Raw genomic sequence first — 52345 nt, forward strand, 5'->3', positions numbered from 1 at the left:
CAGTCCCATCTGCTCATCTCCCGGCCGATCAAACGCGCGGGGAGTGTGACATCCTTACTTTGCAGAAACAGGACACTTCAACTTTGCGGCTACATCTGTGGATCGCATAAGATAGATTATGGAACTGCAGTGGTTTCATAGCAACGCCCGGTCATCAAAGGTAACCTGGCTTTTCGCGTATTATGCGGTTTTGCGAAACCTATACTTTTCCCGATTTCCATCACCACTTCACCTTAAGTCCCACATTCCCGGTCAGCTTGTAGCTGTCGGCGAAGTGTTCGAGGCTGGTGTCGACTGAGACCTCGCCGTAGAGGGCGTATTTGCCGTCGGCCCAGCTATAGGTGCCGCCGCCGCCGATGCCGCCCCAGGTGCGGTCATTCTGGGTGGCGAAGTCGATTTCCGTCACTTCGATCTTGCTCGCCTTGCGGAACTCGTAAGAGAGGTTGGCGCTGGCATAGAGGTTGGTCTGGGTTAGGTGGCCCCGGCTGTCACGCCAGGCCTGCCCGTAATCGGCGGCGATGCCGAGCCGGCCCTTCAGGCTGTCGGTCTCGTTGTGGGTCACCTGAGCGCCGAAGGGATCGGTGAAACCATCGAACTTGACCGACGACCAGGTGAGCTGAGCTTGTGGCGTCAGCGTTATGTCGGAAGCCCAGCCGGTGTCGATGAGCCCATCGAGGGCGACGCGCTTGCCTGCTTCCAGGCTCAGCGCATAGCCGAAGCCTTCATTGCCGTCGATAAGCCGGCGACGCATCGTATCGGAGTTCAGGTCGTTGCTGTACCAAGTGGTCTTCGCCACGGCATCGACATAGACGCCGTTGTCGCCATACCAGGTGAGCGTGCCGCCGAGGCCATAGCCGGAGGCCTCGACATCGCCGGAACCAAGCACCGAGCCCATATTGGCCTTGGCATAGCCGTAATGCATCGTGACCCCGCCGACCACGCTGCCCATTTCATTCTCGTAAAGCTTGCCGTCGAGTCCGGCCTCTGCCTTATAGGTATTGATGTTGTAGTGTGTGTCGCTGGTGGAATAGTTGGGCTTGAAGCGGCCATGCGCGCTTTCGATGCGGCCCCAGATATTGGCGGCCGTGTTGATTTCCGCGCCCGCCTCATCAGGTGAAGCCGGCGTGCCCGGCCCGTCGCCCTCGTTGAGCCTCGGATTGGCCTCGCCGCTCCAGATGCGGTTGCTGAGGCGGTGGCGCATTGTGCCGGTATCGTTCAACTCTTGCAGCACCTGGGCATAGGCCTCGTAGACCGGTATGCCGGCCTGGTATTGCGAACGCAGGTACCAGTCACCGTCAGTTGGCGTGGAAACTCCACCCTGATAGAGCTGGTAGGCATAGGCGCCGGCGGCTACCGTCGTCTGCTTCCCGGTTTGATACGCTTTACCGCCGGCGAGTGTGAACTTGCCGTTTGAGTCGCCGTCGACCTCAATGAGCTTGATGCCCTCTTTGGTCTGTGCGCCCTTGCCACCAACATTGGTCACCATGACAACGCCTGTACCCGATGTGGCGCCCTTCACATGGAGGAGATCGGTCGGTGAGGTGTCATCGCCCAGCACGGTGTTGAAATGGATCACGCCGCCCTGCCCGGTGTAATCGCCATTGACGGTAAGCGTGGTGCCTGCCCCGGTTTTGCCCAGAAGCACCGTGCCGGCATTGGCGAGGCTCCCCATCGTCTGGTTGAAGCCGTTCAGGTCGAGGTTGTTATCGGCACCGATACTGAAAGCGGAGTTGGGGCTGAATACATTGGCCGCGCCCGCGACGAGTGTGCCGCCGGTCACCGTCGTTGCGCCGCTATAGGTGTTGGGGCCGGTGAGGACCAGCGTGCCGGCGCCCAGCTTGGTGAGCGGACCCCTGCCGGTGAGTGCCTGCGACGCAGATAGTGTGAATGTGTTGTCCTTGTCCTCGATATCGAAGCTGCCGCCCGATGGACCCCAGTTGATGGCGCGCGCGGTTTGTTTGAATTGGGTTCCGGTCACCTGCAATGTGCCGCCCTCGAAGTCGAGCGCGCTCTGTGCCGAGCCGAGGTTCTTGTCATCGCCGACCGAGAGCGTGCCGCAGTTGCCGGGAGTTCCACAGCTCAGGATGACATTGCCGGTCAGGGTCGTGCTATTATCGCCCGAGAAGATCTGTCTGCCGCCGGAAATCGTCACAGTCCCGCTGCCTTTGATCTGGCCCGCGTAATCCAAGCCTGTCGCAGCGGTAATCTCCAGGTTTTTGGTGCCGATATCGACGGTTCCAAGGGGCTTTCCGTTGCCTCTTTCATCGCCGGCCAGGCTCTTGATCTTTGACGTGGCGGGGCCGTTTGTCATATCGAGCGTCGGGTGCGCGAGATTGGGCGCGCCAGAGACGCCGACCTTCACGCTGGCGGCGGCGCTCAGGTCCGCGGTCGCATCGAATACCAGCGCGCCATCCACGATGATCCAGGGCGCGGCGCTGCCGACCGCGTTCTTGACATTCCAGTCCATGGGGCCGGTTTTCTTATACACGCTGAACCCGGAATACTGGGTCATCACGCTCGGATCGAGCTTGTCGACGATCGTGGAAAGGTCGAAACGATAGTTGCTGTCGATATAGGTGTTTGTCGCCTCGGTACCAAGCTCCATCACATTGCCGGTTCCAACGGCAATGACATGCCCGCGGGTATCAAAAAATTGGTAACCAGGATAACTCTGGCGTATCTCAAAAATATTATTGTTACCGTTTATTTCCGCTGCATGACCATAATTCGCACCGGCCATCCCACCCCACATGGCCCCCGCCTGGATGATACTATTGCCGTCGCCATCGATACGAAGGCCGACCCCCGCCCCCGCGATATCGGTCGCCGTGGCGGCGTTGCCGCCCTGAATATAAGAGGCTGATGGGACGTTAACCGCACCTCGAGAGGTATTATTGATGAAATTATTGTCCCCCCTCACCCATAGGCCATAGCCGCCGGTGCCGTTCAATTGTCCGGCTGAGCCTGCTCCGCCGTTCCCTCCTATTAATTGTGATGTCGGAGTTCTTATATCGACGGTGGGCCTGTATATAATATTGCTGCCATCAATCATCATGGCGACGCCGCCGTTGCCGCCGTTACCGGCCAATCCCTGCCCGCCGGCGCCTCCATATGCATAGCTACTTGTGACGGTTCCATTTCCCGCATAATATATACCGACGCCGCCACCCCCTCCTCCGGCGCCGTTACCACCCCTGCCGCCGTTGGTTTCTGCTCTACCAGTAACGGCGATAAGATCGCCGGTAGCATTTACCCCTGCGCCTCCTCCTCCGCCGCCGCCGGCAGTCGCGTTTCCACCATTGCCGCCACCAGTATCGGGGTCAGTCTTGGTCGTGGTGGAATCGCCCAAACCCCCGCCGCCGCCGCCACCGGCGCCGGTGGCATCTCCGCCATGGCCGCCGCTGCCGGTGCCGACGGTGCCGCCTGCCCCGCCGCCAGGCGGCGCGCCGGCGCCGCCCGTCCCGGAACTTCCCGTTCCCCCCGCCACACCGCCGGCGTTGCCGCCAGTGCCGCCGCCCGTGGCGAGCCCACCGCCGCCATTGCCGCCGTCATTGCCTGATGTTGCGGAGTGGCCGCCCAGTCCGCCACCAAACTGAGTGTATAATTGCTGCGGATTGGATATGACCTGAGCAAACGCGGTATGGGGCTGCAATGCCATCAGGCTTACGGTGATGGCCAATGTTGCGAGCGTCGCGGGCGCTCCAATTCTGTGAATGACGGTATTACCAAACGTTGCTTTGGCGGTCATTTTTGGCTTCCGGTTATATAAGTATATTTTGACAAAAAATTAGAATCACGCCTGTCGATAAGACGATGATATTTCAAATAAACTATTAATTTAAGATAATGGTAAACGAAATTCTAATAGTAAAATAGAAAAATACTTCTTTTGTTGCGGAATTGCTGCGGGTATATACCGGATTCTCTTTTGAAGCAGAGCCCCCTCTCACCGTCATTCTCGGGCTTGTCCCGAGAATCTACCGTGGCCCAATCTGTCAGGACGGTAATCGCTTATCTTTTTCTGATGGCAGATCCTCGGGACAAGCCCGAGAATGACGACAGGACTATGTGCCTTTCCCCAAAAAAATAAGGGCCGCTACGCGGCCCCGTAGTTGCAATGCCTTGAGCGCTGAGATCCGAAACACAATCCGTAAGTGCCGCTCACTTCGGCGTCAGCCAGGTCTTCACCTGCCTGGTAAAGTCGGTTGCGAGCTTTTCCGCAAGCGCTTCCTGGCTCTTGGTCATGGCTGCGTTGATGGCCATCGCGACGACAAAGCCGCCAAGATCGCCGCCTTTCACGCCTCTGTTCTCGCCGTAAATGCGCGGGTTTTGCGCGATCAATTGGCCCGTCTTGATGTCTTCCAGGCGAACCGTGCCGGTAATCGAGCTATTGCTTCCCAGCATGACGCGCCCTTGTTCGGAGGCAAGGTCGGCACGTTGCAAGGTGATGACCAGACGCGCGGGGCTGGACCCGCCCGGATAGCCTTTGAGGTCCCGCGTGGCGACCGTATGGAGTGCATTTACGACGATGGCGACCTGCTGCTCGGGCGTCTTTCCGTTGATCATCGGCAAGCCCGTTGCCACATCCGGCGTGGATTCAACCTGGACTTCGGCAACCCGTACGCCTTTCAATGCCTCGACAAGACGTGGATCGCGCGTCATGCAGCCTGTAAGAAGGATGCTGCCCATGATGACGGCGATGACAGCCTTCCAGGCGCCGCTCAATCCAGTTCCCCGTTTTAAAAACATATTCCCCAGTCCCCTCTCCTTCGCCGCTCCCTGCGAGCGACGAGCTAATTCCCCAGCGGCCAAACTCCTTTATTGAAAGGCGGGCCAAACCGCACATCCCAATAAGTTGGAGAACACTGAAAAAACAACGCGTTTACGGGAGACGTTTACCCGAACCGCCGGGCGGCATCGACGGCGAGCCCAAGTCCCACCGATCCGAACTGGTCGGATTGCGCGATACGGGCATCGGGGAAGCGTGACGTCACGGCTGTTCGCACCAGCGGAACCAGCGCGCCGCCACCGGTCATGATCACGGTGTCGATCGCCCCGCCGGCCACCCCTGCCCCAACGAGCGCATCGTCGATCGCGATGCTGATTTTCGCCGCCAGCTCGGTGCTCGCCGCCTCGAATGCATGGCGGTCGACGGGTAGCTCCATCGACAGGCCCGGTTCCACCAGGCGGATGATAGTGTCAGGCGCATCGGTCAGGGCGATCTTGGCCTTCTCCACCTGCGCCGCCAGCCTGTGGCCGGAGCGATGCTCCAGCAGATGCTCGAAGCGCGCCAGTTTTTCCGGCTCGGCTGCCTCGCGCGCCAGCGACTGGATGTCGCGCAAATTCTTCGCCGTATAGAGCTGGTTGATCCGGTGCCAGGTTGCCATGTCGTTGAAATACCAGACGGGCAGATTGCGCTTGCCGTCGAGGGTTTTCGTGCCGAGCCCCAGATGCGGCATCACCTCTGCAATGTTGAGGCAGCGATCGAAATCGGTGCCGCCGACATGGACGCCCGATGTGCTCAGAATATCGCCGCGCCGGTCCGTTGCCCGTGCCCGCTCCGGCGAGAGCCGCAGGACGGAAAAATCGGACGTGCCGCCGCCGATATCGACCACCAGCGCGAGCGCTTCCTCGTTGAGCATACGCTCGAAGTGGAGCGCCGCCGCGACCGGCTCGAACTGGAATTCGATATGGCGGAAGCCTTCCGCGCGCGCGGCGGCCGCAAGCTGGTCTTGCGCGGCGCGGTCGGCGGTCTCGTCACCATCGATGAAGAATACGGGCCGGCCAAACACCACATGTTCAGGCATGCCGCCTGAATGCTGCTCGAGACGGGCCTTCAGATGCCGGAGAAAGCGTCCGATCAGGTCCTGAAAACTCATGCGCTCGCGTCCGACCGCCGTCGTTTCCTTCATCAGGCTGGTGCCGAGGATGGACTTCAACGCCCGCATGAACCGCCCTTCCGCACCATCCATATATTCATGAACAGCGGAACGCCCGAAATGCACGCTGCCATCCTCAAGGCTGAAGAACAGCGCCGACGGGATGGTGACGTGGTCGCCTTCGACGGGGATCAGGAACGGAGCGTTGCCTCTTTCACAGAGACCGACGGTGGAATTGGTGGTGCCGAAATCGACACCACAATGAAAACGGTTCATAGACGGCTCACAGGGGCGGGAAATTATGGGAGGGGCGTCTGTAGCCTATTGCAGGCGAGTTGGAAACCCTCGGACTGAGGCCCCTCGCCCATAATGCTAGCCGCTACCATCTGCCTACCAGTGTCGCAAAAACTCACCGCAGCGCTTTTCGCGCTGCGGTGAGTTGGCGTTCCAATCGATTCAGTTGTGTATTTTAAGCGTAGTCAAATAAACGGGATTCCCCCCCTGAATCGATACATCATAGTCCATGCACCCGCCCGGCTTCTGCCAATAAATTGGGCTTAAGGTATAGGGCATTGGATTGGTGAATGTTGAGTAAATGCCCACGCTTCCTGGGGTTTGGTCACACGCAGGTAATGAATCTACTGCGTATACAGCGGGATATATAACAATGTATACATCAAATGGCCCAGTGCCAACGCTTTCATTATACCAGCTATCGGAATTTGGCCGGCCTTTACTTATGGCAATCATATACAGAAAACCATCGTCTTCTGCTTGTTTTATATTCATCTGCACTTGGTCACCAGGAAAAAAGATGCCATAATCGCGCAACAAATAAACATTACCGTTAACGTAGGGGTTCCACCAAAGGGCTGCCGACCATTTCCCCGGATGTGCCGCCTGATTGAAGGCTAATGCCGGAATCCAGGCTTCATCCGGTTGTAGTGTGGCAATATCCGAAGCTTGAAGGACCGTAAAGAAATAGAGTGTCGGTCCGTTCAGGGCTGGAACGGTGGGAACCGTCATCTGCATTTGATACGCATCATAAGGAATGGAGAACCTGGTAGTTAGATCCATCACCGTGCCCATTTGCCAGGTAGATATATCCAGCGGCGCATTTTCAGGTTTGCCTGCTGGAGGTGTTGCCTTCGATGCAACTGTGCCGTCGCCTAAATACCGCGGTTCGGCGCAAGGCGCTGGCTTCCGCACGTTCCCTGCTCCATCGCGAATATCCCCACCGGGAAGCCCTACTTCGTCCTTGCCCAGGGCAATCACACATTTCGGCGAGAAATAGCCGAAAGGCGTGAAGACATAGTCGGACGGAATCGATGCGGGACGCGTGGATGAATCGGCTTTGTTAGGTGCAGATCCGGCGCCGTAAGCGGTGCCTGCGCCTGCCAGAACGGCCATGGTGACCGCAGCAAATATGATAGTACGCAATTTATCCTCCTAAAAATGATGTGCAACAAAGATTTCGCTCGTAAATACTATTATGAGTTTTCTATTGGCGCAAAGATTCTCTTTAAAGTTGTATTTTGAGGTTTATACGAGGTTAACCCAAGTTCCTATGAACTTACGACATGAGGTGCTCTCCGCCGCGTAATCCCATTCACTTTCTATTCTCGGGACAAGCTCGAGAATGACGTCTTGGAACTGGTGCTCACGGATGGCTTTTGTTGTCGATGTGGGCGCTGGCATAAACCTTGCGGGCGACAACCGCCAGTATCACGAGCGTGACGGTGGCAAGCAGACAGCATACGGCAAAGCCAAGCGCGAAGCTGGCTCTTGCTGTTTCCAGCCATGCCGGCGTCGCGCCGCCCAAGGATTTGGCAATCTCGACCGCTCCGGCGAGTGTGAATGCGGCTGCCGCTGCCTGGGCTTCATTGAGGCCGCTCAAATCCACGCTGCTCATCTTCATGCGGTAGACCACCGTTCCGAGGCTACCCAGCAGCGCGATACCGAGCGCGCCGCCGAACTCCGCGCTGGTTTCGGATATGGCGGAGGCGGAGCCGGCGCGTTCGGGCGGGGCTGTGCCGACAATCAGGCCTGTGGTGGTGAGGATGACGGGCACGAAGCCGAGGCCGACGAGCATGCTTGCGCCGAGCACGCCAACGAGGCTTTCCGCATAGGCCGCAGCCGCCATCACCGCCGTTCCCACCGCATTGACGAGCAGGCCTATCAGAACAGTCCGGACCGGGCCAAGGCGGTTGGTGACCCGGTAAGCCTGGAACGACATGATCGTGAAGACAAGCGCCGAAGGGATCGACCACAGGGCCGCGTGCAGCGGCGAAAGACCCAGCACCAGTTGCAGGAAGAGGTTCTGGAAAAGGAAGGTGCCGAAAACGAAGAAAACACCGGCCAGATTGACCATCAGCGAGGCGGTGAAGGCCGGTATGCGGAAAAGTGCCAAATCGATGAGCGGGTGAGCGAGGCTTTTCTGGCGGCGCACGAAGAGGAAGCCGACCAACAGGCCAATGAATATCGGCAGCAGCTGGCGCGGCTCGAAACCATAGGCCGCCATATGCTTGAAGCCGTAAATAATAGGCAGAACCGTTGCCAGCGATAGCAGCACGCTCAAGAGATCGAGCTTGCCGCCCTCGTCGTTCTTGTACTCCGGCAGCAGAAAAGGCGCCGCGATCAGCAGGGCTATCATAACGGGGATGTTGATCAGGAAGACCGATCCCCAATGGAAATATTGCAGGAGCGCGCCGCCAATCAATGGCCCGACAAGACCGCCCAGGGCGAAAGCCGTGCCCCAGATACCGATTGCGCGGTTCCGCTCGGCTTCGTTCCGGAACAGATTGACCACGAGGGAAAGCGTCGAAGGTGCAATCGTCGCACCGGCAATTCCGAGCAAGGCGCGGGAAACAATCAGCTGTTGGGCCGTGCTTGAGAAAGCGGCCAATGCGGAAGCCACGCCGAAAGCAAAAGCGCCGATCAGGAGGACGCGCCTGCGGCCGATCCTGTCCCCCAGCGTACCCATGGTGACAAGAAAGCCCGCGACCATGAAGCCGTAGATGTCGTTGATCCAGAGGAGTTCCGACGCGGACGGGTCGAGGTCCGCCACAATCGCCGGCATGGCCAGAAACAGCACGGACAGATCCATGGAATAAATGAGGCAGGCTATCGAGAGAACGCAGAGCCCAACCCACTCGCGGCGTCCTGCAAGTTGTCCGTCGTCGCCCGTTGGTTCCGCGCGCATGATTCCCTCCCGATCCTGCATGGCTCGCGGACCATAGGGAATGTGAGAATCCGAGGCAACAGGCTGGATGTTATCCGTCCATCTGCTTGGTCATCTGGGTGCAATTCCTTGCGATGCCAGTGAGTTCGTCCGGATCCCAGCCCGCACGTTTCCAGCCCATCTTTTCATAATACCCGACCGCCTCCGGAGCGGCGTTGACATGCAGGCTCTTTACCCCTCGCCGCTTCGCCTCGGTCGCCACCAAGGCATCCAGCTGCCGTCCATGGCCTTTCCCCTGTTCGTCTGCCGCGATAGCAACAAGCCGGACGATGGCTATCTCACCGCGAAAATCGAGGCGGACGACACCGATGCGACGATCATCGAGGTGGAGCAGGTACGGCACATTGTCCGCTGCCCGGTCATCAGGATGATTTTCATCATAGGCAACCGACTGGCGCCCCGGACGAAACAAAACGGTACGCCTGATTTCATGCAAGCGGCGCCAGTCTTCGGCGGACATGACGGGGCGGAGTTCGTAGAAATGATTCATGCTTTCGTTTCCGAGAGCCCGTCGATCAATTCGCGGCCTGCCATGAACTGGACCGAAGAGCCGGTGAAGTCTTCCCCAACAGGCTCGCGTTGACCGCCTAAATGCGCGGCCAGGAATGCTTCGACCACTGCGAAGTACGAACGCCTGTTTTCGGCTCTCTCAACGCCATGGCCTTCGTCGGGATACAGGATATAGGTGACGGGAATGCCGCGCTCCTGCATCGCCGCGGCGATCTGGTCCGACTCGGAGACCTTTACCCTGACATCATTGGCTCCTTGCGCGATGAGCAAGGGACGCACGATCCGGTCGATATGGTTCAAGGGGGAGCGCTCCTCGAGGAAGCGCCTCCCCTCCTCAGTGGTAAAGTCGCCCATACGGACCTTCCATTCAGACTGCCAGCTTCGCCAATAGTCTGGAATCGCGTTTATGAAGGTGACGAGATTGGATATGCCGACCAGATCGACGGCGCAGGCGAATTTCTCCGGCGTGAATGTGAGACCGGCCAACGCGGCATAGCCGCCATAGCTGCCGCCCATGATCGCCACGCGGTTCGGGTCGGCGATGCCTTCGGAAATCGCCCAATCGACGGCGTCGATGAGATCGTCCTGCATCTTGCCGCCCCATTCCCGGTTGGCTGCGTTGACAAACACCTTGCCAAAGCCGGTCGAGCCGCGAAAATTGACGCTCAATACGCCATATCCGCGATTGGCCAACCATTGGTGTACGGGATTGAGGCCCCACAAATCCCTCGCCCAAGGGCCGCCGTGAACCAAAAGCACCATCGGTCCGGGCCCGGTTTTGCTTTCCGTCGGACGCGAAAGATAACAGAGGAGTTCGAGCCCATCACGCGCGCGCACGATGACGGGTTCCATCGGCACCAGGGGCACATTCTCAAGCCGCGATTGCGCCGAAAAGAGCCTTCCGGCCTGTTTGGTGGAGCGGTCATAGCAGAAATATTCGAGCGGACGGGTATCCTGCCGATGAGCGATAATGATCTTGAGGCCGTCGTCGGAAATGTCGGTGAACACAAGCTCGCCGCGAAAGAGCTGCGCGAGGATATCGAAATCCTGCTGAAATTCCGGGTCCAGAACTTTCCATTGGCTGCGATCGAAAGTGCTTGCCGCCGCGATGGGCCGCATCGTTACCGGGTCGAAAAGCATCCCGCCGATATCCGCCCGCGCGTCTTCAGCCAGGATGCGAATGGCTCCAGTCTTTATATCCTCGGCAACAGCGGCAGCTTTGTCGCGGCCACGGCTGTCCTTCCAGTAGAGGACCTCTCCGTCGTGGCTATATTCGATCGGCCATGTCGTCAGGCTGTCCTCGACCGGGATGCGGCTGACCACTCTCGACCACGCGCCGCTTTCATCGCGGCTGAGATGTTCTATCCCGCCATCAGCGGTATATCTGTCCGCCCGGCGCACTTGGAAATGCTGGTCGGTGAAGAACCCGACGAAACCGTCGTTCTTCTCCACCAAGGAGGCTTTTCCGGTCGCCACGTCGATGCGGTAGATATCGAAATAGCGCTTGTCGCGCTCGTTATGTGCAATCAGGGCCTCGCCCGGAAAATGCCGCGACGTCTGCTGAACATGAGCTTGCACGCCATCTGTCGGCGTGAGCGCCCTGGCTTCCCCTGTCTCGATATCGACGCTCCAGATGCACCAGTTCTCATCGCCGGCATTGTCGCGGATAATCAGAATGTGGCGGTTGTCATACGCCCATACGAGCGCCGGCCCGATGTTCCGCTCGCGATAATTGGTAAGCGGCCGGGCATTTTCCGGGTCATCTACAGGAGCAAGCCAGAGATTGAGAACACCATTTATCGGCGCCTGAAAGGCGATCCGCCTGCCGTCAGGACTTATACGCACCAACTGTTTTTCAGGCGGATCGAAGAAAAGTCGCCGCGGAACGAGCGTTCCCTGCGCGTATCGATTCATCGTATTCCTCCCTTGTCTTTGATAACAAGAACAACGGAGGATTGACGCTGCGTCAAATTATTTCGAATGGACGCATAAAATCAATTAGTTATATGCGATTTCTCAACGCTCACGCCAGCCGCTTCACTGCCAGCATGAGATGTCCCGGCACCGGCTTTCCCTGTTCTGCGCGCACGACGATTTTAGCGCATTCGGTGCATTCCATGCCGTTTGCCTCAAGCATCCGGTGCACATAGGCTGCAGAATGAGCGAAGCGTTGGTGGGGGCCGACCATGAAGGGGCGGTCGCCCAAAACCTCGTTAGGCAGCGTCTCGCTTGAGAATGCGAATGTTCCGCCGGGAGCCAGATGCTTGCCGACGCCCGCGAAAAAAGCGTCCAGTTCGCCCATATAGGGCAGCACGTCCGTTGCCACGATCAGGTCCCAGGCAGGGCCTTCGGTCTCTTGCAAAAACCGGACGGCCTCCCCCACGAACAAGGCGTCGTAATCGCCTTTTTCGTGAGCGATTTCGATCATGTTCTCGGAGATGTCGACGCCGGTCTTGTGGTCGGCCACGTCGTCCAGAGCATCGGCCGAAAGTCCCGTGCCGCAACCAAGATCGAGCATCCGGGCGAAGTCTGCGTCTTCATCCCGCGTCAATAACATTTCGCGCAATTGCAGCGGCACGTCATAGCCCAGCTCATCGACGAGGATGGTATCGAACATTTCCGCGTGCTGGTCGAACAGCGTCGCCACATAGGCGTCCGGCGCCTTCTGCGGCACCGCGCCGCGACCGATGCTGGCGAGCCGCACCGCTGCCCCGCCATGATCGTCCGGATCGATCTTGAGGACTTCGGCATAAGCCAGCGCTGCGCCGTCGAGATCGCCTGCCTTCTCCAGCCCCAGCGCGCGATTGTAGGCTTCCGCCAGTGCTTCTTCGTCGAATTCACTCATCACGATTGTTTCCTGCAATTCAGGCCGCCTGCCCGGCGCTCCAGCCGGATGACCAGGCCCATTGGAAATTATAGCCGCCGAGCCAGCCCGTGACATCCACGACTTCGCCGATGAAGTAAAGTCCGGGCACCGCTTTTGCCTGCATCGTCCGGGAATCGAGCGCCTGCGTATCGACGCCTCCAAGCGTCACCTCCGCGGTGCGATAGCCTTCCGATCCCGCCGGCTTTATGCGCCAGTCATTGACGGCGGCGGCGATGTTTTGCAAACGCTTGTCTGAAAAATCAGCGAGGTTCCCTTCGGCTTTTTCCTGTTCGGCAATATGCTGCGCCAGGCGTTTCGGCAGATATAGGGCCAGCGCCGTCTGCACCGCCTGACGGCCATTTTGCGTCCGCGCGGTCTTCAATCGTTCGAAGATATCGGTTCCCGGCAACATCGAGACGGCGATTTCCTGCCCCTCGCGCCAATAGGACGATATTTGCAGGATCGCAGGACCGCTGAGGCCGCGATGCGTGAACAAGACCGCTTCGGCAAACCGCTTCTTGCCGCAGCCGACCACCGCATCGACGGCTATGCCCGACAGTTCCTTCAGCTTCTCCAGCGTTCTTGCCTCGAATGTCAGCGGCACCAGCGCCGGGCGCGTTTCCACGAGTGGCAGGCCGAATTTCGCCGCGATCTCATAGCCGAGACCGGTTGCACTCATCTTGGGAATGGACTTGCCGCCAGTGGCCACCACCAGCGAGCGGCAGCGGATGGTGCCCGTCGACAGGGCAACAGAGAACTCCTCGCCCGCTCTTTCGACCTCTCCGATCTCAGTCGCAAGCTGCAAGGTGGCGCCGGCCTCGCGCATTTCCTTCACCAGCATGTCGATGATCTGGCGCGAGGAGCCGTCGCAGAACAGCTGCCCCAGCGTCTTCTCATGATAGGCAATGCCGTGGCGCTCCACTAAGCGGATGAAATCCCGTTGCGTATAGCGTCGCAAGGCCGAGATGCAGAAGCGTGGGTTGGCGGAAAGGAAGTTTTCCGGCGCGGCGTTGAGATTGGTGAAGTTGCAGCGCCCTCCTCCGGAGATGCGGATCTTCTCGCCCGGCGCCTTCGCATGGTCCACGACCAGCACGGATTTTCCGCGTTTTCCGGCCTCGATCGCGCACATCATGCCGGCCGCTCCGGCGCCCAGCACAACGACGTCGAATTCTTCAGTGCTGGCTTTCAAAATGATTTCCTAATTTAGGATAGCGATGTATCGCATTGATATTGTTATAATTTACACAGACGCCCTTGAGGCTGTTTCCCGCTTGAGCTTTCTGTCCGCATATCTGCGCGCCAGCATGGCACAGGCTATGAGCTGGATCTGGTGGAACAGCATCAAGGGCAGAACGACGCTGCCCACGACCTGGCTGGGAAAAATCGCGTTCGCCATGGGCGCGCCGCTGGCAAGGCTTTTCTTCGAGCCGCAGAACATGATGGTGATGCGATCTTCCAGCTTAAAGCCCAGCCATTTGCTGCCAAAGGCGGTGATGAGCAGCACCAGGGCCAGAAGCGCCATATCGACGCCGACCATCATGGCGAGGTCTTCCCAGGATACGCTGTGCCACAAGCCCGCGACCACCGCCTCGCTGAAGGCGAGATAGACGACCATGAGGATCGATCCCCGGTCTACCACCCCAAGCGCCTTGTTATGGCGGCGCATGAAATCGCCGATCAGCGGCTGCAGCAACTGGCCCAGCAGGAATGGCGCCAGCAATTGCAGGAGAATTCCTTCCAGCGCATGAAGCGATATGCCATGGCTGCCCTGCACGGTGAAGAGAAGACCGACCAACAGAGGCGTCAGAAACATGCCCAGCAGGTTCGATGCGGAAGCCGATACGACCGCGGCGGAGACATTCCCCCCGGCAATCGCCGTGAATGCGATGGAGGATTGCACGGTCGAGGGCAGGACGCAGAGGAACAAGATGCCGGTATAAAAGGCGGATTCTCTAAGCCCCGGCACCAGCCATCCCGCCGCCAGTCCCAAAATCGGGAAAAGCACAAAGGTTGCGGCGAGCACGACGAGATGCAGCCGCCAGTGCACCAGCCCCGCCATCACCGCCGCGCGCGACAGCCGCGCGCCATGCAGGAAGAAAAGGAGCCCGACCGCGATCTTCGTCGCGATGGCGAACCATTCGGCAAATTCCCCCCTCACCGGCAGGAAGGATGCCGTGATAATTGCCGCGATAAGCATCAGGATGAATTTGTCGGGGAGGAAACGCATGGGAGTCATTACCTGAGCATTTCGATTTGAAATGCTGGCGGGACAGTACCCCCCTCTGTCCTGCCGGACATCTCCCCCTCAAGGGGGGAGATTGGCTGACACGACGCTCGGCCCTCATCCTGCGACGTCGGCGATTGGTGCCGCAGGTCTATGAAGGCGTAATCTCCCCCCTTGAGGGGGAGATGCCCGGCAGGGCAGAGGGGGGTGAGCAACGCCTCCATCAAGCAATATCCTTATTCATACCCATTCGGGTTCTTGGCCTGCCAGTTCCACATGTCCTGGCACATCTCGCGCAGGCCTTTGGTTGCCGACCAGCCAAGAAAATCCTTCGCATGAGCAGGGTCGGAATAGCAAATGGCGACATCGCCCGCACGGCGCGGCGCGATTTCATAGGCGATCTGGCGGTTCGAGACATGCTCGAACGCCTTGATCACGTCTATCACGCTATAGCCCTGCCCTGTTCCGAGATTTACGGCGAAGCATTGCGGCTCATCGAGCTTTTCCAGCGCCTTCAGATGTCCGCGCGCCAGATCGACCACATGGATATAGTCGCGAATGCCGGTACCGTCGGGCGTCGGATAATCATTGCCCCAAACCTTGAGCTTTTCGCGCCGCCCTCCGGCGACCTGCGCAATGATCGGCATCAGATTGTTGGGAATGCCTTTCGGGTCCTCGCCGATCAAGCCGCTCTCATGCGCGCCGACAGGATTGAAATAGCGCAATATGCCGATATGCCAGGAAGGATCGCTCTGGTGAAAATCGCGCAGCATTTCCTCGATCACCAGCTTGGTGCGACCATAAGGGTTCGTCGCCGATAGCGGGTGCTTCTCTTCGAGCGGCAGCTTTTGCGGTTCGCCATAGACAGTGGCGGAGGAGCTGAAAACGAGCTTGCGCACATTGGCAGCCTGCATGGCCTGCAAAAGGCGCAGCGTGCCGACGACGTTGTAATCGTAATAATGCAGCGGCTTTTCGCTCGATTCCCCCACCGCCTTCAACCCGGCGAAATGGATGACCGCGGTGCAGCCGTGGCGGCGCAGAACGTCTTCGAGAAAAGCCTGATCGCGGATATCGCCGGTCTCGCTTGCGGGCGCTCTGCCCGTGATCTTTGCGATACGGTTCATGGCTTCCGGGTGGCTGTTGTCGAAATTGTCGACCACCACCACATCATGCCCCGCCTGCAAAAGCTCGACGCAAGTATGGGAACCGATATAGCCGGCGCCGCCGGTCACGAGGATGGTCATTTGCGTTGAGCCTCATCGATGATAATCAGCATCTATCCGATCGGATAAGCAAATTGTCCCCTGCCCGCAAGCCCCGTGGATTTCCCGCATGAAACCTTCGCGCAATATTGAACGCCTGATCGAGATCATGACCGCGCTGCGTACGCCGGTCACAGGCTGCCCGTGGGATCTGGAACAGGATTTCCGCACCATCGCGCCCTATACTCTGGAAGAGGCTTTCGAGGTGATCGACGCGATAGAGCGCGGCGATCTGGACGATCTGAGGGAAGAGCTGGGCGATCTTCTGCTGCAGGTCGTTTTTCACGCCCGCATGGCGGAGGAACAGGGCGCTTTCGATTTCGGCGATGTGGTCGATGCCATCACAACCAAGATGATCCGCCGCCATCCGCATGTCTTCGGCGACGAGGATGCCCGCGAGGCAGGCATGGCGAAAGGCGCCTGGAATCGCATCAAGGACGAGGAAAAGGCCGAGCGCGCGAAACGACGGACGGAACTGGGGCTTGAAGGCGGCGACAAGGACGGCTTCCTCGATGACGTGCCGCAGGCCCTCCCCGCCCTGATGCGCGCGCTGAAATTGCAACAGAAAGCGGCAAAAGTCGGCTTCGACTGGAGTGAGGCCGAACCGATCCTCGACAAGATCGCCGAGGAAACGGAAGAGTTGCGCGAAGCCCTGCAAAGCGGAATAAAAGCTGACATCACAGAAGAATATGGCGACCTGCTGTTCGCCCTCGTCAATCTCGGCCGGCATCTCGACATCGAGCCGGAGAGCGCGTTACGCGCGACGAACGAGAAGTTTCGTTCGCGGTTTCACTTCATCGAGAATTCGCTGAACGAACAAAAACGCTCGCTCAATGAGGCTTCGCTGGAAGAAATGGAAGCGCTTTGGCAAAAGGCGAAAAAGCTAAGAAAGTAGCCGGGCTATTTCGACCCTTGCATCCGCTCCTGCAAATTTTTCCGCGCCGTGGCGGTCATATCCGCCTCTATCCGCAATGAGCCGTCTTCCAGGTCTTCCCGGCGGATGTTGCTGGCATGCTGGTAAATCCAGTCGAGCATATGCAGTTCGCCGGGCGACAGATCGAGTGCGATATGTTCCAGATTACCGGAAATACGGCCCTCGATCACCGACAGGAGATGATCGACGCCCTCCCCCGTCACGGCTGAAATAGCGATAGGCCGCGCATCCTCGACCGCGGCCGCGCTCAGGCGCAACGCTGCCTCGCGGCCCGCTTCGTCGAGCAGGTCGATCTTGTTCCACACTTCCAATATGCGCCTGGTATCGCCGCGCTCTATGCCGAGGCTCGCAAGGATGCTCTCGACATCCTCGGACTGCGCCGCATTGTCGGGGTCGGAAATATCGCGCACATGCAGGATCAAATCCGCTTCCACCACCTCTTCCAGCGTCGCCCGGAACGCGGCCACCAGATGGGTAGGCAGGTTCGAGATGAAGCCGACCGTATCGGAAAGGATGATCGTCTGGCCATGCGGCAGGCGGATGCGCCGCAACGTCGGGTCGAGCGTGGCGAAGAGCATGTCCTCTGCCAGCACTTCCGCACCGGTCAGGCGGTTGAACAGCGTCGACTTGCCGGCATTGGTATAGCCGACGAGCGCAATGATCGGGTGCGGCACCTTCTTGCGCTTTTGGCGATGCAGCGTACGGGTGCGCACCACCGTTTCCAGCTCGCGACGGATGCGCAGGATCTTTTCCTGCAACATGCGCCGGTCGGCCTCGATCTGCGTTTCACCCGGACCGCCGAGAAACCCGCCGCCGCCGCGCTGGCGCTCAAGGTGGGTCCAGCTCCTGACGAGACGTCCCTTCTGGTAGTTCAGATGCGCCAGCTCGACCTGCAGCGCGCCTTCCTTCGTCTGAGCCCGGCGTCCGAAGATTTCCAGAATCAACCCGGTCCGGTCAATGACCTTCGCATGCCATTCCTTTTCGAGGTTGCGCTGCTGCACCGGCGTCAGTGCATGATCAACGATGACGAGCTCCGCCTCTTTTTCCTTGAGGATTTCGGCGATCGCCTCGACTTTACCGGAACCTAAAAGCGTTGCCGGGCGCGGATTGCCGACGATAACGATATCGGAATGGACGAGATCGAGGTCGATGGCCCGCGCCAGCCCTTCCGCTTCTTCCAGGCGCGCCTCGTTGCTGCGCCGAAATTGCGGGCGGTGAGCGTCGTCGCCCTGCCCGGCATCCTGAAAGCGCTCCGGCAGGACCGGAACGATGACAATGGCGCGCGTGGAGGTTTTTCCGGAAACATCAAATCCGAAATCCGCATCGCCCCCCTGTGGCGTGCGCCCTTTTGATTTACTCAATGGTTAATCCTTGTGAGGGCAATTACTGCCCTTCTTCGCCTTCGAACATCTGCACAGGCTGGCTTGGCATGATGGTCGAGATCGCATGCTTATAGACCAACTGCGAGTGACCGTCACGCCGCAAAAGCACGCAGAAATTATCGAACGAGGTGACGATTCCCGTCAGCTTGACGCCGTTGATGAGAAAGATCGTCAACGAAATCTTCTGCTTCCGAACGGAATTGAGAAAGAGATCCTGAAGATTTTGCGATCGCTCAGCCATTTTTTTTATCCTTTAATTCGATCAGCAACTGACTCATACGCGTATATGGCTTAGGCGTACGCCCGTCTTGAGAAATAAAGTTCCCAAAAAACAGGCGACGCGGCCAATCGAGCCGACAGTGGCAGAAAAGCGACAAGCCAAGTCCAACCCTCTATATTCCGGTAACAGGATGGCGTTTTTTCTGCAATCTGAAAAATGTTGATGGCGTGAAACTGTTGCGCGCATGTACTTCCTCTACATGCTTATTTTCAAACCCCGAGCGATTTGAGCTTGCGATGCAATGCGGAGCGTTCCATGCCGACAAATTCGGCCGTGCGCGAAATATTGCCCCCGAAGCGGTTGATCTGCGCGATCAGATATTCCTTTTCGAACAACTCCCGCGCCTCGCGCAACGGCAGCGCCATGATGTGCTGGTCGGATTCCGTCGGCGCGCGCGGCAGTGTATCGCCAATTTCCGCCGGCAGCAGGTCGGCCGTGATGACCGAATCCGGGTTATCACCCCGTGCGAGGATCAACAGCCGCTCCACATTATTGCGCAGTTGGCGCACATTGCCCGGCCAGCTATGCGCCTGCAGGACGGCCATGGCGTCCGGTCCGATCTTGCGCGGCTTGATACCCGCCTGCTCGGCGACCTGCTTCATGAACACTTGGACGAGGGCTGGAATGTCGTCACGCCGCGCCGCAAGCCCCGGCACCATCACCGGCACGACGGCGAGGCGGTGAAATAGATCCTCGCGAAACCGCCCCTCGGCAATCATGCCTTCGAGATTCTGGGCGGTCGATGAAATGATCCTGACATCGACCTTGACCCGCTTCGTGCCGCCGACGCGCTCGAACTGCTGGTCGACAAGCACCCTCAGGATCTTGTTCTGCGTCTCGCGGGGCATGTCGGCAACCTCGTCCAGATAGAGGATGCCGCCATGCGCCTCTTCCAGCGCGCCGACCTTGCGCTCGCCGCCATCCATCTCGGTGCCGAAAAGTTCGATCTCCATGCGTTCCGGCGTGATCGTTGCCGCATTCACCGTCACGAATGGGCCGCGCGCGCGGCCTGAAAGCGCATGGATGGTGCGCGCCACCAGCTCCTTGCCGGAACCGGAAGGCCCCATGATCATGATGCGGCTGTTGGTGGGCGCAACGCGCTCTATGGTCTGGCGCAGATGATTCATCGCGAGCGAAGTGCCGTGCAGTTCCACACTGTCGCTGCTGCGTTTGCGCAAGTCCGAGACTTCGCGCTTCAGCTTAGAGTTCTCGAGCGCCCTTTCCGCGATAAGAATGAGACGGTCCGCCTTGAACGGCTTCTCGATGAAATCATAGGCGCCGCGCCGGATAGCGGAAACGGCGGTTTCGATGTTACCGTGGCCGGAAATCATCACCACCGGAAGCTCCGGATGCCGGACCTTGATCTCATCGAGCAGCGCCAGCCCGTCGAGCCGGCTGCCCTGCATCCAGATGTCGAGAAAAATCAATCGGGGAACGCGATCGCCGATTGCCGCCAGCGCGCTATCGGCATCGTGCGCCACACGGGTCTCGTGCCCTTCGTCGCTCAAGATGCCGGCTACCAGTTCACGAATGTCCGCTTCGTCATCGACAACAAGAATATCAGACGCCATCAGTTCACCTGCCCTGTCTTCTTATGTGATTTCTTCTCGATCTCTCCCGCCACCGGGAAGACCATGCGTATCATTGCGCCCTTGCCATCATGAAAATCCGGCGGCGCGTCATGCAATTCCATATGGCCGCCGTGCTCCTCCACGATCTTCTTGACGATCGCGAGGCCAAGGCCTGTCCCCTTCTCGCGCGTCGTCATATAGGGTTCGAGCAGCCGCTGGCGGTTCTCGCCCGGTAGCCCCTTGCCATTGTCGATCACATCGACAATGAGCTGCTCGCCTTCGCGCAGCGCGCGGATGAGGATATGGCCCTCTCCCCGCTCCTCCTTTGGGACGGCGTCGATCGCCTCACTGGCGTTCTTGATAACGTTGCCGAACGCCTGGCCCAATAGCCGGCTGTCGAATTCGCCGACCAGCGGCTCGCCGTTGAAAGCTTGTTCGAAGCGGATATCGTTGCGGCTCACCTCGATCAGGAAGGCCGCCTCGCGCAGTGCCTCGCGCAAATCCATCGGCTTTATTTCAGGCTTCGGCATGCGCGCGAAGGATGAGAACTCATCGACCATGCGGCCGATATCGCCCACCTGCCGGATGATCGTCTCTGTGCATTGGTCGAACACCTCGCGATCCTCGGTGATGACCTTGCCGTAGCGCCGGCGTATCCGCTCGGCGGAAAGCTGGATCGGCGTCAGCGGGTTCTTGATCTCATGCGCGATGCGCCGCGCCACATCCGCCCAGGCCGAGGAGCGCTGCGCCTGAACGAGATCGGTTATGTCATCCACCGTCACGACATAGGAATGTTCGTCCGATGCGGCGTCTTCCACGGTGATCTGCACGTTGAACGTGCGTGAGCTGCCGGCCCGCGTCATCGTCACCTGTTCGCGGTGAACAGGACGCCCGGTCGCCCTTGCAATCTCGAACACTTGCCCGATTTCCGGCACGGCGCCCGTCAGGCTTTTGCCGATGATCTTCTTTGGATTCATGCCGAACATCTGTTCCGCGGAACGGTTGACGATGCTGACCAGCCCGTCCGTATCGATGCCTATAACGCCCGCCGTCACGCCGGAAAGAACCGCTTCGGAGAACCGTCGCCGTTCGTCGATCTGGTCCTTAGCCGCAATCAGCTCGTTGCGCTGGCTCTTCAGCTCCGCCACCATATTGTTGAACGTGCCGGATAAAGCTCCGACATCGCCATCAGAGCTTCTGACCGGTACCGATACGTCGAGATCGCCCGCCGCCACGTCGTCGGCGGCGCCGATAAGCAGGCGGATGGGACGCACCAGCCGGTCGGCGACCGCAATGCCTGTCCAGATCGCAGAGAGCAGCACCACCAGCGTCAAGCCGAAATAAAGCAGCGCGAACGCAATCTGCGTGGGAATGCGGTTGGCTTCCAGCTCCTGGTAGCGCTTCGTATTGGCTTCCATCAGCCGCATCGAGTCGATGATTTTCGGCTCGACGGCGCGGATTGTATAAAGGTACGCGTCAGGAATTTGCCGCATCTTGATAACGGCACCGACGAAATTGCTATTGCCGGGCGGGATCAGGACAGGCTTCCCGTCCCGCGCTATACGGAGTGTATCCGGCGGCGGCGGCGGCAACGCATTTTCCGTGCCCAAGTCGCTTTTAAAAATGATGTCGCCATTGTCGCGCAAAAGAAACGCGCCGAGAAGTCCGCGTCCGCGCGCCTGCAGCGACATGATCTTGATGAACCCGCTACGGTCGAGGCTATAGAGGGTGCGCTGCTCATCGAGATCCTGCAACATCGAATAGGTCGTGCCTTGCAGGTTGCGCGCTGTTTCGTTGAGATAGGCCTCGGCAATACTGCGTGAGGATTCGACAATCGTCCGGGTGTTCGTCTCGAACCAGCGATCGAGGCCCAGATTGAGCGTGACCGACGCGACGATCGCCACGATGATGGCGGGAACCGCGGCGATGAGGCAGAACAGCGCGACGATGCGCACATGCAGCCGTGCCGCTGCCTTGCCATGCCGCCGCGCATGGACGATGCGATAGACTTCCCGGCAAATCAGCAGGATCAGGAACAGAATCAGCGCCACATTGATCGTGGTGAGCGCGAGCGTGACGTTGCGGTCGGGGTTGATCGGCGTAAGACCGATGAGGATGACGAAGGAGACGGCGGCTGTCACAAGCGCGGTGACGACGGTAACGATTCCCGGAAGGGCAAGCAGCTTGCGCCCTTCGCCACCCTGCGAGGATGCGCTCAATTGTCCAAACAGACTCAACGGGTTCAATATCGCCATGCCCCCAACCTAACGTAATGCGTTGCAATCATGCAACGCATTGTGGCGGAATTGCAACGTTTTTGCCATTTTCAGGGTCTTTTCCAAGCGGAAATTATATGCGCCGGGAAAAGTTGCAGGCTTCTCGGACAAGCTGTAAGAAATTTCCGATACACTTATGCGGTTTTTGATGGGGAAAGGCAGCGTTTGCGCAGCTTGGGTTCGGTGATTCTTGGCGGCGCTCCCGGAACGCTTGCCCTGGTGAAGCGTCGTCTGAAATATGCCGCCATCCGCGTGGGCCTGGAGGCGGTCGCATCGACGGGTCTGGGACGGTTGATTCCATCCGCCGGCGGTCGTGGACTGATCTTCACGCTTCATCATGTTCGCCCGGAAACGGAGCGGCCCGAATTTGCGCCAAACGCCATTCATTCGATCACGCCGGAGTTTCTGGTGGAGGCCATTCGGGCGGTTTTGGAGCGCGGCCTAACGCCCGTCCACCTTCACCACCTGCCGGCCTTGCTGGCGAACCCTGCCGATGGGCGTAAGTTCGTCGCCTTTACGCTTGATGACGGCTATCGCAACAATGCAGAATTTGCAGCGCCCGTTTTCGGGAAATTCAACATTCCATACACGATTTTCGTCAATCCCGGATTTGTAGAGCGGACGCGTACGATGTGGTGGGAAACGGCCGCGGCGATGGCGCGCGAAGTCTCCTCGGTCGACTTTGATTTCGGCAACGGGCCGGAAATTGTCAAATCCGCAACGGTGAGCGAGAAGTTTGGGCTATACGATCGCTTGGTGGCCTTCGTCCAGTCGACCGACGAAGACGAGGCTGTGCGCAGAATCGATGATATGGCGAGAAGCCATCGCATCGATCCAATAAAATTCGTGGACGATCTCGTTATGAACGAGCAGGAACTGAGAGACCTTGCGAAGGATCCGCTTGTCCATTTTGGCGCACATACCGTCACTCATGTGAACCTGCGTCGCGTAAGCGCGGAACGTTTGCAACGCGAAATCCGGGAATCGACGGAGGCAATCGAGCGCTATGTCGGTTGCCGTCCGAAATCGTTTTCATATCCCTACGGTTGGTCCTCCGCCGCAAGCGATCGAGAGTTCCGCGCGGCGGCCGATGCAGGCTTCGCCACTGCCGTGACAACGCAGCCGGGCGTCCTCAGCCAGCGAAGCCTTGAGCAACCAACAGGATTGCCACGCGTATCGCTGAATGGAAACTTCCAGAAGAAGCGTTATGTCGAGGCGCTTATATCCGGCCTGCCCTTCCGTTTGCTGCGATAGAGGCGCTCAGGTTGAATTGCTCTAACCTTTCGCGCCCCGATAAATATTCACCCCCAATTCGCGGATTTTCTTGCGAAGCGTATTGCGGTTGAGACCCAGAAGATCGGCGGCTTTGATCTGGTTGCCGCGCGTTGCGGTGAGGCAGGCAAGAATGAGCGGATACTCTACCTCGGCCAACACGCGCTGATAGACGCCGGGCGGCGGCAGGTCAGAGCCGTAGGAGGCGAAATAGCGCTGCATGTTGATTTCGACAGCCTGTGCGATTGTCATGTTATCGGAAACGATCACTCCACCGGCCGGCTCCGGGCTGTGCAGGTCGGATTTCAGTTCCGCCTCGATCACTTCCGGCGCGATTTCTTCCTGCGGATAGAGAGCGGCCAGACGGCGCACCATATTTTCAAGTTCGCGCACGTTGCCGGGCCACGAGTAACGGCGCATCAGATCGAGCCCCGCCGTGGTGATCAGCTTTTCCGGCAGGCCGTCCTTTACCGCCTGCTTGAAGAAATGGCGGACGAGATCGGGGATATCCTCGCTGCGCTCACGCAACGGCGGCAGCCTGAGCGGCACCACATTCAAGCGGTAATAGAGGTCTTCGCGGAACAGCCCCTGATTGATGAGGATGCGCAGATCCTTGTTGGTCGCGGCCACGATGCGCACATCGGTCTTGATCGGCGTACGTCCGCCGACGGTCATATATTCGCCCTGCTGCAACACGCGCAGCAGTCGCGTCTGCGCCTCCATCGGCATGTCGCCGATCTCGTCGAGGAACAGCGTGCCGCCATCCGCCTGCTCGAAGCGTCCACTGGAGCGAGTTTGCGCACCTGTGAAGGCGCCCTTCTCATGGCCGAACAGTTCCGATTCGATCAGATCGCGCGGGATTGCCGCCATGTTGATGGCGACGAAGGGACCCTTGCGGCGGCGGCCATATTCATGCAGCGCGCGAGCCACGAGTTCCTTGCCCGTGCCGGATTCGCCGGTGATCATGACCGTCAGATCCGTCTGCATCATGCGCGCGAGTACGCGATAGATATCCTGCATCGCCGGCGAACGGCCGACGAGCGGCATGTTCTCCGCCTGCTCTTCCTGGCCGCCGCGCGCTCCGAGCTTCTTCTTCGGCTCCGCAAGCGCCCTGCCGACAATGCTGACCAGCTCCGTCAGGTCGAAGGGTTTCGGCAAATACTCGTAGGCGCCAGCCTCCGATGCCTTGATCGCGGTCATGAAAGTGTTCTGCGCGCTCATGACGACGACGGGCAGGTCAGGCCGAGATTTCTTGATGCGCGGCAGGAGATCGAAGGCGTTCTCATCCGGCATCACCACATCGGTAACGACCAGATCGCCATCGCCGCCGGAAATCCACCGCCAGAGCGTTGCTGCGTTGGATGTGACGCGAACATCGTAACCCGCGCGTGACAATGCCTGGTTAAGGACCGTCCGGATCGCGGCATCATCATCGGCGACAAGTATGCTGCCAAGGCTCATTCGTCGGTTCCTGTCGTATCTGAATTCTGCCCGCGCCACGCGGGCATGAGAATGCGGAAAGTCGTGCGCCGCGCTTGCGAATCGCACTCGATCACGCCGCCATGGTCTCCGACGATCTTGGCGACAAGGGCCAAGCCCAGTCCGGAGCCATTGGGCTTCGTTGTCACGAAGGGATCGAAAAGGTGTGGCAACAGATCCGCCGGCACCCCCGCTCCTGTGTCATGCACGCAGAATTCCAGCGGCAGCGCCACCCGGTCACGTACGCCCGGCACGGAAAGCCGGATGCCCGGACGATAAGCGGTGGAAAGCGTGATCTCCCCCTGCTCTTCGTTGCCAATGGCCTCGGCGGCGTTCTTGACCAGATTGAGGAAGATTTGCACCAGCTGGTCGCGGTTGGCGTAGACCGGTGGCAGCGATGGGTCGTAATCCTCGTTGAACTTGATGTGGCTGGCAAAGCCGTTGCGGGCGATGGCCTTCACATGGTCGAGCACGACATGGATATTGACGGCCTCGCGGTCGATAGGACGCTCGTCCGAGAAAACCTCCATGCGGTCGACCAGCGAGACGATCCTGTCCGTCTCGTCGGTGATAAGCCGCGTCAGCGAGCGGTCCTCGTCGCCGACGACGCTCTCCAGAAGCTGCGCAGCGCCGCGAATGCCTGACAGAGGGTTCTTGATTTCATGCGCCAGCATCGAGGCAAGACCGGTTACAGACCGTGCGGCGCCGCGATGAGTCATCTGGCGGTCCAGCTTCTCCGCCATCGACTTTTCCTTGAACAGGATAACGACTGACCCCGGAAATTCGCTCACCGGCGTCACATAGATATCCACCATGCGATCGCTGCCCAGTCGCGGCGAAGAGATGTCGACGCGATATTCGTTCACCGGCGACGGATGCGCTCTGACCTGTTCGACAAGCGCAATCAGCGGACTGCCGAACGGCAGGAAGGAATCGAGCTTGTTGCGCGCCAGGATATTCGAGCTCGACTTGAAGAACTGCTCCGCATCGGCATTGGCGAAGGTGATATAGCCTTCCGCATCCACCATGATGACGGGATGGCTGATCGTGTTGAGCACGATCGAGGCCATCGCTTCGGCTGCGGATTTTTCGCGCGCGTTCATCACGCCACCTTTTTCAGTTCGGTTATTTGGGGAGGGCACGAAAAGGCTTGGGCGAGTTTTCTGATAACGGTGGCTGGATCGCTTTCGGTCATGATCGCCGCGCGATCCTGTTGTGGAAGCTCACCGGCATGGCGGTCGAGATACCAGCCCAGATGCTTGCGCGCATGGCGCGTTCCGGTATTCGGGCCGTAATGGGAGAGCATCGCTTCGTAATGCGTGATGACGTATTCGCTGATATCCAAAGGCATCGCCGTTTGCCCCTCACCCTTACCCTCTCCCCGCACGCGGGGAGAGGGAGGCGTCAACGTTTGTGCAAGGTTCGTCGCCTGCTGTGAAGGGCCAACGTCAAGGTCCCCCTCTCCCCGTATTTCACGGGGAGAGGGTAAGGGTGAGGGGCCATCAGCCATGCGGGCAATCTCTCCCGGCAGCCAGGGCTGGCCGTAGCATCCCCGTCCGATCATCACCGCGTCAGCACCGGAGCGGGCGAGGATTTCTTCCGCATCGCTTGCCGAAATCACATCGCCATTGGCAACCAATGGGATGCTGACCGCCTCCCGCACCGCGTGAATTGCATCCCAATCCGCCCTGCCTTCATAGAACTGGCAGCGGGTGCGGCCATGCACCGTAACCATGCGTACGCCTGCATCCTCAGCCCGGCGCGCCAGTTCCGGCGCGTTGATGCTGTGTTCGTCCCAGCCGAGCCGCATCTTGAGCGTGACCGGCACGCGGACTGCCTTCACCGTCGTCTCGACAAGCGTCATCGCATGATCGAGGTCACGCATCAGCGCCGAGCCTGAATAACCGCCCGTGACCTTTTTGGCCGGGCAGCCCATATTGATATCGATGATATGCGCCCCCTCGCCTTCCGCTATGCGGGCGGCCTCGCCCATCCAGCGGGCCTCGCGCCCGGCGAGCTGCACCACATGCGTTTCAAGCCCCTCGCCTTTCAGCCGCATCAGGCTTTCGCGGTCGCGCGAGCAGAGTTCCGCGCTCGCCACCATTTCCGAAACCACCATGCCGGCGCCCGCCGCCCAGGCAAGCTTGCGGAAAGGCAGGTCCGATACGCCGGACATCGGCGCCAGAAACACCCGGTTGCGCAAACGGACATCGCCTACGTATAAAGCTTCACCCAGAATGGTCACGTCGGTTATGCCTGTTTCGTGTGCATTTTATCTATCGCCCAGTCTTTAGACAGGATGGGATATTTCCGCAAGGAAAAGCAATGCTTGGCATTGATTCCCATCTGGCATTTGGGCGGCGCAGGGTCTAATCGGACATAGACGCGGAAAATATGACTGAAAAGGCAGTAAAACCATAAAAGTAGCAGCTGTCATTGTCGCAGCCGGCCGCGGGGAACGGGCCGGACAGAGCACCGAAGGGCCGAAGCAATACCGGCGCATCGGCGGCGAAGCCGTGCTCACGCATACGCTCCGGGCGTTTTTCGATTGTCCGCATATCGCCCATGTCGTTTCTGTGATTCATCCGGAAGACCGTCATCTCTACGATGAAGCAACCGGAGAGCTTGGCGCCAAGGCAATCGTCATCACCGGCGGCCCGACGCGGCAGGAATCGACCCGGCTCGGGCTTCTGGCGCTGATTGAGCATCAGCCGGATTTCGTGATGATCCACGATGGCGTACGGCCTTTCATCGCGCAGGAACTTCTGCAGCGCATCATCCACGCGCTTCACCCCGCCATCGGCGTGCTGCCCGCGCTCGCGGTTTCCGACACGCTGAAGCAGGCGGGGCCGGATGCGCATGTGAAGGCGACGGTCTCCCGCGCCGGGCTCTATGCCGCACAGACCCCGCAGGCATTTCCGTTCGCGCCGATTCTCGACGCGCATGAATCGGCTTACCGCGTCGGACGCTCGGATTTCACCGACGACGCGGCGATTGCCGAATGGCATGGTTTGGCCGTACGCGTGGTGGAAGGCTCCGCCGACAACACAAAGCTCACCTGGGCAAAGGATATCGAAATGGCCGACAAGCGGTTTGCGCAAGAGCGCGGCATTTTTCCCGATGTCCGGACCGGCAATGGCTATGACGTCCATTCCTTCGAGCCCGGCGATCATGTGACGCTGTGCGGAGTGGAGATACCCCATACGCTGAAACTGTCCGGTCATTCGGATGCCGATGTGGGCCTGCATGCGCTCACCGATGCCTTGCTTGCGACGCGGGGGGCTGGGGATATAGGCACGCACTTCCCCCCCTCCAACCCCCAATGGAAGGGGGCCCCCTCCCGTATTTTCGTGGAACATGCGGTGAAAATCGTGAGGGAATCGGGGGGCCGCATCGCTAATGCTGATATCACGCTGATCTGCGAAGCGCCCAAGATCGGCCCGCATCGCGAGGCGATGACCGCCGCCCTGTCTGATATGCTTGGCATCGCCCCGGATCGCGTCTCGGTCAAGGCGACGACCAATGAGAAGCTGGGGTTCGTCGGGCGCGGCGAAGGCATCGCGGCCATCGCCACTGCCACCGTCATCTATCCAGGAGAAGTGCCCGAATGAGAAAACCAGCATGAGAGACAAGGCTCTGGAAGAAAAAGCCGTCGCCGTGCTCGATACCTGCCGCCGCGCGGGGCTGATGCTGGCGACCGCCGAATCCTGCACCGGCGGTCAGATCATATCGGCGCTGACCGACATCGCCGGCTGTTCGCATGTGGTCGATCGCGGCTTCGTCACCTATTCCAACGAGGCCAAGCAGGAGATGCTCGGCGTCCCAGCCCCCCTCATCGAGAGGGTAGGAGCGGTATCGAAGGAGGTAGCCCTCACCATGGCGGAGGGGGCCCTCACCCACTCCCACGCCGGGGTATCGGTCGCCGTCACCGGCATTGCGGGACCGGATGGCGGCTCCGAGGAAAAGCCCGTGGGCCTCGTCCATATCGCGGCAATGCGCAAGGACGGCGTGGCGCGTCACTGCGAATGCCGTTTCGGCGATCTGGGGCGGGATGGGGTCAGGCGGGCGACGGTGATCGCGGCGCTGGATCTGGTGCTGGAGGTGGTTGGATAATAAGTTGGCAGGAAAACAAGCCAACTCTGGCCTATCAACGGATATGTTTCGCGTAATAGAATCCTGCAGCGGCGATAAGGAGAGCACCCACCGGCGCAATGAGAAGGCCTAGGATTTGCATCGTTGTCATGGTTCCAACCTCCTAAGAATGTTGCTCGCGGCATAATGTAGCGCGAATGATGCCAGAATACAAACAAAGCTGATAAACATAAGGGCCGGCGTCGGCCCGTTTGGACTGTAAATGCTTGAAATTGCCGGCGCAAATCCGCCAACGGCAAAAACAGCAATGCCAATACCGTTAAAATATGTCGCTAAAAGCTTGATGCGCTCGTTGTGAATTAAAGTCATACCACCCCTCCCCCAAGTGAGATTACTTACCCATAAATCGCGTCCGCCCTTTTCTCAAAAGCCTCCGAAAACTTGCGAAAGGCGATGTCGAACATCGTTCCCATCAAGAGCCCCAGCGTGCGGCTTTTGAACTCGTAGTCGATGAAGAACTCGACGTCGCAGGACGATCCGTCGCCTACCGGGCGGAAGGTCCAGCGGTTGTCGAGATAACGGAACGGGCCGTCGATATAGTTGACATCGATGATGTTTTCCGCCGGGTTGAGGAAGACTTGGCTGGTGAAGGTTTCGCGGAGGAGCTTGTAGCCCACCGTCATGTCGGCGACGAGCAGGGTGCGCTCGCCCCGTTCCTTGCGCGAGCGCACGGTCAGCGCCTCGCACATGGGGAGAAACTCAGGGTATTTTTCGACATCGGCAACGAGCGCGAACATTTGCTCGGCCCGGTGCCTGACCTGCCGTGTTGTCGTGAACTGCGGCATGGGCGTTCAGTTTCCTGAAACTTGGGCTTCGCGTGCCGCCTTGAGCTTGGCGAAATCCTCCCCGGCATGGTGTGAGGAACGGGTCAGCGGGCTCGACGCCACAAGCAGGAAACCCTTGGTGCGGCCGATGGTTTCATAGGATTTGAACTCATCGGGAGTGATGAAGCGGATGACCGGATGATGCTTGCGCGAGGGCTGGAGATATTGGCCGATGGTCATGAAATCCACATCCGCCGAACGCAGATCGTCCATCAGCTGCAGCACTTCGTTGCGCTCCTCGCCCAAGCCCACCATGATGCCGGATTTGGTGAAGATGGTCGGATCGAGCTCCTTGACCCGCTGCAACAGCCGGATCGAGTGGAAATAGCGCGCGCCGGGACGAACCTTGAGATAGTTCGACGGCACGGTTTCCAGATTGTGGTTGAAGACATCAGGCTTGGCCCTGACCACGATTTCCAGCGCGCCGTCCTTGCGCAGGAAATCCGGTGTCAGGATTTCGATGGTGGTCTTCGGTGTCGCCGCGCGGATCGCGTGGATGACATCGGCGAAATGCTGCGCGCCGCCATCGTCGAGATCGTCGCGGTCGACCGAGGTGATGACCACATGGGTCAGACCCATTTCCCTGACGGCCTTGGCCACATTCTCCGGCTCGTTCGGATCGAGCGCGGTGGGAATGCCGGTTGCGACGTTGCAGAAGGCGCAGGCGCGGGTGCAGATTTCACCCATGATCATGAAGGTGGCGTGCTTCTTGTCCCAGCACTCACCGATATTCGGGCAGCCCGCCTCCTCGCACACCGTCACGAGCTTGTGCGAGCGCACGATCTCGCGCGTCTCGCTATAGCCTTTCGAGGTCGGCGCCTTCACGCGGATCCAGTCCGGCTTCTTGAGGATTTCGGAATCCGGCCGGTTCGCCTTTTCAGGATGACGGACTCGCTTTTCCGCCGGGAGAACCGTCCTGTCGAGAATGGTGACCATCAAAAACCTGCTTTCAGCCGCGCCTTTTTGGGTCAGCGCCGGACGATTTTGGCGATGAATAGCAAAATGCAGGAGCCCACGAAACCCTGCACCAGATAACCGGGCCATCCGGCTGCTACATGAATATTGGCGCTATCGAAGATGGCGTTGGCGATCACGGCGCCGATGATGCCGATCACGATGTTCATGAAGATACCAAAACGAAGCCCGATCAGAATACCGGCGAGCCAGCCCGCCAGTCCGCCGACGATGATCGCTACAACCCAATTCACATCCATTTGAATTCCCTCCTGAAAAACGTCCCAAAGATATGGGCGGTTATTTGTCTCTTGGCAATGCCAGGCGATTCCGGTTTTGACGGTATCGCTAGCCCTGCCTGGCTATTCCGTATCCATCTTAAGGTCATCCCCATCCATTTGTCGTCATCCTCGGGCTTGACCCGAGGATCCACGGCTAGGGAGCACTAACCTTTCCACCACATCGACGCATTTCAGCAAACGGAAACAATCAATATCCCGACAGATGATTCATGATCCCGTCCCGGACGATAGAACCGCTTTTGCCTCCTTGCCGTGGATCCTCGGGTCAAGCCCGAGGATGACGATAGATATTGAGGATGACGATAGATATTAGAGCGTGACGGCAGATATTTAATGCCGACGATATTGAAGTCCTAAGCGTTCAGCGCCCTACCATACGCATCCAGCACGCTTTCCTTCATCGCTTCCGAAAGCGTCGGGTGCGGGAAGATCGTGTGGATCAGTTCTTCCTCCGTCGTCTCCAGATTCATGGCGATGACGAAGCCCTGGATGAGTTCGGTGACTTCCGGCCCCACCAGATGCGCGCCGATGAGTTCGCCCGTCTTCTTGTCGAAGATGGTCTTGACCATCCCGTAATCCTCGCCCAGCGCGACGGCCTTGCCGTTGGCTGAGAACGGAAACCGCCCGACGCGGATGTCGCGGCCCTGCTCCTTGGCCTTCGCCTCGGTCAGGCCAACGGACGCAACCTGCGGCGTGCAATAGGTGCAGCCTGGGATTTTCGATTTGTCCGTCGGGTGCACATTCGGCAATCCCGCGATCTTTTCAACGCAGACCACCGCCTCGTGCTCCGCCTTGTGCGCGAGCAGCGGGGGGCCGGCGACGTCGCCTATGGCATAGATGCCCGGCACATTGGTCTTGCCGTAGCCGTCGATGACGATGAAGCCGCGGTCGGTCTTCACGCCGACGCCTTCCAGACCGATATTCTCGATATTGGCCTGTACGCCCACGGCGGAGATCATCCGGTCGGCGGTGATCTTCTCAGATGTGCCATCCTTCTTCTCGATGGTCGCGGTGATGGAGTCAGCGCCCTTCTCCACCTTGGCGACTTTGGCCTCCAGATGGATCTTCATGCCCTGCTTTTCGAACTGCTTCCGGGCGATGCCGGAGATTTCCGCATCTTCCACCGGCATCACCTGGCTCATGATCTCGATGACCGTGACATCGACGCCCATGGCGCGGTAGAAACTGGCGAATTCGATGCCGATGGCGCCTGAGCCCATGACGAGCAGAGATTTAGGCAAGGTTTCCGGCTTCATTGCCTCGAAATAGGTCCAGATCAGCTTGCCATCCGGCTCGATGCCGGGCAGCGCACGCGGGCGCGCGCCGGTGGCGATGATGATGTGCTTGGCAGTATAGGTGCCCTCGCCCAGCGTGTTCTTCGGTACCGGCCCGACCGGCTCCACCGGCTTCTTGCCCGGCTTGGTCACGACGATCTCACCGGGCTTCACGATTTTCGCCTCACCCCAGATGATATCGACCTTGTTCTTCTTGAACAGGAAGCCGACGCCATTGTTCATCCGGTGCGCGATACCACGCGAGCGGGCGACGATGGCCTTAATGTCAGGCGTGATGGAGCCTTCCAGCGTCAGGCCGTAATCCTTGCCGTGCTGGGCCGTATGCAGCACATCGGCGGAGCGCAGCAGCGCCTTGGTCGGGATGCAGCCCCAATTGGAGCAGATGCCGGCCAGATGCTCGCGCTCGACCACCGCCACCTTCATTCCAAGCTGAGCGGCACGAATGGCGGCGATATAGCCTCCCGGACCGGAACCGATAACAATGACGTCGTAATTGTTTGCCATACTATCCTGCCTTGTTAATTCATGTCCCGGCTGAGTAGCACCCAGTCGTGTTTCTTGTCCTGGCCGATGCGCTCCAGCGCTTCGAGCCGTTCAACTTCCTTGAAACCATGCGCCGCGTAGAGCGAAAGCGCCACTTCATTGTAGCTTTCGGTAATCAGGCTGATGGCCGGATTGCCATTCTCACGCGCTTTTCCAATCTCATGCACCATCAACGCCCGACCAATGCCACGCCCACGAAACTCGCGATAAACCCCGACGCTGTCGACGAAGCGGTGACCAATCACTTTGCGCTGCAAGGTGATCAACTGGTCCAGCACTGGATGCTGCGGCGGAAAGTCATTGAGACTCTCGTCCAGCGTATAGCCAATGGAAAGACCGGCGATCTCGCCATCCCATTCGGCCATGGTTGTGTTCTTCCAGCCTTCGGTATCGTCAGAGCGCATTTTCTGGCGTCCCCGCTCTATCGCCGTTTCGGTGCGGCCATCGAGCACAGCCCCATACCAGAGCCATGAGGCAAAGCCATGCGCCGAGATATCGACCAGAATGGCGATCTCTGCAGCTTCGCGGTTTTCAGCCGGGCGGAGGTGAAGGTGTCTAGCCATCATTGCTTTCAGAACCTGCGTTCCCATTCCCCTTACGGAGAGGGGTTAGAGCGCTTCTTTTATAGAATCGCCAAGCGCCCTCGTCCTTCGAGGCTCATTCCGCTTCGCTTCATGAGCACCTCAGGATGAGGGCTACTGGTAGCGCCGACGCCCCTTCACCCTCATGGTGAGGTGCGATTGGAGCGAAGCGGAATGAGCCTCGAACCACGAGGGTGAAGGGACTCTAGAGTCGTCACCCCCCCACCCGTCCGCTACGCGGCCACCCTCCCCGCAAGGGGGAGGGAGACTCTGGTTAAACCAGCATGCCAACCGGGTTCTCTATGTAGCGCTTGAAGGCGGATGCCAGTTCCGCGCCGAGCGCGCCGTCGATGACGCGGTGATCGAAGGCGAATGTCGCCGTCATCACCGTGCCGACCTTGATCTCGCCGTTCTTGACAACCGGCTTTTCGATGCCCGCGCCAATGGAAACGATGGAGGCGTGCGGCGGGTTGATGATCGAGGTGAAGTTCGAGACGCCGAACATACCGAGATTCGAGACCGCCGTCGTGCCGCCCTGATATTCGGCAGGCTTCAGCTTCTTGTCACGGGCGCGCTTGGCGAGGTCCTTCATCTCGTTGGAGATGGTTGACAGCGTCTTTGTTTCCGCCTTGCGGATGATCGGCGTGATCAGGCCATCCGGGATCGCCACGGCGACGCCGACATCCGAATGTTTGTGCTTGACGCGGGCCGTCGAGGTCCACGAGGCGTTCGCCATCGGCACATCGCGCAGCGCCAGCGCCATCGCCTTGATGACGAAATCGTTGACCGAAAGCTTGAAGGCAGGCACGTCGCCCTTCTCGGTCTTCGTTACCGGCGCGGATTTGTTGATCTCGGCGCGCAGTTTCATCAGCGCGTCGATCTCGCAATCCATCGAGACGAAATAGGACGGAACCGTCTGGTGTGATTCGGTCAGGCGGGCCGCAATCGTCTTGCGCATGCCGTCATGGGGCAGAAGCTCGTAGGATCCTTCCTCGAACAGCTTGAGGGTAGCTTCATCGGAGGAACCCTTCGCCATGGCGGGTGCTGCCTGCGGGGCGGCCTTGGCGCCGCCGGAGCTGGCCGCCTTCTCCACATCCGCCTTCACGACGCGGCCACGCGGGCCAGAGCCGGTGATGGCGGAAATGTCCACGCCTGCTTCCTTGGCCAGGCGGCGGGCGAGCGGTGAGGAGAAGACGCGGTCGCCTGCCGGCTGCGCGGCAGGCGCTGGAGCGACCTTAGGCTGTTCCTGTTTCGCGGGTTCGGAAGCTTTTGCTTCAGTGGAAGGAGCGGCCTTCTCTTCCGTCTTCGGCGTTTCCGCCTTGGCCGGAGCAGCACCGCCACCCTTCGCCGCGTCCTTCACATCCTCGCCTTCTTCGGCCAAAACAGCGATCAGCGCGTTGACCTTCACGCCTTCCGTACCCGCTGGTACGACGATCTTGGCGACCGTGCCTTCATCTACGGCTTCGACTTCCATCGTCGCCTTGTCGGTCTCGATCTCGGCGATCACATCGCCGGGGGCGACCTTGTCGCCCTCCTTGACCAGCCATTTGGCCAGATTTCCCTCTTCCATCGTCGGGGAAAGGGCCGGCATGGTGATATTGATCGGCATGTCCTGATCCTTCCCTTAGGCGGTGTAGGTTACGGCTTTCACCGCCTCGACGACTTCCGCGACGTTCGGCAGCGCCAGCTTTTCGAGATTGGCGGCGTAAGGCATCGGCACATCCTTGCCCGCGATGGTGATGACCGGCGCATCGAGATAGTCGAATGCCTGCTGCATCACGCGCGTGGCAATCTCGGTTCCGACGGAGGATTGCGGATAGCCTTCCTCGACCGTCACGCAGCGTCCCGTCTTTTTAACAGATTCGATCACCGTCGGCAGATCCATCGGGCGGATTGTCCTCAAATCGATGATTTCCGCGTCGATGCCAAGGGTCGCCAGTTCTTCCGCCGCCTTGATCGCATAGGTCATGCCGATGCCGAAGGAGACGATGGTCACATCCGTGCCAACCTTATGGATGCGCGCCTTGCCGATGGGCAGCACGAAATCATCCAGCTTTGGCACATCGAAATGCTGGCCGTAGAGGATCTCGTTTTCGAGGAAGATCACCGGGTTCGGATCGCGGATTGCCGCCTTGAGCAGGCCCTTGGCGTCGGCGGCGGTGTAAGGCATCACCACTTTCAGCCCTGGAATATGGCTGTACCAGGCGGCATAGCACTGGGAATGCTGGGCCGCGACGCGGGCGGCGGCGCCGCTCGGTCCACGAAACACGATCGGTGCGCCCATCTGGCCGCCCGACATATAGAGCGTCTTTGCCGCCGAATTGATGATCTGGTCAATCGCCTGCATGGCGAAGTTGAAGGTCATGAACTCGACAATCGGACGCAAGCCCGCCATCGCGGCGCCGACGCCGACGCCGGCGAAGCCATGCTCCGTGATCGGCGTATCGACCACGCGGCGCGGGCCGAACTCGTCGAGAAGGCCCTGCGTGATCTTGTAGGCGCCCTGATATTCGGCGACTTCCTCGCCCATGACGAAGACATCGGGATCGCGGCGCATTTCCTCGGCCATCGCATCGCGCAATGCTTCGCGTACCGTCGTGTTCACCATTTCGGTGCCTTGCGGAATATCCGGGTCGGACGCGATTTCCAGCGTCGGCGCTTTCGGCGCGGCGGGAACAGAATCGGCCTTCTTTTCTTCTGCCTTTGGCTCTTCCTTAGGCGCTTCCGTCTTTGGAGCAGCGGAAATGTCGCCGGCGCTCTCGCCTTCGCCGATGATAACGGCAATCGGCGTGTTCACCTTCACATTATCGGTACCTTCGGCAACGAGGATCTTACCGAGCGTGCCTTCATCGACGGCTTCGACTTCCATCGTCGCCTTGTCAGTCTCGATTTCGGCGAGCACATCACCGGCGGCGATCTTGTCGCCTTCCTTTTTCAGCCATTTTGAAAGTTTGCCCTCTTCCATCGTCGGGGAAAGGGCGGGCATGAGAATTTCTACGGGCATGTCTACTCCCTCCCCTTAGAGCAGGATATCGGTGTAAAGTTCGGACGCATCGGGTTCGGGATCGGCTTGCGCGAAATCCGCCGCGTCGGCGACGATGTCGCGAATGTCCTTGTCGATCGCCTTCAACTCGTCCTCGCTCGCCCAGCCCTTTTCAAGAAGCCGGTTGCGCACCTGCTCGATGGGGTCATGCTCGGAGCGCATCTTCTGCACTTCATCCTTGGTGCGGTATTTCGCCGGATCGGACATGGAGTGGCCACGATAGCGGTAGGTCTGCATCTCCAGGATGATCGGCCCCTTGCCGGAACGCGCCCATTCGGCGGCCTCGTCGCCGGCAGCCCTCACCGCCCGCACATCCATGCCGTCGACCTGAATGCCGGGGATGTTGAAGGAAAGGCCGCGGCGGGAGAAATCCGTTTCGGCGGAAGCGCGCGAAACCGAGGTTCCCATCGCATAGCGATTGTTCTCGATGATGTAGACGACCGGCAGCTTCCACAGCGCGGCCATGTTGAAGCTTTCGTAGACCTGACCCTGATTGGCCGCGCCATCGCCGAAATAGGTCAGCGAGATATTGTCGTTGCCGCGATATTTGTTGGCGAAAGCCAGCCCGGTGCCGAGCGGCACCTGCGCGCCGACGATGCCGTGGCCGCCATAGAAATGCTTTTCCTTGGAGAACATATGCATCGAGCCGCCCTTCCCCTTGGAAAGGCCGCCGCGCCGTCCGGTCAGCTCCGCCATGACGCCGCGCGGGCTCATGCCGGTGGCCAGCATGTGGCCGTGATCGCGATAGGCGGTGATGACTTCATCGCCCGGCTTCAGCGCAAGCTGCATGCCGACAACGACGGCTTCCTGACCGATATAAAGGTGGCAGAAGCCACCGATCAGGCCCATGCCATAGAGCTGGCCGGCCTTCTCTTCGAAACGTCGAATCAGCAGCATCTCGCGATAGGCTTCGAGTTCCTGTTTTTTGTTAAAATCGGCAGGCTTGGGTGCCTTGGGTGCGCTGGATGAAGCCGCTTGCGTCTTCGGCGCAGGAGCTTGGGTAGCCCTCGATGCCATATCTCACTCCCTGTTATGAATTGGCGCGGAGGATAAACACCTGTCACCCAACATACAATATGCACGGGACGCATAGCTGCTATGAGAATAACATCTTAAAAATGCACGATAAAAACGATATTAACCTGATTTCGGTTAATATGCGGTCGGCGGAGCTATGCGAATAACGGCTGAGCCATGCAATTAAGTTGAACCAGGCATCCGCTATCCGAGTCTCTCCGGCTGCATGGTTTGGAATTTTTATGCGCTTAATGCGACAGCATGATCGTCACTTCATCGGGACGGGACAGATTCAATGCGCGTCGCGCCTGCTCGTCCAACATGTCCTTTTCGATGGAACCATCGCGCACAAGCGAGACCTCGCGCTCCAGCGCCGCGCGCTTGCCGGTAAGGTCGCCAAGCTGGGCTTCCATGATTTTCACCTGCTCCTCAAGCTTCACCCGGGAATAAAGTCCGTACTCGCCATGATAGGCATGGAAGCCGAAATAATAGAGGAACCCAGCCGCCAAGGCCGGCAGGATCAATCGCCCACGAATTGATTTGCGCTTTTGTTTTGTCCACATGGTCCTGCATCCTTCCGTACGCCCTGAAAAATTTGAGATTTTCGGACAAGGTCGTGCGGCTCTAAGGGCTCACAGAAACATTGTTTTGTTTAACAGAGGTTTACAGGTGAAAAGAAACGGCCCTGGCCTGCTCACTTTCCCGGCAATAATCGCCATGTCCCTATCAACCCTTCCTGATAGGCCGGCTCAGCAATAGGGATAGGAACCGCCTCGATCCGTTCCCAGCGCTTTGCCATGTCGCGATAATAGGGTGAAAGCACATTGCCTGATTGGCCGGTCGTCTGGATATAGGTTGAGCGGTCGAGATCGCTCAGGTCGAATATGCCACGATAGCTGGTGCCGTGCGTGGCGCGATAGGGATTGGCCTCATCGTTCCAGTTGGAAGTGCCGCGATCCAGCGTATATGCGCCCCCCGACATCGGTTCGTTCACGTCGAAAATGCTTCTAAGCGCTTTTACCCGCGCGAAAGGCCGGTGCGCGCCATAGGCATAATGCAAGGTGCCCCAGGTCCAAATCTTGCGATCAGGGCCGAGGCGCTTTTCCAGATCGGACAGCGCGTCCTGCAAAGCGAGCGCCAGCTCATCGCCGCAGCTTTCCCTTTCCGGCGTCAGCCGGTCGTCGCACCAGTCCCGCGCCGGATCGGGTAAAAGCCAGCGCAGCATGGCATCCGCCCGCGCCTTCCAGAACTCGGGAAAAGCATCGCCCAGATCGTCCGCGATGATGCGTTTGGTGGCATAGCGCAGCCACGCATCGAAGATGAGCGATTCGCTGCGCATCCTGTCCTGCCGGTAATCCCACCGCTTCAGCGCGGTGATGGCCTCGGCGTCCACATCCGTTCGGCCCTCGATGAGGCCGAGCATGAGCGGCCCCAACGCCGCATAGGCCGGAGAATAATCGTCCCCTTGCGCCTCGCGGTTGGTTTCAAGCGTCTGCTTGACGTTGCTGTCGACCATCAGCGTATCGATGCGCTCCTGCCGCCATGGCTCATCCCAATCGAAGGTGAGGAACGGCTGGTAACTCGAATCGACGATCTTGCTGTTGGCGGTGCCGATAGCGCCACGCAGCGGATTATATTGGCGCGGCAGCTCGTCATAGGGAATGTAGCCCTTCCAGTCGTAAGTCGCATCCCAGCCCGGAGAAGGCGCGCGGCCCATGATTTCATTCGCGGGATCGCGCACCGGCACGCGCCCCGGCGCAATCAAACCGATATTACCATCGACATCCGCCACGACCATCGACTGCATCGGCGTCACGAAATCCTGCATCTCGTCCAGATATTCCTGAACCGACCGGAAATCCCACAGACGATAGCCCGCCGATATCGATGTGTCGTCCGTGGCAAACGCCGTCCATTGCAGCGCGGCGACGGTGCCTTCGGGCAAATAGCGCGCAAGGTCGCGATAGCTGGCAGGCAGCACGGGTCCATGCCGGGTGACGCGGCGCTCGAAGGTCACGTCCCGGCCGCCCTTGACCCGGATTGTCTCCGTTCGCTTGTCGAAAAGCCGGTACCCATCCGGCGTCAGATATTCATCCGGGTTTTCCGGGTTGATCCGCTCGATGAAGAGATCCTGCACATCCGGGTCCGTATTCGTGAAGCCCCAGGCGACGCGATCGTTGCGCCCGAGGAAAACGAGCGGCGCGCCCGGCAGGGTGGCGCCCACGAGATTGCGCGCTTCGCCGCCGGGCGCCTTCACCTGCAAATGCGCCAGATACCAGAGCGACGGCGCGGAGAATTCCAGATGGGGGTCATTGGCGAGAATCGGCTTGTCCGTCGCGGTCTTCGCCCCCGACAGCACCCAGTTGTTTGATGCGCCCTTGCCCATCATGGCTTCGATCGCGGCAAAATGCTGCTCCGGCAGGAAAGCCGTATCGAGCGGGCCGCTGCCGAGCCCCAGCAGGGCCTTGAGTTCAGGCAATGGCGGCGGCGTATCCTGTTTCAGCGGCGGCAGCAGATCGTCTATTTCCGCGTCATTCATGCCGAGCCGCGCGAATTTGAGCCGCTCGATCTCTTGCGTCATGTTTCCGCCGAGCGACACCGACATCATCTTGACGGCGGCGACCGCATCCGCCGCCTGCCAGGGCTCCGGCATGTGACCGAGCATCACGAACTCCGGCGAGAACTTCGAGGCGAACGGCCGGCCCGGCGCGTCAAGAAAGGCATTGATGCCGCGCGCATAGGCTTCCGTCACCTTGCGGTCGCCCTCGTTCAGCCCCTGCAATGATTGCGCCGCCGCACCATGCATATCGAGCGTACGCAGGAAGAGATCGGCGTTGATGGCCGGCTCACCAAAAAGCTCCGAAAGCCGCCCCTGCGCGGCCATGCGCGCAACTTCCATCTGCCACAGCCGTTCCTGCGCGTGGACGAAGCCCAGCGCCATGGCGACATCTTCCAGCGATGCGCCCGAGATATGCGGCACGGCGTTGCGGTCGCGCGTGATGGTCACGGGCGCGCTCAGCCCCGTGAGGCGCGCCTCGCCGCTCGCCGGGGTGACTGATCGCGCAACCCAGACATACAGAACGGCCATAGCCAGCAATGCGAGAGGAACAAGGAAGAATAGCAGCCATAAAAGGCCTTTGACGATCCATCGCATTGGCTTAACTATCCCTCCCTCAGGTTGCGCTTGAAAAAGCGCCCTCACACTATTCTAGAGGAATCAGACAATGGCAACAGTGGCGTTCATCGGTCTAGGCGTTATGGGCTATTCGATGGCTGGACATTTGAAGACGCGCGGCGGCCACGACGTGACCGTCTATAATCGCACCACGGCCAAGGCGGAAAAATGGGCGAAGGAGTTCAGCGGAAATTTAGCCCTCACCCCGGCGGAAGCCGCAAGGGACAAGGATTTCGTCTTCTCGTGCGTCGGCAATGATGACGATCTGCGACAGGTGACCACGGGCAAGGATGGCGCGTTCCGGGCAATGAAACGGAACGCCATCTTTATCGACAACACCACGGCGTCGGCGGAAATTGCCCGCGAGCTTGCGGCGAAGGCTCAAGCCCAAGGCTTTCATTTCCTCGACGCTCCGGTTTCCGGCGGACAGGCGGGAGCCGAAAACGGCGTGCTGACGGTCATGGTCGGCGGCGAGGAAACGGCTTTCGAACGCGCGCGCCCGGTCATCGAGGCTTATGCCCGTTCCGTCGGCCTGATGGGCCCATCGGGCGCGGGACAATTGACCAAGATGGTCAACCAGATCTGCATTGCCGGCCTTGTCCAGGGATTGGCCGAAGGCATCCATTTCGGCAAGCAGGCCGGGCTCGATATCGAGAAGGTGATCGGCGTCATTTCCAAGGGCGCAGCCGGCTCATGGCAGATGGAGAACCGTTACAAGACGATGAACGAAGGCAAATATGATTTCGGCTTCGCCGTGGACTGGATGCGCAAGGATCTGGGCATCTGCCTCACCGAAGCAAACCGCAACGGCGCGGCGCTCCCTGTCACCGCGCTCGTCGACCAGTTCTACAAGGAAATACAAAAGATGGGCGGCAGCCGCTGGGATACATCCTCGCTGCTGGCGCTGCTTGAAAGATAGCCCCCTTCGGAGGAAAGTCCCATGCTCAAAATTCTTTGCGTGATCGCCTTCGCCATGCTGCCGCTTAGTGCTTCCGCGGCGGAAAACCAGCAATTATTCAATCTCATCAACCAGCGCTTATCCTATATGAAGGCTGTCGCCGCCTATAAGGCCACCGCCCATTCGCCGGTCGAGGATATCGCGCAGGAAAAGAAAGTCGTCGAGAAATCAACGGAACAAGCCCGCAAGATCGGTCTCGATCCAAAATCAGTGGGTCCGTTCCTTAAAGCTCAAATCGACGCCGCCAAGGCCATACAATATCGCTATCGCGCCGACTGGCTGTCCGTCCCGGAAAAGAAGCAGCAAACTGTTCCGCTTGACATCCTGCGCTCCCGCATCGCCAAAACCGGCGATGCCATATTGACGGAACTGCATACGGTATTGTCGCAAGGCGGGATGAAGCCCGGTGATTTGGCGCTTTTCGACAATGCTGTCACGGAGCCCAATCTATCGGCCACGGATAAGCAAAAGCTCTTCGATGCGCTGCTAGAGGTCAAGCTGAAACCCTGACTAACGCCTTTACGCCGCGCGCGATCGCTTCGCCGGCCGCGCCTTCGGCTTGATCGCGGGCATCGCTTCCATGACGCGCGCGGCGGGGAAAATGGCGATGCCCTCCGTCCCTTCGCGCAGTTTCGAATAAAGCCGGAACTCGCCGCCATGCATGGCCATCAGCGCCTGCACGATGGGCAGGCCCAGCCCCGTGCCCTGCTCCGCGCTCTTGATGGCGATGCTGCCCTGCCCGAAGGCGGACAGCACGATGGGGATTTCCTCCTGCGGAATGCCGGGGCCATTATCGCGCACCGAGATATATTGCCCGCCCCCCGCCGTCCAACCGACCTTGATCTGGATCTCCCCGCCCGCCGGCGTGAATTTTACCGCATTCGAAAGCAGGTTCAGCACGATCTGGCGGACGGAACGGACATCGGCCCATAGAAGCGGCAATTCCGGCTCGAAATTCTCGGTAAGATGGATATTCTTCTTCTGCAGCTTGATCTGCATCAGATGAATGCTTTCGCTCACCGCATCCACCAGCCGAACGGGCTCCTCATTCAGCGCGTAGCGCCCCGCCTCGACCCGGCTGAGATCCAGGATCTCGTTGATCAGGTTCAAAAGATGCTGGCCGGAGGTGTGGATATCCCGCGCATAGTCCTTGTAGGTCTCGTTGCCCATCTTGCCCAGAATCTCCTTGGACATGACCTCGGAGAAACCAAGGATCGCGTTGAGCGGCGTGCGCAGCTCATGGCTCATCGAGGCCAGGAAGCGCGATTTGGCCAGATTGGCTTCCTCCGCACGGCGGCGCGCCTCATCCGACATGGCGTTGGCCGTTTCGAGTTCCGCGATCAGGCCGTCCTTTTCACTCTGGAAGGCGAGCGTCATCCGCGACGACCGGTTGAAATGGGTCGCGATGTAGGTGAAGAAAATCAGCGCCATGACCAGCATTACCACCATGGTGCCGTGGAAGGTGGGCGGCAGTTCCCGACCGGAGGTAAGGCTGTAGGTCACGATCGGCAGCGCGAAAGCGGCAAATGTCGCCCCGCGCAATGCCGAACAGATGATGGCGGTGGCGGCCATTGCCACCAGAAGCACCAGCACCTGGGCGAAGGGAAAGAAATCGATGCCGCAGGAAGTGCACCGAATCGACGCGAAATAAGCCCAGCCGAGACCTGTCAACGCATGCCCGGCAAAGAAGACATTCTTCCAGTGCTCGACATCGACCGCTTCCTGCGGCGTACGCATGAATTTGCGGGTGGCAAGCGCCAGGAAGGCGGAGCATCCGACGGAGAGAGCGAACCAGATCCCCATCTGCTGCTTGAGGCCTACCGTAAAGCCCGCGACCGCCACGATGGCAACAAACAAACCTATTGGAACGGCGCTCGCCGCCACCGCGCGCGCGTATATCCGCAGAATTTCATATTCGTAATTGGCCTTGCCGGTCTGCTCGAGCAGCCGGTCGCGGGTCTTCCGCATTGCTTTCGCAAGTTCGGGATTCCGCTGGGCGCGGCGTCGGTCGACGACATTCTTGTCGATAAGCGGGGATGACAATGTCATTTCCGCAGCGTCCACCCTATTGTTCCACAGCCCGGATTGAATAACAGCGAGCAGAATATGGAGGAATGATTAAAAGAACCTCAAGTTTTACGTTAGAATAACTACTTAAATGCAGCGGTTTTTCGAGGCCAAGCGAATTCTATGCATCGTATCTACCGGCGCGGCAGATGGTATTATGATCGCGAGCCACCGCGGCGGTCGCTGTTGCGCAAATTATTCAGCTGGCTGCTGGCAATCGCCTTTTTTGCGCTTGGCGCGCTTGTGACGGCCAAGCTGGAGACATCGTCCCCCACTCAGGAACCGGTCACGGGGCCGGCCTATGTCATCGATGGCGACACGCTCGTCGTCAACAGGCGGCACATCCGTCTGCAAGGGATCGACGCGCCGGAAATGGAGCAGACCTGCCATCGCCGGCAACAGGCCTATGATTGCGGCGCGGATGCCCGCAACGCGCTAAAATCGCTGATAGGCGGTCGCAATGTGCGTTGCGCCGGCGGGAGCGCTGACAAATACCGGCGGCTTCTCGCCGACTGCCGAATGGGCGAAACCGACCTCAACCGGGAAATGGTGGAGAAGGGATGGGCCGTGGCCTATGGCCGCTACGCAGGCGAGGAAGAAATGGCCCGCACCATGCGGCGCGGCATGTGGGCCGGAACATTCCAACGCCCGCAGGATTGGCGAAAGGCGCATCAGGCGCCGGACACCACCTCCACTCTCGAAATTTTCATGGAAAAGCTCTATCTCTGGATAAAAAGCCTGATCCCGAAGAACGCATAAGTTTTCAGGCAGGATTTAGGTAAAAACTGCCAGCTGGAGCGAATGTGATTTCTGAATGCCGGTTGCGGGCCGAAATCTCGCGGTGCCGCGTATGCCGAGACGCCCCGCGTCATGGCGGATCGCTCCCGCACGAGCCGCGTCCGGTCTGTGTGATGTCGCGGACGGCGCGCATCGCCATCTGCGGGCAGGCTCCCGGCATTCGCGTACACAATACCGGCCTGCCCTTCAACGATCCCTCTGGCGACCGCCTGCGGCAATGGCTGGGCGTTACCCGCGAGGAATTCTACGACCCGGCCCTTTTCGCCATCGTGCCGATGGGCTTCTGCTTTCCGGGTTATGATGCAAAAGGCGGCGACCTGCCGCCGCGCCGCGAATGCCGCGAAACCTGGCATGCCCAAGTGTTCGCAGAGATGCCGCAACTCAAACTCATCATCGCCATCGGCCAATATGCGCAGGCCTATCACATGGGCAATCGCCGCAAGGCATCGCTGACGCAAACCGTGGCGGACTGGCGTGACGCATTGGAAACGCCTGATGAGACGGGGCGCATCGTGCTGCCCCTGCCGCATCCCTCCTGGCGCAACAGTGGCTGGCTCAAGCGCAACCCATGGTTTGAACGCGATCTCGTGCCCGAATTGAAGCGGCGTGTTCAAAAATTGACATCCAACGGAAAATAATTTCGCTTATGCGGCTATATGTAGAAATGCTATCTTGGATAGTCCGGCATCAATGCTGCATAAGGTATTTTGTTGTTTTTACATGAGGCGATGCCATGGACAGACTCGACCGGAAAATTCTGCGGCTTCTGCAGGAAGATGCGACGTTAGCGGTAGCCGATGTCGCCAAGAAGGTCGGGCTTTCCACGACGCCCTGCTGGCGGCGCATCCAGAAGCTGGAGGAGGACGGCGTCATCAAGCGGCGCGTGGCGATTCTCGATCCGGTGCGCGTCAACGCGCGGGTGACGGTTTTCGTATCAGTCCGCACCAACACCCATAATCTTGAGTGGCTGAAGCGCTTTTCGGAAGTGGTGACGGAATTCCCCGAAGTGGTGGAATTCTATCGCATGAGCGGCGATATCGATTATCTCCTGCGCGTCGTCGTCCCCGACATCGCCGCCTACGATTCGTTCTACAAGCGACTGATCGCCAAGATCGAAATTCGCGACGTGTCGTCGTCGTTTGCGATGGAGCAGATCAAATACACGACGGAGCTACCGCTCGATTATATGTCGATCGACAAGGAGCAGGGATAGCCCAGCGTAGTTGCCCTCACCCTTACCTTCTCCCCGTCTTTTATGGGGAGAAGAAGGGTGCCGGTAGGCGTGAGTGGTGTCCCAGTTAGATCGGCCGTTTCAGTTTAACTCTGACAAACTCTAAAAATCGCCCGTCTTCACGATATCGCCAGCCAGTGAAATCGCCGTGCGGCGGTCCGCCTCGCCGGCGACCGAGAACGCCTGCTCCTGCATGTTGCGGATCCATTCGCAATCCTTGGGCGAACAGCGCTCGAAGGCAGCGGTGAGGATTGCGAGGCCCTTCACCGTCTTGCCCGCCTGGAACAGCATGTTGCCCAGCATGGCCTGCGCGTTCGCATTGCCCTTTTCGGCGGCCAGGCGGAACCAGCGGGCGGCCTGCACGGGATTGGACGCGCCGCCCTCGCCTTTCAGCAGCATCTTGCCCAATTCATATTGCGCCGCCGGATCGCCGAAATTGGAGGCAGCCTGGACATAGAGCTGGCGCGCCACGCCCGGATTGGCCTTCACCGGCGAACCCGGAATGCCTCGCCGCACATAGCCTGCCAGCGCCACCATCGCATCCGCGACATAGCTCTCGTTCTGCGAGCCGGGCTCCGCTCCGTCCCTCACGATCTTTTCGAACATCTGATAGGCTTCGAAATCGTTTTCGGTGACGCCGTCGCCTTCCGCGTACATGCGCGCAAGCTTCCACTTGGCGCCCTGGTGCCCCATATCCGCGGCATAGCGCAGCGTCTTGAGCGCCTCATCCTTATGGCCGCTCTTATAGGCGGAAAAACCGAGCTTGAAGAGTTCGAAGGGACTACGGCTCCCCTCGGATTCATCCGCCACGTCGAACGCGCTTGCCTGTCCGCACAGGATGGCGAGCGTCAGGGCCATTCCGACCACGGGGCCGAACACCGGATTTGTGAAGTGCTTAACGACGCGCATCAATGCATTTCTCTTGGCAAACATAAGCGGACAATATGCCTCGCCCTTTCCGGGTGCTCCGGGTTTGTGGCGGGAAATTGGCGAAAGGCCCGGACCACCCCTTCATGCACTTTCATGGTGAAGCAAGTGTTGCTGAATCGACACGAAATCGAGGAGCAATCCCGATCTCTCAAAGCGCTTTAAACAGCAGGAAAACATGCCCCCATTCACCCCTTTGAAAGAACACTCTTTTCAGAAAAAAGCCCGGCTAAAAAACCGGGCTTTCTCAACACTTTGCCCGTATGGCGATGTTAGAACTTCAACTTGGCCGAAACCGACAGTGCGCCGACAAAATCATCGTCGAAATCGGCGATGGAGCCGGTCGGGTTAGGCTTGCCGCCGATAAACGTATTATCCTTGGTTCCAGACGTCAGGAGGCCGACGGCACCGGCAACGCGAATCTCGATGCGCTCGTTCGGCGAATAAGTTGTGCCGAGACCGAGGGTCCAGGTATCCGTCTGTGACTGCAGGCCCGTCGATGTGCCACGATCCCAAGTCAGGCTCGATGCCACCGACCACTGGTCGTTGAGCTTGTGCCCGACACCACCGGTAACCGTCCAGCCATCGCGATAGTAAAGATCGAGGCCGGTGATCCGTGCGCCGACGGGGATTGCGCCGAATGGTCCGGGAAGATTCGCGCTGGTATTCAGGAACTCAATGCTGTCCTGGTTGGACCAATGGGTCCATTTGACCGAGCCGAACGCCAACCAGTTCGGCGCAATGCCGGTCTGGAATTTGAATTCGACCGAGTCAGGCACTTCCGCCTCGCCCACGACAGGGATGGTAATGGGGAACAGGCCGGTGACCGTCCCTTCCAGATCGTACTTTACCTTCGACTGGTAGACCACCGAAGCGCGCAAGGCATATTCCGGAATCTCATACGCCGCGCCGAGGCGCCAGCCATAGCCCTTGTCTTCGACATTAAGATAGCCGGTACGGAACGGCAGCGATGCGCCAAAGGGGAGAGGAAAGCCAGCAGGCAGGTAGCGGGACTGATAACCCTCGACTTCCTGGTAGGAAACGCCGCCCAGAATACGGATAAAGCCCTTTTCGCCCGCCGCAAAGCGGTAGGAGCAGTTGAGGCCGTAATCGCGCGAGGTGATTTTCTGCTCGATGCTGGTGTACATCTCCACCGTGTTGGTGCCGACATCGCTATGGATGCCGATCGGCTCGCGATATTGCGCGGCACAGGCAAGATCATCGGTCAGATCGACCTTGGCGGAGAATTTCGGTACAGCATAGCCGCGTGCTTCCCCCGTCTCCGTCTCGTAGGGGCGGCGCGTGATAGGATTGATGCCGCCAGTCTTGGCCCCTACTACCGACCCCCGAATATTCTTCAGCTTCCGCTCAGGCTTGACGTAGGTCACGCCTGATTCAATGCGCGTGCCCGGCTCGAACAGGATATCGAAATCCTGCGAGCTGCGCTCCATGCCGCCGGCCTGCGCCGTGGCGGCAGTGCCTGCTACGATAAGCGCGGCGCCGATGAGTTTTGTGGTTCCCCTGGTCATTTTGTCCCTCCCCAGATCAATGACTGCAATCGAATTTTGACGGAAACGTAACATGAAAGTGATGCCCGGCAAGGGGGTGCTAAAATGCCGTTTCCATCGGCCAAAACCACGTTTCGTAAAAAACACATGTTTTCAGCCTGATGAGCGAACTTATAGGCAGATTCTTTGCTTGTGAGAGCGCCAAAAGTGCCAATTTCGAGGGGTTTTAGGCCGATCAGGGCATGCTGTTGCGGGAACGCAACAATGTCCGCATATTGTTCAAATCATGGCGAAAATGGCAATCCAGCGGAGCAAGGGTTGCGGCAATGAGAGACTGGGGCGGCCTTTCGAATCGAGGCGCGCCCTTACCCTCCCCCTTGCGGGGAGGGTAAGGGCGCGGAGCGCCGGGGTGGGGTGGTGCAGAATTGAGCACAACCGTCTCCACCCCCATCCGCCCGCTTCGCGGGCGTTCGTCGCTGGAAAAGCCAAATCGTTGGCTTTTCCTCGGCCTATGGCCGAACGCTCCTCACCCCCGCAAGGGGGAAGGAGGGCGCTAGCCACCGACGCGTTTCTGCGCGGTCGCGATCTTTTCCGCCGCCTCGCGCAATTCGGCGAGTTTCTCGCGTTCGGCCTCGACAACATCCTCGCGCGCATTGGCGACGAATTTCTCGTTCGAGAGCTTCTTTTCGATGCGCTCGATCTCGCCGGCGATCTTGCCCGCCTCCTTGGCGAGCCTTGCAGCTTCCGCCTTGAGGTCGATCAGGCTGCCCAGCGGCAGGCAGGCCGTCGCCTCGCCGATGACGATCTGCGCCGATGCCTTCGGCGCTTCCGGCGCCAAAGTGATCGCATCCACACGCGCCAGCCGCTTGATCGCCGCTTCGTGACGCGTGAGGCGATCCTTCGTCGTATCGTTCGCGCCAAGCACGATGAGCGGCGCGAGCGCCGATGGCGGCACATTCATCTCCGAGCGCACGGAACGGATTCCGGTGACGAGATCGATCAGCCAGTTCAAATCCGCAGCCGCCGTCTCATCCGCGAAATCCAGCACCGGCCATTCGGCATGGGCAAGCAGGGTTGGACGCGTCTTCCCCTCGCCCGCCGTATGCGCCCATAGCTCTTCCGTCATGAACGGCATGAACGGGTGCAGCAGCTTGTAAATCTCATCGAGGCAATAAGCGGCGCAAGCCTGCGCCTCCTTCTTGGCAGCCTCGTCCTCGCCCATGAAGATCGGCTTGAGCAGTTCCAGATACCAGTCGCAGAACTGGTTCCAGACGAATTTATAGGCCGCACCCGCCGCCTCGTTGAACCGGTAGGAGGCGATCCCTTCGGTAACGGCGCGGGTCGCCCGTGTCAGTTCGGTCAATATCCAGCTGTTAACGGCAAGCTTCGCGTTCGCGGGCTCGAATCCCTCGTCGCGCGCCACGCCGTTCATTTCCGCAAAGCGGGTCGCGTTCCATAGCTTGGTGCCAAAATTGCGATAGCCCGCGATACGCGCCGGATCGAGCTTCACGTCGCGTCCCTGCGCCGCCATGATGGCGAGCGTGAAGCGCAGCGCGTCCGCGCCATATTCATCGATCAGCTCCAGGGGGTCGATGACGTTGCCCTTGGACTTTGACATCTTCGCCCCGTTCTTGTCGCGAACGAGGGCGTGCATGTAGACGGTGTGGAACGGCACTTCATCCATGAAGTGCAGTCCCATCATCATCATCCGCGCGATCCAGAAGAAGATGAGATCGAAACCGGTGACGAGAACGCTGGTCGGATAATAGGCGGCAAGCTCCGGCGTCTTCTCCGGCCAGCCGAAGGTCGAGAAAGGCCAGAGCGCGGAGGAAAACCAGGTGTCGAGCACATCGGAATCGCGCGTGAGGGCAACGTCCGCGCCATAATGCGCGCGCGCCGCCGCTTGTGCCTCTTCCTCGCTTCGCTCCACGAAATAGGCCCCATCCGGCCCGTACCATGCCGGGATCTGATGTCCCCACCAGAGCTGGCGCGAGATGCACCAGGGCTGGATGTTCTCCATCCAGCCGAAATAGGTCTTTTCCCAGTTTTCCGGGATGATCTTCGTGCGCCCGTCGCGCACAGCCGCAATCGCCGGCTTGGCGAGTTCCGCCGCGTTGACGTACCATTGGTCGGTCAGGAACGGCTCGATCGGCACGCCGCCGCGGTCGCCATGCGGCACCGCATGGGTGTGGTCCTCGATCTTTTCGAGATAACCGCCCTCTTCCATCATCTCCACGATGCGCTTGCGCGCGGTAAACCGGTCAAGCCCGTCGAGATCGTGGATGAGCTTATCGAGATGGCTCGAACTCTCCAGCCCTTCCAGGAAGTCCTTGTTGTCTTTAAGCGTTATATCCGCCTCGACGGTCAGGATATTGATCTGGCGCAGATCGTTGCGCTTGCCGACTTCGAAATCGTTGAAATCATGCGCGGGCGTGATCTTCACCGCGCCCGATCCCGCTTCCGGATCAGCGTAATCGTCCGCCACGATTGGGATATGCCGTCCGACCAGCGGCAACACGACATTGTTGCCGACGAGCGCATGATAGCGCGGATCGTCAGGATTGACCGCCACGCCCGTATCGCCCAGCATCGTCTCGGGCCGCGTCGTGGCGACGACGATATAAGTGTGCGGATTTTCCGGATCGAACGGCACGTTCTCCAGCGGATAGCGGAAATGCCAGAGATGCCCCTTCACCTCGCGCGATTCCACCTCGATATCCGAAATGGCGGTCAGAAGCTTCGGGTCCCAGTTCACAAGGCGCTTGTCCTTGTAGATCAGGCCCTGCTTGTAGAGCGTGACGAAGACCTCCAGAACCGCCTTCGACAGCCCCTCATCCATGGTGAAACGCTCGCGCGACCAATCGCAGGACGCGCCGAGGCGGCGCAGCTGGTTGGCGATCATGCCGCCGGATTCATCCTTCCACTGCCAGATGCGCTCGATAAACTTTTCACGGCCCATGACATGCCGGTTCGGCTCCTGCCGCTCCATCAGCTGGCGCTCGACCACCATTTGCGTGGCGATGCCGGCATGGTCCATACCCGGCTGCCAGACGACATTCTTGCCGCGCATACGCTCGAAGCGGGTGAGAATGTCCTGGATCGTATTGTTGAGCGCATGGCCCATATGCAGCGAGCCGGTGACATTCGGCGGCGGGATGACGATGGAAAACGGATCGGCGCCCGGCTTCGCCCCGGCTCCGGCCTTGAAGGCGCCCGCCTTCTCCCAGAGTTCGGCGATTTTCGGCTCGGTGGCCGCGGCGTCATATGTCTTCTCAAGCATGGGGTATCCATCGAGGCTGAATGAGCGGAGATGGGGTTTAAAATCACTTTTAGAATGATATTGAAAGGGAAAATACGTTGCCAGCACGAATAGCGAATAGAGAACGCAGGATTCCCGCTCGCTAGAGAGCTTCCTCTTTTGATGGAATTGCTTGGTGTCCTTTTGCGCCGTTGTCGTGAATGGATAGGTTGAGGCATGGATTCCTGTGACAAGCACAGGAATGACGGAAGAGCGGGTTCTTCGCCTGAAACTTCATCGTCTTGCAGGCAGAAATGTTTGGGCTGGTGTCAAAAGCCATATTGCCGTCATCAAGTCAGTTGCGGCTTGGGAGCGATTTGGTCACGGATGCGGGCGTTTGCGCGGATGATGATCTTTCGCATGATGGCTGCAAGAGCGAGGCGCTTTGGCTTCCCGGCTTTGAGGAATGCCTTGTATGCCGCGGCCAGATCATTTTTGCCGCGGATGGCGGTCAGGGCTGCGATGAAGAGCATCGGCCTGATGTGACGGCGCCCGC

42 protein-coding genes and 1 pseudogene are annotated in these 52345 nt (G+C 59.4%); 9 read left to right on the top strand and 34 right to left on the bottom strand.

Annotated features, from left to right (window positions below; genetic code table 11):
• Positions 1-220 precede the first annotated feature (220 nt).
• From C7477_RS19385 to galE, 11 genes are all read right to left on the bottom strand, one after another.
• On the bottom strand, positions 221-3748 hold the full coding sequence (locus C7477_RS19385; RefSeq protein ID WP_110754072.1) for an autotransporter family protein: 3528 nt from the start codon (positions 3746-3748) through the stop codon (positions 221-223).
• Positions 3749-4161: 413 nt separating this feature from the next.
• Positions 4162-4725, bottom strand: coding sequence for a hypothetical protein (locus C7477_RS16295; RefSeq protein ID WP_245411874.1), 564 nt, complete (start codon positions 4723-4725; stop codon positions 4162-4164).
• Positions 4726-4895: 170 nt separating this feature from the next.
• Entirely contained in the window at positions 4896-6155 is a 1260-nt protein-coding gene (locus C7477_RS16300) for an Hsp70 family protein (protein WP_110754076.1), read from the bottom strand.
• 180 nt (positions 6156-6335) lie between these two features.
• Positions 6336-7319, bottom strand: coding sequence for a hypothetical protein (locus C7477_RS18820; RefSeq protein WP_146226114.1), 984 nt, complete (start codon positions 7317-7319; stop codon positions 6336-6338).
• 220 nt (positions 7320-7539) lie between these two features.
• Complete coding sequence (locus C7477_RS16310) at positions 7540-9081, bottom strand: MFS transporter (protein ID WP_110754080.1); 1542 nt, start codon at positions 9079-9081, stop codon at positions 7540-7542.
• A 70-nt stretch (positions 9082-9151) separates the two neighbouring features.
• Positions 9152-9610, bottom strand: coding sequence for a GNAT family N-acetyltransferase (locus C7477_RS16315; RefSeq protein WP_110754082.1), 459 nt, complete (start codon positions 9608-9610; stop codon positions 9152-9154).
• Complete coding sequence (locus tag C7477_RS16320) at positions 9607-11544, bottom strand: alpha/beta hydrolase family protein (protein WP_110754083.1); 1938 nt, start codon at positions 11542-11544, stop codon at positions 9607-9609. Before C7477_RS16320 ends, C7477_RS16315 begins: the two co-directional genes overlap by 4 nt.
• A gap of 109 nt (positions 11545-11653) precedes the next feature.
• Positions 11654-12475 (bottom strand): class I SAM-dependent DNA methyltransferase, encoded by an 822-nt coding sequence (locus tag C7477_RS16325; RefSeq protein ID WP_110754086.1) that lies wholly within the window; start codon positions 12473-12475, stop codon positions 11654-11656.
• A gap of 19 nt (positions 12476-12494) precedes the next feature.
• A complete protein-coding gene (locus tag C7477_RS16330) occupies positions 12495-13628 on the bottom strand; it encodes a BaiN/RdsA family NAD(P)/FAD-dependent oxidoreductase (RefSeq protein WP_245411877.1) in 1134 nt (377 codons plus the stop codon).
• Between the two features lie 108 nt (positions 13629-13736).
• Complete coding sequence (locus tag C7477_RS16335) at positions 13737-14723, bottom strand: bile acid:sodium symporter family protein (protein ID WP_110754143.1); 987 nt, start codon at positions 14721-14723, stop codon at positions 13737-13739.
• A gap of 233 nt (positions 14724-14956) precedes the next feature.
• Complete coding sequence (gene galE / locus C7477_RS16345; RefSeq protein ID WP_110754090.1) at positions 14957-15964, bottom strand: UDP-glucose 4-epimerase GalE; 1008 nt, start codon at positions 15962-15964, stop codon at positions 14957-14959.
• A gap of 88 nt (positions 15965-16052) precedes the next feature.
• Here galE and mazG point away from each other — a divergent pair, with 88 nt between their 5' ends.
• Complete coding sequence (mazG, locus tag C7477_RS16350) at positions 16053-16877, top strand: nucleoside triphosphate pyrophosphohydrolase (protein ID WP_110754092.1); 825 nt, start codon at positions 16053-16055, stop codon at positions 16875-16877.
• Positions 16878-16882: 5 nt separating this feature from the next.
• Here the strand turns inward: mazG and hflX are convergent, their stop codons facing one another.
• From hflX to C7477_RS16370, 4 genes are all read right to left on the bottom strand, one after another.
• Positions 16883-18277 carry a GTPase HflX gene (gene hflX / locus C7477_RS16355; protein ID WP_110754094.1) on the bottom strand — a complete coding sequence of 465 codons (1395 nt, stop codon included), beginning with the start codon at positions 18275-18277 and terminating at the stop codon, positions 16883-16885.
• A 22-nt stretch (positions 18278-18299) separates the two neighbouring features.
• Positions 18300-18539: an RNA chaperone Hfq gene (hfq, locus tag C7477_RS16360; protein WP_068881513.1), complete on the bottom strand. Its 240-nt coding sequence runs from the start codon at positions 18537-18539 to the stop codon at positions 18300-18302.
• A 248-nt stretch (positions 18540-18787) separates the two neighbouring features.
• Positions 18788-20149 (bottom strand): nitrogen assimilation response regulator NtrX, encoded by a 1362-nt coding sequence (ntrX, locus tag C7477_RS16365; protein ID WP_110754096.1) that lies wholly within the window; start codon positions 20147-20149, stop codon positions 18788-18790.
• On the bottom strand, positions 20149-22404 hold the full coding sequence (locus tag C7477_RS16370) for a sensor histidine kinase NtrY-like (protein WP_110754098.1): 2256 nt from the start codon (positions 22402-22404) through the stop codon (positions 20149-20151). Before C7477_RS16370 ends, ntrX begins: the two co-directional genes overlap by 1 nt.
• A gap of 186 nt (positions 22405-22590) precedes the next feature.
• On the opposite strand from C7477_RS16370, the gene C7477_RS16375 reads away from it, so the two are divergent.
• Positions 22591-23679: a polysaccharide deacetylase family protein gene (locus C7477_RS16375; protein WP_245411875.1), complete on the top strand. Its 1089-nt coding sequence runs from the start codon at positions 22591-22593 to the stop codon at positions 23677-23679.
• A 21-nt stretch (positions 23680-23700) separates the two neighbouring features.
• Here the strand turns inward: C7477_RS16375 and ntrC are convergent, their stop codons facing one another.
• From ntrC to C7477_RS19295, 3 genes are read right to left on the bottom strand one after another with little or no spacing between them, the layout of a single operon-like run.
• A complete protein-coding gene (ntrC, locus tag C7477_RS16380; RefSeq protein ID WP_110754102.1) occupies positions 23701-25158 on the bottom strand; it encodes a nitrogen regulation protein NR(I) in 1458 nt (485 codons plus the stop codon).
• Positions 25155-26279 carry a two-component system sensor histidine kinase NtrB gene (locus tag C7477_RS16385; RefSeq protein ID WP_110754104.1) on the bottom strand — a complete coding sequence of 375 codons (1125 nt, stop codon included), beginning with the start codon at positions 26277-26279 and terminating at the stop codon, positions 25155-25157. Before C7477_RS16385 ends, ntrC begins: the two co-directional genes overlap by 4 nt.
• Positions 26279-27352 carry a tRNA dihydrouridine synthase gene (locus C7477_RS19295; RefSeq protein WP_245411878.1) on the bottom strand — a complete coding sequence of 358 codons (1074 nt, stop codon included), beginning with the start codon at positions 27350-27352 and terminating at the stop codon, positions 26279-26281. Before C7477_RS19295 ends, C7477_RS16385 begins: the two co-directional genes overlap by 1 nt.
• Before the next feature lie 241 nt (positions 27353-27593).
• On the opposite strand from C7477_RS19295, the gene C7477_RS16395 reads away from it, so the two are divergent.
• Both C7477_RS16395 and C7477_RS16400 read left to right on the top strand, forming a co-directional pair.
• The gene (locus C7477_RS16395; RefSeq protein WP_110754106.1) at positions 27594-28787 is read left to right on the top strand and encodes a bifunctional 2-C-methyl-D-erythritol 4-phosphate cytidylyltransferase/2-C-methyl-D-erythritol 2,4-cyclodiphosphate synthase; all 1194 of its coding nucleotides are present in this window, start codon (positions 27594-27596) and stop codon (positions 28785-28787) included.
• Between the two features lie 10 nt (positions 28788-28797).
• The gene (locus tag C7477_RS16400; protein WP_110754108.1) at positions 28798-29289 is read left to right on the top strand and encodes a CinA family protein; all 492 of its coding nucleotides are present in this window, start codon (positions 28798-28800) and stop codon (positions 29287-29289) included.
• A gap of 126 nt (positions 29290-29415) precedes the next feature.
• Here C7477_RS16400 and C7477_RS16405 read toward each other — a convergent pair whose 3' ends face one another.
• The 11 genes from C7477_RS16405 to C7477_RS16455 all read right to left on the bottom strand — a co-directional run bounded on the left by C7477_RS16405 (position 29416) and on the right by C7477_RS16455 (position 41041).
• Positions 29416-29637: an amino acid transporter gene (locus C7477_RS16405; protein WP_110754110.1), complete on the bottom strand. Its 222-nt coding sequence runs from the start codon at positions 29635-29637 to the stop codon at positions 29416-29418.
• A gap of 26 nt (positions 29638-29663) precedes the next feature.
• On the bottom strand, positions 29664-30113 hold the full coding sequence (locus C7477_RS16410) for a type II toxin-antitoxin system RatA family toxin (RefSeq protein WP_110754112.1): 450 nt from the start codon (positions 30111-30113) through the stop codon (positions 29664-29666).
• A 6-nt stretch (positions 30114-30119) separates the two neighbouring features.
• Positions 30120-31088 (bottom strand): lipoyl synthase, encoded by a 969-nt coding sequence (lipA, locus tag C7477_RS16415; protein ID WP_110754114.1) that lies wholly within the window; start codon positions 31086-31088, stop codon positions 30120-30122.
• 32 nt (positions 31089-31120) lie between these two features.
• Positions 31121-31366, bottom strand: a complete 246-nt coding sequence (locus C7477_RS16420; RefSeq protein WP_110754115.1) for a GlsB/YeaQ/YmgE family stress response membrane protein — start codon at positions 31364-31366, stop codon at positions 31121-31123.
• Between the two features lie 395 nt (positions 31367-31761).
• The gene (gene lpdA / locus C7477_RS16425; RefSeq protein WP_110754117.1) at positions 31762-33207 is read right to left on the bottom strand and encodes a dihydrolipoyl dehydrogenase; all 1446 of its coding nucleotides are present in this window, start codon (positions 33205-33207) and stop codon (positions 31762-31764) included.
• A 14-nt stretch (positions 33208-33221) separates the two neighbouring features.
• Positions 33222-33809 carry a GNAT family N-acetyltransferase gene (locus C7477_RS16430; protein WP_110754145.1) on the bottom strand — a complete coding sequence of 196 codons (588 nt, stop codon included), beginning with the start codon at positions 33807-33809 and terminating at the stop codon, positions 33222-33224.
• A 292-nt stretch (positions 33810-34101) separates the two neighbouring features.
• Entirely contained in the window at positions 34102-35436 is a 1335-nt protein-coding gene (locus C7477_RS16435; RefSeq protein WP_110754119.1) for a pyruvate dehydrogenase complex dihydrolipoamide acetyltransferase, read from the bottom strand.
• Between the two features lie 15 nt (positions 35437-35451).
• A complete protein-coding gene (locus C7477_RS16440; RefSeq protein WP_110754121.1) occupies positions 35452-36831 on the bottom strand; it encodes a pyruvate dehydrogenase complex E1 component subunit beta in 1380 nt (459 codons plus the stop codon).
• A 15-nt stretch (positions 36832-36846) separates the two neighbouring features.
• On the bottom strand, positions 36847-37887 hold the full coding sequence (pdhA, locus tag C7477_RS16445; RefSeq protein WP_110754123.1) for a pyruvate dehydrogenase (acetyl-transferring) E1 component subunit alpha: 1041 nt from the start codon (positions 37885-37887) through the stop codon (positions 36847-36849).
• Between the two features lie 248 nt (positions 37888-38135).
• Complete coding sequence (locus C7477_RS16450; RefSeq protein ID WP_110754125.1) at positions 38136-38450, bottom strand: FtsB family cell division protein; 315 nt, start codon at positions 38448-38450, stop codon at positions 38136-38138.
• 131 nt (positions 38451-38581) lie between these two features.
• Positions 38582-41041 carry a penicillin acylase family protein gene (locus C7477_RS16455; protein ID WP_110754127.1) on the bottom strand — a complete coding sequence of 820 codons (2460 nt, stop codon included), beginning with the start codon at positions 41039-41041 and terminating at the stop codon, positions 38582-38584.
• A gap of 70 nt (positions 41042-41111) precedes the next feature.
• On the opposite strand from C7477_RS16455, the gene C7477_RS16460 reads away from it, so the two are divergent.
• Positions 41112-41981, top strand: a complete 870-nt coding sequence (locus tag C7477_RS16460; RefSeq protein ID WP_110754129.1) for an NAD(P)-dependent oxidoreductase — start codon at positions 41112-41114, stop codon at positions 41979-41981.
• Between the two features lie 21 nt (positions 41982-42002).
• Positions 42003-42530, top strand: a complete 528-nt coding sequence (locus C7477_RS16465) for a chorismate mutase (RefSeq protein WP_110754131.1) — start codon at positions 42003-42005, stop codon at positions 42528-42530.
• A gap of 9 nt (positions 42531-42539) precedes the next feature.
• On the opposite strand, the gene C7477_RS16470 is transcribed toward C7477_RS16465, so the two are convergent.
• Positions 42540-44069 carry a sensor histidine kinase gene (locus C7477_RS16470; protein ID WP_110754147.1) on the bottom strand — a complete coding sequence of 510 codons (1530 nt, stop codon included), beginning with the start codon at positions 44067-44069 and terminating at the stop codon, positions 42540-42542.
• A gap of 141 nt (positions 44070-44210) precedes the next feature.
• Between C7477_RS16470 and C7477_RS16475 the strand changes: the two genes are divergently transcribed.
• The 3 genes from C7477_RS16475 to C7477_RS16485 all read left to right on the top strand — a co-directional run bounded on the left by C7477_RS16475 (position 44211) and on the right by C7477_RS16485 (position 46098).
• A complete protein-coding gene (locus C7477_RS16475) occupies positions 44211-44846 on the top strand; it encodes a thermonuclease family protein (protein WP_110754133.1) in 636 nt (211 codons plus the stop codon).
• Positions 44847-44890: 44 nt separating this feature from the next.
• Complete coding sequence (locus C7477_RS16480) at positions 44891-45523, top strand: uracil-DNA glycosylase family protein (RefSeq protein WP_425373587.1); 633 nt, start codon at positions 44891-44893, stop codon at positions 45521-45523.
• A gap of 95 nt (positions 45524-45618) precedes the next feature.
• Positions 45619-46098, top strand: coding sequence for an Lrp/AsnC family transcriptional regulator (locus tag C7477_RS16485; RefSeq protein ID WP_110754137.1), 480 nt, complete (start codon positions 45619-45621; stop codon positions 46096-46098).
• A 120-nt stretch (positions 46099-46218) separates the two neighbouring features.
• Here C7477_RS16485 and C7477_RS16490 read toward each other — a convergent pair whose 3' ends face one another.
• The 4 genes and pseudogenes from C7477_RS16490 to C7477_RS16510 form a co-directional block, all read right to left on the bottom strand.
• A complete protein-coding gene (locus tag C7477_RS16490) occupies positions 46219-47025 on the bottom strand; it encodes a tetratricopeptide repeat protein (protein WP_110754149.1) in 807 nt (268 codons plus the stop codon).
• Positions 47026-47315: 290 nt separating this feature from the next.
• Positions 47316-48572, bottom strand: a complete 1257-nt coding sequence (locus C7477_RS16495; RefSeq protein ID WP_110754139.1) for an OmpP1/FadL family transporter — start codon at positions 48570-48572, stop codon at positions 47316-47318.
• 532 nt (positions 48573-49104) lie between these two features.
• Complete coding sequence (locus tag C7477_RS16505) at positions 49105-51831, bottom strand: valine--tRNA ligase (RefSeq protein WP_110754151.1); 2727 nt, start codon at positions 51829-51831, stop codon at positions 49105-49107.
• A 308-nt stretch (positions 51832-52139) separates the two neighbouring features.
• A pseudogene (locus C7477_RS16510) lies at positions 52140-52345 on the bottom strand (IS110 family transposase); the annotation flags it as partial.

Source organism: Paramesorhizobium leguminum (genome assembly GCF_003217235.1).
GTDB lineage: Bacteria > Pseudomonadota > Alphaproteobacteria > Rhizobiales > Rhizobiaceae > Paramesorhizobium > Paramesorhizobium leguminum.

Bases quoted from the DNA above. Each gene is read 5' to 3' on its own strand.
- C7477_RS19385 (WP_110754072.1), bottom strand. From the start codon at position 3,748: ATGACCGCCAAAGCAACGTTTGGTAATACCGTCATTCACAGAATTGGA.
- C7477_RS16300 (WP_110754076.1), bottom strand. From the start codon at position 6,155: ATGAACCGTTTTCATTGTGGTGTCGATTTCGGCACCACCAATTCCACC.
- C7477_RS16310 (WP_110754080.1), bottom strand. From the start codon at position 9,081: ATGCGCGCGGAACCAACGGGCGACGACGGACAACTTGCAGGACGCCGC.
- C7477_RS16315 (WP_110754082.1), bottom strand. From the start codon at position 9,610: ATGAATCATTTCTACGAACTCCGCCCCGTCATGTCCGCCGAAGACTGG.
- C7477_RS16320 (WP_110754083.1), bottom strand. From the start codon at position 11,544: ATGAATCGATACGCGCAGGGAACGCTCGTTCCGCGGCGACTTTTCTTC.
- C7477_RS16325 (WP_110754086.1), bottom strand. From the start codon at position 12,475: ATGAGTGAATTCGACGAAGAAGCACTGGCGGAAGCCTACAATCGCGCG.
- C7477_RS16330 (WP_245411877.1), bottom strand. From the start codon at position 13,628: ATGATGTGCGCGATCGAGGCCGGAAAACGCGGAAAATCCGTGCTGGTC.
- C7477_RS16335 (WP_110754143.1), bottom strand. From the start codon at position 14,723: ATGCGTTTCCTCCCCGACAAATTCATCCTGATGCTTATCGCGGCAATT.
- galE (WP_110754090.1), bottom strand. From the start codon at position 15,964: ATGACCATCCTCGTGACCGGCGGCGCCGGCTATATCGGTTCCCATACT.
- mazG (WP_110754092.1), top strand. From the start codon at position 16,053: ATGAAACCTTCGCGCAATATTGAACGCCTGATCGAGATCATGACCGCG.
- hfq (WP_068881513.1), bottom strand. From the start codon at position 18,539: ATGGCTGAGCGATCGCAAAATCTTCAGGATCTCTTTCTCAATTCCGTT.
- ntrX (WP_110754096.1), bottom strand. From the start codon at position 20,149: ATGGCGTCTGATATTCTTGTTGTCGATGACGAAGCGGACATTCGTGAA.
- C7477_RS16370 (WP_110754098.1), bottom strand. From the start codon at position 22,404: ATGGCGATATTGAACCCGTTGAGTCTGTTTGGACAATTGAGCGCATCC.
- ntrC (WP_110754102.1), bottom strand. From the start codon at position 25,158: ATGAGCCTTGGCAGCATACTTGTCGCCGATGATGATGCCGCGATCCGG.
- C7477_RS16385 (WP_110754104.1), bottom strand. From the start codon at position 26,279: ATGAACGCGCGCGAAAAATCCGCAGCCGAAGCGATGGCCTCGATCGTG.
- C7477_RS19295 (WP_245411878.1), bottom strand. From the start codon at position 27,352: ATGTCCGGCGTATCGGACCTGCCTTTCCGCAAGCTTGCCTGGGCGGCG.
- C7477_RS16400 (WP_110754108.1), top strand. From the start codon at position 28,798: ATGAGAGACAAGGCTCTGGAAGAAAAAGCCGTCGCCGTGCTCGATACC.
- C7477_RS16405 (WP_110754110.1), bottom strand. From the start codon at position 29,637: ATGACTTTAATTCACAACGAGCGCATCAAGCTTTTAGCGACATATTTT.
- C7477_RS16410 (WP_110754112.1), bottom strand. From the start codon at position 30,113: ATGCCGCAGTTCACGACAACACGGCAGGTCAGGCACCGGGCCGAGCAA.
- lipA (WP_110754114.1), bottom strand. From the start codon at position 31,088: ATGGTCACCATTCTCGACAGGACGGTTCTCCCGGCGGAAAAGCGAGTC.
- C7477_RS16420 (WP_110754115.1), bottom strand. From the start codon at position 31,366: ATGGATGTGAATTGGGTTGTAGCGATCATCGTCGGCGGACTGGCGGGC.
- lpdA (WP_110754117.1), bottom strand. From the start codon at position 33,207: ATGGCAAACAATTACGACGTCATTGTTATCGGTTCCGGTCCGGGAGGC.
- C7477_RS16430 (WP_110754145.1), bottom strand. From the start codon at position 33,809: ATGGCTAGACACCTTCACCTCCGCCCGGCTGAAAACCGCGAAGCTGCA.
- C7477_RS16435 (WP_110754119.1), bottom strand. From the start codon at position 35,436: ATGCCGATCAATATCACCATGCCGGCCCTTTCCCCGACGATGGAAGAG.
- C7477_RS16440 (WP_110754121.1), bottom strand. From the start codon at position 36,831: ATGCCCGTAGAAATTCTCATGCCCGCCCTTTCCCCGACGATGGAAGAG.
- pdhA (WP_110754123.1), bottom strand. From the start codon at position 37,887: ATGGCATCGAGGGCTACCCAAGCTCCTGCGCCGAAGACGCAAGCGGCT.
- C7477_RS16450 (WP_110754125.1), bottom strand. From the start codon at position 38,450: ATGTGGACAAAACAAAAGCGCAAATCAATTCGTGGGCGATTGATCCTG.
- C7477_RS16455 (WP_110754127.1), bottom strand. From the start codon at position 41,041: ATGCGATGGATCGTCAAAGGCCTTTTATGGCTGCTATTCTTCCTTGTT.
- C7477_RS16460 (WP_110754129.1), top strand. From the start codon at position 41,112: ATGGCAACAGTGGCGTTCATCGGTCTAGGCGTTATGGGCTATTCGATG.
- C7477_RS16465 (WP_110754131.1), top strand. From the start codon at position 42,003: ATGCTCAAAATTCTTTGCGTGATCGCCTTCGCCATGCTGCCGCTTAGT.
- C7477_RS16470 (WP_110754147.1), bottom strand. From the start codon at position 44,069: ATGACATTGTCATCCCCGCTTATCGACAAGAATGTCGTCGACCGACGC.
- C7477_RS16475 (WP_110754133.1), top strand. From the start codon at position 44,211: ATGCATCGTATCTACCGGCGCGGCAGATGGTATTATGATCGCGAGCCA.
- C7477_RS16485 (WP_110754137.1), top strand. From the start codon at position 45,619: ATGGACAGACTCGACCGGAAAATTCTGCGGCTTCTGCAGGAAGATGCG.
- C7477_RS16490 (WP_110754149.1), bottom strand. From the start codon at position 47,025: ATGCGCGTCGTTAAGCACTTCACAAATCCGGTGTTCGGCCCCGTGGTC.
- C7477_RS16495 (WP_110754139.1), bottom strand. From the start codon at position 48,572: ATGACCAGGGGAACCACAAAACTCATCGGCGCCGCGCTTATCGTAGCA.
- C7477_RS16505 (WP_110754151.1), bottom strand. From the start codon at position 51,831: ATGCTTGAGAAGACATATGACGCCGCGGCCACCGAGCCGAAAATCGCC.